The following is a 55422-nucleotide window of genomic DNA, read 5'->3' as shown; positions in this document are numbered from 1 at the left end:
GATACGGCAGAACGCCAGGCCGCGCCCGTGCTGCGCGTCAATATACGCATGGCACCTTTTGACAAAGGAGCGGAATTTCTCGCTTTTGCCGAACAGCTTTTCCATGATCGGCTCGCCGCCCCAGTAGCACAGGCCGTAAATCACCAGGCTGCCGAGGAGGCCGAATACCACGCTCAGCGCGATCGTCAGCACCAGGGACAGCTCGCTCTGCGCGATTAGCACCCCAATGGATGGCATGATTACCCCCGCTGGAAAGCCGGGCAGGTTCATATATTCGCAAAAGATCACCGCACAGATCAGGATCAACCCGTACTGGTGGAAAAGGTCAAAAAACACCTCGGCCGTCATACGCCCGCTCACTCTCCAACGCTTGATTAAGCATAGTATAACAAGCGGCCCCTGCCAAAACAAGTGACAGAGGCCGCAATTTTCAATCTATTTACAAACGGACCGCCGAAGCGGCCCGTTTCCGCGCCCGTCCGCTTATGCCGGCTCGAATTCCTCCTTGCCGACCGCGCACAGCGGGCATACCCAGTCCTCCGGCAGATCCGCGAACGCGGTACCCGGCGCAACGCCGTTATCCGGATCGCCCTCGGCGGGGTCATATATATAACCGCAGATCTTGCAAACATACTTTGTCATTTTATGAGCTCCTTTATCTTTTCAAATTTATCATTAATTAGCAGTCTTTATATTATTAATTGTCTGCCGCAAAAATACCCAATAATCCGGCGTATTTTTCAGCGGTTCTGACCGATTTGTCAGGCCAGCAGCCAAATCACCGACCAGGCCGCGCTCGCAAGCACACAGCCCGCTGCAAAAGCGCAGGCGATCTGCCAGAATGCAAAGCGCCGTTTATAGCGCGCGGAGCGTCCCGCCGCATACCCGTTTGCAATCCTGCACGCTTCGCGCACCACATCGCCGCGCGGAACCGTGTAATCCCGCACCAGAAAAATCGCCTGTTCGAATAAGCCGTGCGCATCCGGCTGCACGACCACCACGCGCCGGCTCACGCCCTTGACCATGGTAAATCCCTCCCTTTTGCAGCAAGTATGCCCAAAAGGGAGGGATTTAACCATATCCCGCCGTATTTTTACATCTGCGTCCGCTTTTGTCTCACAGCCGTTCTATGCGCATCACCAGCGCGGTCCGGTCGTCGTCATGCCCGCGCCCCTTCGCTTCGGTCACCAGGCGGGCTGCCAGCTCCTTCGGGCTTTCTCCCGCATGGCGGACCAGCAGCTCGCGCACCCAGCCGTCATCCAGCCCATCCGAAATCCCGTCGGACAGCATGATGTACAGGTCGCCATGCCCCAGGCGCAGCGGCACCGGCTCGCCCAGCGCGTCCTCTTCCGCCAGGCCGACCGGCAGCGCCTTGCCGGAAAGCATGGTCCACTGACCGCCCGCGCGCAGATAGGAGGGCGCGGCCCCGCATTTGAGGCTTTCCGCCTTCCCGCTGAACAGGTCGACGGTCAGCACGTCGAGCGTGACAAACCGCGTCCCGTCCGACCGCAGCCGCAGCGCGGGCGACACCGCTTTCAGCGCGTCCGCCGGCGCGATCCCCGCACGCAGGAACCGCTCCATCGAGGTGACCAGCATCCGGCTGTCCTGCGCCGCGGCCGCGCCCGAGCCCATCCCGTCCGCGAGCAGCAGGCAGGCCACGCCCGCATCGGTCAGGAAATAGCATCCGCTGTCTCCGGAAACCGCCGCGTCCTCCTTTTGCTGCCGCCCGATGCCGACAACCGCGCGGAACGGCGCGCGCTCACGCAGCACCAGATGCGGCCCCAGCTCGTCCTCCACCCGTTTGGGCTTTGTCAGCCCGACGCCCAGCAGCGCGGACAGGCCCGCGGAAAAGCCCTCGCCCTGCTCCAGCACATCCCGAATCCCGTCGCCGTACAGCTCCACCACCAGCCTGCCCTGCGCGTCCCGCACCACGCAGACCCGCTCGATCCATCCGAACGCGGCCGCGTACCGGCGCACCTGCTTCTCCATCACCGGCTGCGCGGCAACGTCCCGCGTCGCCTCCGCGCCAAGCTGACGGAGGATATCCGTAATGCCCGCGTACTGCCGGGCCAGCAGGCTTTGGTTTTCCTCCTGCTGCCGCCGAAGGCTCTGGCGCTCGCGGAGCGCAAACAGCGCGCTGTTGATCGCGCGCATCAGCTCGGGCAGATGCACGCAGCGCGACGCAAAATGGTACGGGAAGTCGGACAGCTCAGCCCTGCCCCGCTTGAGCATGGGCTGGGTCACGTCGTTGAGCGCGGAAAGCGTGGTCACATAGTCCCGCTGCCAGCACTGCGAGCAGAGGACGCAGTTTTTGCACACCCTGTCGCTCGCGCGGTCGAATACTGCCCGCACATTCTGGTCCCCCGCCGCTTTTCCCTCGGTCACGCCGTTGAGCATGGCCAGATACATTTCGTAAAACGCCTGCGCGGCCTCGGTTGCACACTTGCCCGCGGTCTGTCGCACCTGCTGCCGCGCGGACTCTCCCATCAGCGTGTCGGGCAGGAGCGTCTGCCGGAGCGCGTTCCACACCAGCGGCGGCATCGCGGCGAACAGCCCCACCGCGCAGACCTGCTCGATGACCAGCGGGATAAACAGCGCATGGTCCACGCCCAGCATCGCCGCGCAGACGCCGGAGGCAAGTGCGCAGACCGCGAACCACAGCCGCCCCTGGTCGCGGAACAGGCCGGCGATCAGCGCGCACAGACCGTAGCAGCAGGTGAACAGCGCGCCGTACCCGACCGCGAGATCCATGGCCGCGCCGAACGCCACGCCCGCCGCCGCGCCTGTTGTGGACCCGCCAAGGTAAGCCGCAGCCAGCGCCAGCAGCAGCGCCACGACCCGCGCGGGCGAGAACAGCCCGAACACCGTCAGGTCGGAGAGCGACAGCAGGACGGTTGCCGTTACCGCCAGCAGGGTGGCCGGCCGTTTCCAGTCGTTCTCCTCGCGCGGCGGGGCAAGCGCCCCGCCATAGACCCAGCAGGCGGCGAAGGTCAGCCCCTGCACGGCGATAAAGGTCAGGAGCGCCGCCGTGTCGAGCGCCGCGCCCGCGGGCAGGAACACAAAGGTACACGCCGCGCCGGACAGCGTCGCCACCGTGGGCGCGAACCAGCGCCGTTCCATGATGCGCAGCCCCGCGCACACGCTCATCACACACAGCACGAGCAGGGCCGCGGCGGCATACAGCCCGCTTTTGATCCCGCCGCCGAGCAGCATCGCGCCGAAAAACATGCCGCCGATCGCGCTCAGCCCCGCCCCGCGCGCCATCAGCGCGGAGGCCATCGCCAAACCAAAAGGGGCATAACCTCCGAGCACCGCGCCGCGCGTCAGCACCGCGCACAGCACAAACCGCTGCACGCCGGTCAGCAGCGTATGCAGGTGCTCCTCGTTCCAAAGCTGCGCCGCCCGCGCCGCGGCGCGCCCGATGAGCTGCGGCGCCGCTCTTTTTGTTTTCTGCTTGTCCATTTTCGTTATGCCTCCCTTGTTTTTCCAGTATATCCCAAACAATTTGCAGGCTTTGCCGGAAAATAAGAGGGGGAATAGTATTTTTGCGCATTTTATCCCTGCGGGGCGGAAAACAGGGCGCAAAAAAAGAGGGAGGAAAGACCGTTTCGGTCTTTCCTCCCTCTGCCGTCAGTCGTTACAGCGCCGCGGCGCGTCTGCAGTGGTCGACAAAGATATCCCCCACCGCGTCCAGCTCGCCCAGGCCATACAGATGGGTCTGCACCTGATAGCCCTCGCTTTCCAGGCGGCTCTTCCAGCTGTCCTCTCCCTCCCCTGCCAGGTCGTTGTGCGCATGGTCGCCCGCAACGATCATCAGCGGCGCAAGGTGAACCTGCGCGATCTCGCGCCGGTGCAGGCGGGACAGCACATAGTCGAGATGCGGGAAGCCCTCGACCGTGCCGACATACACGCGCTCCGCGCCGTGGTAGCGGAACGTGTTTTCCACCAGCGCGTACGCCGCGTTCGCCGGATGCGCGGAACCATGCCCCATAAAGAGATAGGCCTCGTCCCTGTCGAGCCGGGGCATGCGGGCGAGCAGGGCTTTGGTCAGGCGCAGGTAGTCGCCCGTCCCCCACAGCAGCGGGTCGCCCGCCAGCAGCTTCTCAAAGCGGCCGCAGAACGGCCGGAGCTGGCGCAGCATCTTTTCATATTCCTGTCCGAAAATGACATGCAGGCTTTGGCACCGCACCTCGTCGTAGCCCGCCGCCGCGAGCCGTTCCAACAGCTCCTCCGGCTGCGGGATATGCACGCCCGCCTCCCGCTCGATCCTGCGCGCCACCATCCCCGAGGTAAACGACCGGTAAAAATCATGCGTCGGGAACGCACGCCGCAGCCGCTCCTCCAGCTTTTCGATCGCGCGGCGCGCCTCCGGCCAGGCCGTGCCGAAGCTGACGACCACCAGCGCTTTTTTCCCCATCTTCAAAACCCCTCCCGTTCGATCAACTGGTACAGCAGCGCGTTGACGATGGCCGCCGCGACGTTCGAGCCGCCCTTCCGTCCCCGCGCGATGATATACGGCGTCTGTCCGCCGATAAAAAGCTCCTTTGCCTCGACCACGTTGACAAAGCCGACCGGCACGCCGATCACAAGCGCGGGCGACACCGCCCCCTCCGCGATCAGCTCGTGCAGCCGGATCAGCGCGGTCGGCGCATTCCCAACAGCGAAAATGAGCGGGCCGTCCAGCAGCGCAGCATGCTCCATCGAAACCGCCGCGCGCGTCACGCCACGCGCCCCGGCCTCGCGCGCCACGGCCCCATCCGCCATGTAGCAGACCGCCCGCCCGCCGAGCGCCTGCAACGCGGCCTTATTCACGCCCGCGAGCGCCATATTCGTATCGGTCACGACGGTCGCGCCCGAAGCCAGCGCTTCCCTGGCCTGTCCGACCGCGTCGGGCGAAAACGCGAGGCTGTCCGCGTAGTCGAAATCCGCCGTTGTGTGGATGACCCGCTTGACCACTTCGGACACCCCATCCGGAAACGTCCGCTCCCCCAGCTCGGCCGTGATAATGGCAAAGGAGCGTTTTTCGATATCCTGCGGCCGCATGTGTCCGTTCAAAATTCGATCCCCTCCCGCGCGGCCACGCCGCGGTCGAACGGATGGCGGCGGGCGGCCATCTCCGTGATATAATCGGCGCACGCACACAGCGCTTCCGAGGGGCTGCGGCCGGTCATCGCCACCTCTAATGTCTCCGGCCGGCCGTCCAGAAACGCCAGCACCGCCCGCTCCTCCAGGAAGCCGCAGGATACCGCCGCGCACACCTCGTCCAGCACGAGCAGGCGCGCGCCCTCGCGCACGGCAAAGCCCACCGCCGCCTCAAACATGCGGGATATCGCGCCGGCGGTCCGGCGCTTCTCCTCCTCCGTCATCTGGAAGGAGAATTTGCCCACCGGATTGGCCGCCAGCACGGTCACGTTTTTCAGCCCCGCCAACGCGCGGCACTCGCCCGATGTCCCGTCCTTCAAAAACTGCGCGAACACTACCCTGCCGCCATGCCCCGCGCACCGCACGGCCAGCCCGACCGCGGCGGTCGTTTTCCCTTTCCCCTCGCCGCAGTACAAGTGAATCAGTCCTTTCATCCGTTTCCCTCCAGTATCCGGTAAATATACTCCATATCCAGCGCCCGCCGCACGGTATCCGCCAGCAGGTCGTACTGTTCTTCCTTATATCGCGCCGTGTCGCAGGCCGTGTCCGCCAGCGTCACGCCTCTGCGCGCGGCCAGCGCCTGCACCAGCGCCTGCGCCGCGTCCGGCGCGTCGAACAGGCCGTGCAGGTAGGTGCCGTAAGCGCTGCCCGCCTGGCACCCGTCCCAGAACGCCGTCCCGTCCGCGCGCGTCAGCCGGATCAGCGGCAGGGCGTCCGCGTCCCGCGCGGTTTCGCCCATATGGATCTCATAACCGGACGCGCCCGCGCCCGATAAGCCGCGCAGCGCGCCCCCGACCGTGCCGAACGCGCCGCTTGCCTGCGCCGTGGTCTTGACCGGCCGGAACACGGTTTCCACCGGCAGCAGCCCCAGACCACGCATGGCGCCGCCGCCCTCGGTGTTTTCCGGATCGGATACGGCGCGCCCCATCATCTGATAGCCGCCGCACACGCCGAACACCGGCACGCCCGCCGCGTGCCGTTTGAGAAGCTGGGCTTCCATGCCGCTCTCACGCAGCCATTTCAGGTCCGCGAGCGTGGATTTGGTGCCGGGCAGCAGGATCAGGTCCGCGCCCTCAAGCTGCTCCGGCGCGGCGGCATAGCGCACGCCCACGCCCTCCATCCGTTCGAGCGGGGAGAAATCGGTAAAGTTGGACAGCCTCGGCAGCCGCACGACCGCGATATGCACCAGCGCAGCCTTTCCGCGCGCCTCCAGCCGCGCGGAAAGGCTGTCCTCATCGTCGATATCGAACCGGCCATAGGGTACCACGCCGACGACCGGCTTGCCGGTCAGCCGTTCCAGTTGTGTCAGGCCCGGGCGCAGAAGCTCCACGTCGCCCCGAAATTTGTTGACGATCAGGCCCCTGACGCGCGCCTGTTCCTCCGCTTCGAGCAGCGCCACCGTACCGTACAGCGACGCGAACACGCCGCCGCGGTCGATGTCGCCCACCAGAAGCACCGGCGCGTCCACCAGCTTCGCCAGCCCCATGTTGACGATGTCGTCCTGCTTGAGGTTGATCTCCGCCGGACTGCCCGCGCCCTCGATCACAATGATATCGTACTCCGCGGCCAGGCTGTCGTAAGCGTCCCTGACGACCGGAAGCAGCGCCTTTTTCCTGCCCCAGTACTCGCGCGCCGTGCGGTTGCCGCGCGCCTCCCCCATGACGACCACCTGCGAACCGGTGTCGCTCGTCGGCTTGAGCAGGATGGGGTTCATCCGCACATCGGGCGGGATACCCGCCGCCTCGGCCTGCACCACCTGCGCGCGGCCCATCTCCTTCCCCTCCGCGGTGATAAAGGAGTTGAGCGCCATGTTCTGCGATTTGAACGGCGCGACGCGGTATCCGTCCTGCCGGAAGATGCGGCACAGCGCCGCGCACAGCAGGCTTTTGCCCGCGTTCGAGCAGGTACCCTGCACCATGATGCACCTTGCCATCAGCGCCCCTCCTTTCGTATTGCGTCCAGCGCGGCGAGCAGGCGCGCGGTATCGTCCCCGCTCCTGACCGCCGTGCGGTAATAGCCCGCGCCCAGGCCGCGGTAATTGGCGCAGTTCCGGATCAAAACGCCGCGCGCCGCGAGCTTTTCGTGCAGCGCCGCGTCCTCTGACCGGAACAACAGGAAATTCGCTTCGCCCGGGCAGACGGCCAGCCCGCGCGCCGCAAGCCCGCCGGACAGCCGCGCGCGTTCCTCCGCGATGCGCGCCGCGACCCGCGCGGCCCATTCCCGTTCGCCCGCCGCAGCCGCGGCGCACGCCTGCGCGACCGCCGACACGTTCCACGGCTGCCCCGCGCGGTACAGCGCTTCGATCAGGCCGGCGTCCGCGGTCATGCACCAGCCGAAGCGCACCCCCGGCACCGCGAACAGCTTGGTATACGCCCGCAGCAGAAGCAGATGCGGATTGTCCGCCAGCAGGCCTTTCAGCGTGTGCCGCGCCGCGTCCTGCAGGAAGTCCACAAAGCACTCGTCCACGATCAGGCGCGCGCCGACGTCCGCGCACCGCGCCGCGACGGCGCGCAGCAGCGCCGGCTCGACCGTGCGGCCGGTCGGGTTGTTGGGGTTGCACAGGTAGACCGCGTCGGTTTCAGGCGTGATATCGGATAAAATGCGCTCCGTGACCGCAAAGCCCTCCTCCTCGCGCAGATAATGGAAGCGGATATCCGCGCCCGCAAGCGTGCGCTCATACTCGGCGAACGCCGGTGCGGTGAGCAGCGCCCGTCGGGGGCGCAGCGCTGCCGCCAGGCGGTCGAGCACATCCGCCGCGCCGTTGCCGCAGTACAGGAAGCCGTCGGGGACGCCCTCGGCCGCGCCGATGGCGCGCCGCGCCGCACGGCAGAACGGGTCGGGGTAGCGCGCGCAGTCCTCTATCGCCCCGTGCATGGCCTGCCTGACCCGCTCCGGAATGCCGAACGGGCTGATATTCGCGGACAGCTCAAGCGGTTCGCCGCCGTACCGCTCGGCATAGGAATACACATCCCCGCCGTGTACATATTCCGGCATCGTCAGCCTCCTTTCCCTTATCCGAACGGCGGCCAGCCGGCGGTCAGCCGCACCGCCGCGCCGAGCGCCAGCGCCAGCGCCGACGCCGCTGTCATCAGATCCGCCGCGCGCAGGATATCGCTGCGGCTGACCTCCTTATCCGGATCGCCGAACGCCGCCTTTTTGACCGTTTTGCCAAAATAGCTCGCGTCCCCGCCCAGCCGGATATGCAGCGCGCCCGCGCAGGCCGCCTCGGTCTGTCCGGCGTTCGGGCTTTTGTGGCGGTTCCGGTCGCGCCGGAAAATGCGCAGCGCGTTGCGGTTGTCCATGCCGAGCATGCCCGTACCCGCGATCAGGCATACCGCCGCCAGCCGCGCGGGGATAAAATTGAATATATCGTCCATACGGGCGGAAAACTTGCCCAGATACTCGTATTGGTCACTGTGATAGCCGACCATGGAGTCCAGCGTGTTCACCGCCTTATACAGCAGGCCGAGCGGCGCGCCGCCGAGCAGCATATAGGCCAGTGGCGCAACCACGCCGTCGGTGGTGTTTTCCGCGATGGTCTCGACCGCAGCCTTGATGACGCCCTCCCGATCGAGCGCGCCGGTGTCGCGGCCGACATACATCGCGACCGCCTTGCGCCCCTCGTCCAGCGAGGCATCGAGCGCGGTATAAACGTGCCGCCCCGCGTCCGCCAGGCTTTTGCGCGCAAAAATCAGCCAGCAAAGCAGCGTCTCCGCGCCGAAGCCCAGCCAGAAGTGTACGCCCCGCAGCCAGCGCAGCAGGAAAAACGGCGCGGCAAAGCTCGCCCCGCACACCACGAGCCACAGCAGCACGCCCGCCGCGGTTTCGCCGCGCGGCGTTTGGGGGAACACCCGCCGCAGCACGCGCTCGCACCGCGTAATCAGCCGCCCGATCAGGCAAACGGGATGCAGGGCGCTGTTCGGGTCGCCCAGCACCCAGTCGAGCGCGAAGCCGAGCAGTACGACGCAGGTCAAATACATGGTCTCTCTCCTTTGATATATTGCGGCAGGCCCGCGGTCACGCGCACGACCGCGTCCGCCTCCGCCGCGAGCGCGCAGCACAGCCGGCCGGCCGCCTCGCGCCAGGCCTCGTCCGCGCGGTCCATCGGCACGACGCCGCAGCCGACCTCGTCGCAGGTCACGGCGCAGCCACGCAGCCCGCCGAGCAGCGTCATGGGGTCGCGCCCCGCGTCCATCTCGTCCCGCACGCGCGCGTGCAGGCCGGTGACCAGCGGCAGGTTCGGATACAGCCGTGCGGCCAGCGCGGCCTTGCCCTGATGCGCGCCGCCGATGAATAAAACCGTCACAGCACCATCCCTCCAAACGCGGCGCACGCCAGCGCCAGCAGCTCCGCAAGTGAAATATAAAAACCGGCAAGATCGCCCGTGATGCCGCCGAACACACGGCGGCTCATTTTCTCATGCAGCCCATACCACAGCAGCAGCACGAGCGCCAGCAGTCCCGCCGCCGGCACGCCCTGCGGCAAGCCGCGCACCAGCAGGCCGGCGGCCGTTACGAACGCCGCGAACTCAAGCAGCAGCGCGGCGGCGACCGCCTTTTTGTCGCTGTTTTCCGCAAAAATATGCGCAAGCCCCGTGTCCTTGGCGCAGGGCGAAAGCACGATCTTGCACCCGCCCAGCGTGCGCGCCAGCGCAAACCCCGCGCAGGCGAGCGGCAGCAGCGCGGGCGTCTCGTACACCTGCGCGAAGCACGCCGCCTCGGCCAGCAAAAACGCCGCCAGCCACAGCGGCCCGAACGCGCCCACATGCGGGTCCTTCAGGATCGCCAGCCGCTTATCGCGGTCGCCGTAAGAGCAGAGCGCGTCGCAGGTATCGCACAGCCCGTCCAGATGGATGCCGCCCGACACCGCGAGCGGCAGGAGCGCCGCGCCCCCTGCGTAAAACAGCCCCGCCGCGCCGAACCGCGCGCAGAACATATGCCACAGCCCTTCCAGCACGCCGATCAGCACGCCGACGAGCGGCAGGAAGGACAGCGCCCAGCGCATGGTGCGCTTTTCCCACCGCACCTGCGGCACGGGTACGGCGGAATACAGCGAAAACGCGACCAGCAGGCCGCTCCAGGCGCTTTTCATATCCCTTGCTCCCCTTTCAGCGGCAGCAGGATGCCGCAGACCGATTCGTATACCGCGTCCGCGCGCGCGGCGAGCGCGGCGTGCAGCCGCCCGAGCGTGCGGATATAGGCCGCGGTTTCGGGCGGGTAGGCCAGCCCGTCCGAAAACACCTCGTTCGATACGACGGCCAGCGTTTCGCAGCAGTCTTGCAGATGCGCGATGCCTGCAAGGATGCTGCCGAACGCCGTCTCGCCCGCGCCCGCAGGATCGAACAGCTCGTTGGCGAGCAGGTTGCCCAGGTCCTCAAGCAGGATGCCGTCGTACCGCCGGGGCAGCTCCAGCCCCGCGAGGCCGAGCGGGCGCTCGACCGTTTCAAAGCCTTTGCCCCGCCGCAGGGCGCGGTGGCGGGCGATACGCGCCTGCGCCGCCGCGCCGAACGGCTGCATGGTCGCCAGATACAGGCGCGCGCCCTGCGCGGCCGCGCACAGCAGCCGCTCCGCGTGTGCGGATTTGCCGCTCGCCGCGCCGCCGGTGACCAATATCAGCATAAAAACGCTCCTTTCTCCCTGCCGGATGGACCGGCCCGCCGTCCTCACACCTGCGGCGTATAGGCTTCGATGCCGGTTTCCGCGAAGCTGACCATACCGTCGTACGCCGCCAGCGTCAGGTCGAGCAGGCTGACCGCCGCGACCGCGCCCGTCCCCTCGCCCAGCCGCAGGCCGGCCGCGATCATCGGCGTTTTTCCCAGCCGCTCCAGCAGGAGCTTTCCCGCCGGCTCCTCCGGCCAGTGCGCCGCGATCAGGTAATCGCCCGCCGCGGGACACAGCCGCACGGCGAGCAGCGCCGCCGCACACGAGATCACCCCGTCCAGCACAGCGGGCAGACCGCAGGCCGCCGCGCCGAGGTACAGCCCCGCCAGCCCCGCGATATCCAGCCCGCCGACCTTGTGCAGCACGTCGATCGGGTCGTCCGGATCCGGCTGGTGCAGGGCGAGCGCGGTCTGAATCACGCACACCTTGCGCGACAGGCCCGCGGAGGACAGGCCCGCGCCGCGTCCGGTGACCGTATACACATCCGCGCCGGTGAGCGCGGCGGTCACGGCCGTGCTGGTCGTGGTGTTGCCGATGCCCATTTCGCCGCCGCACAGCAGGCGGTATCCGTCCGCTGCGCACTGCTGCGCCAGGCTGATGCCGGTCTCCACCGCGCGCACCGCCTCCTCCCGCGTCATGGCGGGCTGTTCCAGCAGGTCCGCCGTGCCGTACCGCACCTTGCGCCGCAGGATGCGGTCGCCCTGCACGTCGCGCGCCACGCCGATATCGACGGGAAACGCATCCATGCCGATCCGCCGCGCCATCAGGCAGACGGTGGACTGCCCGCGCCCCATGTTTTCGGTCACCACGGCCGTGACCTCCTGCCCGCACTGGGTCACGCCCTCCGCGACCACGCCGTTGTCCGCGCAGAACACCACCACGGCGCGCCGGCCGATTTCCGGCCGCGCCGTGCGCTGGATGCCCGCCAGCTGCACCACCGCCTCCTGCAGCAGCCCGAGGCTGCCGAGCGGCATGGCGATATCGGAAAAGCGGCGGCGCGCCGCATCCATGCTCTCCCCGCACAGTGGCCTGACCGCGGCGATCGTTTGTTCCAGCGTCATCTCCTGTCCCTCCATTCTGCGCATTTGCGCACAAAATTTTCCGCGAGCGGGATAGCCGCCCCGAAATACAGATGCGGAAAGCCCGCGTACAGCGTCTCCGACGCATGAATACAGTCCCACGCGCGGCCGTTCGGCTTTTCCGCGCGGAACGCGCTCCCGACATCGTCCGACCGCGCATAGTGGAACTCGTGCGCGCGCAGGGCCTCCCCCGCGCGGCACAGCAGGTTGTCCCGCTGGGCGGTCAGCGTCACATAGCCGAACGGCTGGAGCTTTTCCGTCATGCGCGCGTCCGCGTCCAGCACGCCGGCCATTGGACGGCCGTTCAGCGTGCGGTGCAGGTACAAAAAGCCGCCGCACTCCGCCACCGTGGGCAGGCCGCCCTGCACCGCCGCGCGGATGCTGTCCCGCATGGTGCGGTTGGCGGCGAGTTTTTCCGCGTACAGCTCGGGGTAGCCCCCGCCGAGGTACAGGCCGTCGGCCGCCCCGGGCAGCTTTTCGTCCGTGAGCGGCGAAAATTCGACCAGCTCCGCGCCGAGCGCGCGCAGGATATCCAGATTATCCGCATAATAAAAGCAGAACGCGCGGTCGCGCGCGACCGCGATGCGCACCGGCCTGTCCACGGCTGGGACGGGCCGCGCGCGTTCCTCCGTGAGCGGCGGCGCGGAACGCGCGAGGGCCAGCAGCCCGTCGAGGTCAACGCCCTGTTCGGCCGCGTCCGCGAGACGGTCGAGCTTGCCGCGCAGCCCGCTGACCTCGTCCGCGGTCAGCAGGCCGAGATGGCGGCTCGGGACCTCCGCTTCCGGCACAGACGGCAGAAAGCCATAGACCCGCAGGCCCGCCTGCTCGGCAACCGCCTTGTAAAACGGATACATCGCCTGTGATACCCCATTCAGCAGCACGCCGCGCAGGGTATTGGGCGCAAAGTCCCGAAAGCCCCGCAGCACCGCGGCCAGGGAAAGCGACTGCCCCTCCGGCCGCACGATGAGCACGGCGGGCGTATCGGTCGCGCGCGCGAGGTGCGCCGCCGAGGCGCGGTCGGTCGCGCCCGATCCGTCCAGCACGCCGTCATAAAAGCCCATGACGCCCTCGATCACCCCCAGCCCGTCCGGCGGGGTGTGCCGCGCAAGCTGGCCGCGCACCGCTGCCTCCTCTGCAAAAAACAGGTCGAGGTTGCGGCTCGGCACGCCGAGCGCGGCAGTGTGGAACATGGGGTCGATGTAATCCGGCCCGCACTTGAAGGCCGCCAGCGGCACACCGCGCCGCTGGAACGCGCGCAGCAGCGCGCTGGTCACGGTGGTCTTGCCGCAGCCCGAGCCGGTACCCGCCAGCAGCAGGCGGGGCGCATTATTCTGCATGGCCGTCCCCTTTCCCCGACAGGATAAAAACCGGATTGTTCGCGGTCATCATGGTATACGGTCCGACCGCCCGGCCGCGCGCAGCGGCGAGCTGGACGACCTCGACCTCCGCAAAACCCAGCTCCGCCAGCGCGTCCTGCGCCGCGTGCAGCGTTTCCAGCGCGATGGCGTTGACTGCTACGCGCACAGCCGGATTTTTACGCTTTGCGGCTTGCAAAATGCGCCGCACCGCGCCGCCGCTCCCGCCGACGAACACGCAGTCGGGCGCGGGCAGGGCTTCGAGCGCCGCCGGCGCCGCGCCCTCGATGATGCGCACGTTATACCCGCCGAGCCTGCGGCGGTTTTCCCCGAGCAGCTTTACCGCGTCCGCGCTCCGCTCGACCGCGTACACCAGCCCGTCGGACGCGCGCCGCGCCAGCTCAAGCGTCACCGCGCCCGTGCCTGCGCCCACGTCCCACACGGTGTCGCGCGGCTGCACCGCGAGCTTGGATACGGACACCCAGCGCACCTCCTCCTTGGTCATGGGTACGTCCCCGCGCGCCAGCATCGCGTCGTGCACCGGCTCGCGGGCGTTTGCCGCGTCCGGATGCTCGATCAGCAGCACAGCCAGGCCGCCGCAGGGCTTGCCCGCCAGCGCCGCCGCCGTACCGCTCTCGATGCGCTCATCCGCCGCGCCGAGGTTTTCGCCCAGGTGTACGGTCAGGCCGCCCAGGCCCGCGTCCGCAAGCGTTTGGCACACGATGGGCGCGGCCTGCGCGCCGCCCGTGAGAACAAAGGTCTTTTTGTGGTAGCTCACCGCGCCGAGGATGCTGCCCGCGCGGCCGTGCAGGCTGCGCACGCACACATCGTCATACGGCGCGCCCAGCTTCGCGCAGAAATACTGCAGGCTGGACAGGCCGGGGACCAGCCGCACCGCGCCGTGCGGCGCAAGCTGTCCGCGCAGCCGCGCGGCGGCGCTGAAAAAGCCCACGTCGCCCGACACCAGCACGGCGGCGGTCTGCGCACCCGCCGCGACAGCCTGCGCCGCCAGCCGGTCGAATGGACAGACCGCCGCGCGGCCGCACACCGCCGCCAGCCGCGCGGTGGCGAACACCGCGTCGGATGCGTCCAGCGCGCGTCGGGCTTCGCCGGTCAGCCCGTCTGGCGCGCCCATCCCCGCGCCGACAATATAGAATGTGCGGGACATAAAACACCTCTTTGCAACCGGAATGTTGGAACGTCTTTTCGTATCGGGTGCTTTTGAAGCCCCTATGCGAACGCAGCGATACTCTCCTCCGCCGCCTGCACCGTGCAGGCCAGGTCGTTCTGCGTGTGCGCCGAGGAGACGAACATGGCCTCGAACTGGCTGGGCGCAAGATACACGCCGCGCAATAACATCTCATTAAAATACTTTGCGTATAATTTCGTATCGCTTTCCTGCGCGGCGGCAAAGCAGTCCACTGGCTGCTCTGTAAAATACGGACACAGCAGCGAACCGATCTGGTTGACCCGCAGGGCCACGCCATGCCTTTTCGCGCTCTCGCGCAGGTGGTTGGCGATATACTGCGCTCCGGTCTCCATCACCGTGTACACCTCGGGATGGTCGGTCAATATCGTAAGCTGCGCCAGTCCCGCCGCCATCGCGACCGGATTGCCGGACAGCGTACCCGCCTGATACACCGGCCCGCAGGGTGCGACCTGCTCCATCAGCGCGCGGCTGCCCGCGTATGCGCCGACCGGCATGCCGCCGCCGATGATCTTGCCGAACGTGACCAGGTCGGCGCGCACGCCGAAATATTCCTGCGCACCGCCCGCCGCCAGGCGGAATCCGGTGATGACCTCGTCAAAAATCAGCAGGCTGCCGTGCTTGTCGCACAGGCGGCGCAAGCCCTGCAAAAAGCCGTCCTTCGGCGGGACGACGCCCATATTTGCCGCAACCGGCTCAACGATCACCGCCGCGACCTGATTCGGGTTGGCGTCCAGCAGGCGCTCGACCGAGGCAAGGTCGTTGTACTGCGCCATCAGCGTATCCTGCGCCGCGCCGCGCGTGACACCCCTGGAATCCGGCTCGCCCTGCGTGAGCGCGCCGCTGCCCGCGCCGACCAGCATCGCGTCCGAATGGCCGTGGTAGCAGCCCTCGAACTTGATCAGCTTGTCCCGTCCAGTCGCGCCGCGCGCCAGACGCACCGCGCTCATCACCGCCTCGGTGCCGCTGTTGACCATGCGCACCATCTCGATGTGCGGCACCATCCCGATCATCTTTTCGGCCATCTCGACCTCGAGGGCGGTCGGCGCGCCGAAGGACAGGCCGCACACCATGCGGTCGTACACCGCTTTCAGGATATCCGGATGGCTGTGGCCGAGCACCATCGGCCCCCAGGAGCCGACATAGTCGATGTATTCCAGCCCGTCCTCGTCCAGCACATGACTGCCCAGGCCCTTGACGATAAAGCGCGGCCTGCCGCCCACCGCGCGGAACGCGCGCACGGGCGAGTTGACCCCGCCGGGCAGCACCTTTTGCGCGCGTTCAAACCATTCCTCCGATCTGGTCATCAGCCGATATCCCCTTTCCGGATCGCGTCCGCCAGCTCGGGCGCGTAATAGGTAATCAGGATGTCCGCGCCCGCGCGGTAGATACTCACCGCGCTCTCGCACATCACGCCGTATTCGTCGATCAGGCCGGCCTTTGCCGCCGCTTTTATCATCGCGTATTCGCCGGACACCTGATACGCCGCGACCGGCAGGTCGAACCGCTGCCTGCACCGGCACACCAGGTCGAGATAGGGCATGGCGGGCTTGATCATCAGAATATCCGCGCCCTCGGCTACATCGAGCGCGCATTCGCGCATGGCCTCGCGGCCGTTGTGCGGGTCCATCTGGTAGGAGCGCCGGTCGCCGAACGCGGGCGCGGAGCCTGCCGCCTCCCGAAACGGCCCGTAAAAGGACGACGCGTATTTGGCGGCATAGGACAGGATGGGTACATGGACAAAGCCGTTCTCATCCAGCGCCCTGCGGATGGCCGCGACGCGGCCGTCCATCATATCGCTCGGCGCGACCATGTCCGCGCCCGCGCGCACATGGCTGACCGCCGTTTTCGCCAGCACCTCGAGCGTTTTGTCATTGTCCACGTCATGGCCGCACAGAATGCCGCAATGCCCGTGCGAGGTATACTCGCACATGCACACGTCGGTGACGATATACATTTCAGGGGCGAGCGCCTTGATTTTGCGGATGCCCTGCTGGACCACGCCGTTTTCATCCCATGCGGACGAGCCGCGCTCATCCTTATGCGCGGGCAGGCCGAACAGGATGACGCGGGACACGCCGTGCGCGTGCGCCCGCTCGACCATGCGCCCAAGCTGGTCGGGCGAATAGTGGTACTGGCCGGGCAGGGAGGGGATCTCCTCATAAATGCCCTCCCCTTCGATCACGAACACCGGCCAGATCAGGCTTTCGGGGGAAATGCGCGTTTCGCGCACCAGCCGGCGCAGGTTATCCGACGCGCGCAGGCGGCGGGGACGGATGGTTTGGTCAAACATATTCTTATACTCCCTCCAATAAACAGGCGATCATATCCTCTATCGTCGCGTTTGCCGCGACCTTTACGTTCATCCCATACCGGCGGGCGGCCTGTGCGGTCTGCCCGCCGATGCACAGCGCGGTAAAGCCGGCGCAGCCCGCCGCGCCCACCGCCTGCACAAAGCCCTCGACCGTGGACGCGCTGGTAAATGTCACAACGTCCGCCGCGCCCTGTTCCAGCAGGGCGCGTATGGCGTCCGCCTTCTCACAGCGGTACACGGTGTCATACAGCGGCACGTCGGTCACGCGCACGCCTGCGGCGGCGAGCTTTTCGGGCAGCAGCCGCCCGCCCTGTGCCGCGCGCAGCAGCAGCGCCGCGCCGCCCTGCGGCATCGCGCCGATCAGCGCGTCCGCGAGATTCGCCCCGTCGTACTGCGCGGGGAGGAGGTCGGCGGTCAGGCCGCAGTCCGCGAGCGCGTCCGCCGTGCCGCGGCCAATGGCGGCCAGCTTCATCCCGTACAGCGCGCGCAGGTCGCGGCCGAGCGCGCGGAGCGCGTGTACCGCCGCCTGCATGCCCGCCGGACTGGTGAACACCGCCCAGTCGTGGCGCTGGGCGAGCGCGTCCGCCAGCGGCCGTGTGTCCGTGCGCTCGACCGTCTCGATGCACGGCGCTTCGACCACCTCCGCGCCCAGCGCGCGCAGGCGCGCGGCGAGCGTTCCCGCCCGCCCGCGCGGCCGCGTCACGACCACGGTCTTCCCGTGCAGCGGCAGGGGCGTGAACCAGTCGAGCGTATCGCTCAGGCCGCACACCCTGCCCACAACGATGAGCGCTGGGCTGCGAAGCCCCGCCGCGCGCACTCGGTCCGCCAAATCGGCGACCGCCGCCACCACCTTGCGCTGGATGCCACGCGCGCCGTTTTCAATTACGGCGGCGGGCATATCGGGCGCGATGCCGGCGGCCAGCAAGCCGTCCGTCACCTGTTCGAGCGCGGCCAGCCCCATGAGAAAGACCAGCGTGCCGTCCAGCCGGACCAGGCTCGCAAAGTCGATTTTGAGCGGCCTGCCCGCGCGCGCATGCGCGGTGACGATATGCACGGACGAGCAGCAGTCGCGGTGCGTGACCGGAATGCCCGCAAACGCGGGCGCGGCGAGCGCGCTCGTCACCCCTGGGATCACGCGGAACGGCACGCCGTTTTCCCGCAGGTATTCGCACTCCTCGCCGCCGCGGCCGAACAGGTAGCAGTCCCCGCCCTTGAGCCGCACGACGGTTTTGCCCTGCCGCGCCAGCCGTACCAGTATCTCGTTGATCTGACCCTGCGGCACGGGATGCCGCCCGCTCTCCTTACCCACGTCCACGCGCACGGTGTGCGGCGGGAGCAGGTCGAGCACGCTGCCGTCCACCAGCCGGTCGTATACGACCGCGTCCGCTTGGGCGATCGCCTCCGCGCCCGCAAGCGTGAGCAGCCCGCGTCCGCCCGGACCCGCGCCGACCAGCGTTACTGTTCCTGTCATACCATTCCCTCCGCCTGTGTCCGAAGCTGCAGGGCGAGCGAGCGGCCGAGCGACGCGGCCTGCTCCCGCCGCCCTGTCACCGCGCCGCGCACCACGGTCCGCTCGTCCGCGGTGACATACAGCCCGCGCAGATGGAGATACGCCCCTTCGGCCTCGGCATAGGCCGCCACCGGCGCGAAGCATCCCCCGCCGAGCGTGCGGATGAACGCCCGTTCGGCCAGCGCGCAAACGCGCGCGTCCGCGTCGTCCAGCAGGCGCGCCGCGTCCTCCAGCTCTCCCGCGCGGCCCTGCACGGCCAGAATGCCCTGCCCTGCCGCGGGCAGCAGCTCGTCGGGTGAAAAATACCGCGTGATACGGTCCTGCAGCCCCAGACGGTGCAGCCCCGCCGCGGCGAGCACGAGCGCGCCGTATTCGCCGCTGTCGAGCTTTTGCAGCCGCGTCTGCACGTTGCCGCGCACCGGCTTGACCGCAATCTCCGGAAACAGCGCCGCAAGCTGCACGCGCCGCCGCGCCGATGCGCAGCCGATGGGCTTTGCTTTGTCCCACGTGCCGCCCTGCGGCAGCACCAGCGCGTCCCGCGCGTCCGCGCGGCGGGTATACGCGATCAGCGGCAGCCCCGCCGGCTGTTCCATCGGCACATCCTTCAGGCTGTGTACCGCCAGGTCGATGCGCCCCTGGGCCAGCGCGCGGTCAAGCTCCTTGACGAACAGCCCCTTGCCGCCGACCTGGTCGAGCGTCTTGTCGAGCACCATGTCGCCCGTCGTTTTCATCGTGACGAGTTCGCAGTCGCCCAGCGCCCGGCAGACCTCCTCGGCCTGCACGACCGCGAGGCGGCTGTCACGGCTTCCTACTTTAATCATCGAATTCCTCCAATACCGCGCGGATGCGCTTTGCCGCCGCAGCCGTTTTGCCGTGCGCCGCCCCGTCCGACACCACGCCCGCGGTCAGCCCGCCGCCCTCGCAGACGGCGGGAAAGAAAAAGGTGGACGCCGCCGCGCAGTCGGCCACGCTGCACGGGATATCCCGTTCCGCGCAGTCCCGCGCGATGCGGCGGTTGACCGTCCGGTCGTCCGTCGCCGCGACTGCCAGAAAAGCCCCCGAAAGATCGCTTTTCTCATAGCCGCGGCAGTGGGTCAGGCCCACGCCCGCCCGATCCTCGGGCGCGACGGTGACGACCCGCGCGCCGAACCGCCTGAGAACGCCGATGCGCCGCGCGGCGATCCTGCCCGCGCCGAACACCACGCAGGTTTTGCCCGCAAGCGATACGAACAGAGGAAAGCGCGGCAGGCTCTCCCCCTGCGTCCGATCGGGTCCGGCCAGCCCGAGCCTGCCCGCCAGATACGCCTGCATCTCCTCCAGCGTGCGGCCGGTTTCCGCGCACGGGCGCGCCACGACCAGCACAGTCGCGCCGGTCTCGCGCGCGGCGGACAGCTTTTCCGCGAACCCGCCGGACGCGCCGGTATCCTTGGTGACCAGGATGGTCGCGCCGGTCTGCCGCAGCAGGGCGGCGTTTATCTCCCGCGAAAACGGCCCCTGCATGGCGATGATGTGCGCGCCCGCAAAACCGAGCGCCGCGCATTTTTCCAGCACCGGCACGCTGGGCAGCACGCGCGGATACAGGCGCTCCCGCCAGCCCTCGACTGCGGTGTACGCTTCCAGCTCCTTGCTGCCGGTGGTCAGCAGCACCTTGCCCGGGTGCGCGTTCAGCCACGCGACCGCCGCCGCCGTATCGGGTACGGCGGCCACGCCCGCCGCGTCCAGCGCAGGCCGGAGCAGGCGTTCATACTGTGCGCCGGTCCTGGCGCACGCCGCGCGCAGATTATCGGTCACGGCGGCGGCGTAAGGGTGCGTCGCATCCACCAGCAGCGTTTCCGCGTCCAGCAGCGCTGCGATCCCGTCCGCGTCCAGCCGCCCCTCATGCACGGCGACGCCGGGCATCGGCTCCATGACCGCCGCGCCGTATTCGGTGGCAACGTACACGTCCGCCGCCGCGCCGCGCGCGGACAGAAAACGGCAGAGCGCATGCCCCTCGCTCGTGCCGGAAAAGACAGCCAGCCTCATACGCCCCGATACCCCCGCGGCGTGACCATGCGGCCGTTCACCACGCGCGTGCGGCTGTTGCCGATGAACACCGTGGTCAGCATATCGGCCGCGGTGTCCCGCAGCACGCCCAGCGTGGTCAGCGTATGGCTTTCGCCCGCGCGGCCGACGCTGCGCGCCAGACCGCACACGGTTTCCGGCGGCAGGGTCTCGAGCAGGATATCGCAGGCGCGGCGCAGATGGCCGGCGCGCGTTTTGCTGCCGGGGTTATAGAGCGCGATGCAGAAATCGCCCGCCGCCGCGCCGCGTAGCCGCTTTTCAATGACCTCCCACGGGGTGAGCAGGTCGGAGAGCGACACGCACGCAAAGTCGCCGGTCAGCGGCGCGCCCAGCGCCGCGCCGCCCGCGCAGGCTGCCGTGACGCCGGGGATCACCTCAACCTCGATCGCCGGATCGTCCCCGCACACCTCGAGCAGCAGGCCGGCCATCCCATACACGCCCGCGTCTCCGGACGAGACGACCGCGACCGTCCTGCCCGCCCGCGCCGCGTCGCGCGCCGCGGTGCAGCGGTCAACCTCCTTTGTCATGCCGGTCTGGATGCGCTCCTTTCCCTCGATCAGCTCCGCGATCAGGTCTAGGTACAGCCCATAGCCCGCCACGCAGTCGCACTTCTCCAGCGCGCGCACCGCGCGCAGCGTCATCTGCTCCGCGCCGCCCGGCCCGATCCCGATACAATACAGCTTCATCTGCCGCTCCCCTTTCTGATATGCGCCAGGCACGCCCGCATGGTTTCGGCGTCCACCTTGTCCTTCATGCCGCCCAGCAGCAGGTCGACGGTCTTGTTCACCGCCAGCTCGGCCAGGCCGTCCATATCTCCGTCCACGCACAGGGCGCCGTAGGCGTGGTCGAAGCGCAGGCGGTCGAGCGCGGTATCCTTGACCGCGGCAATCAGGGGCAGCGCCTGCCGGTAGGCGTGCCACTCGTAAAACGCCCGCTCCTCTTCCTCCAGGATGTGCGCGGCGGCAGCGCGCGCCGTCGCGTTATGGTCGCCCAGATCGCCCAAATCGTCCAGATTGAGCAGTGTCACGCGCCCGTCCTGTCCCACCGCCTGCTCGATATCGCGCGGCATGGCCAGGTCGAGCAGCAGGCGCGGCGGCCGGACCATCGCCGCCACCTGCGCAGCGGTCAGGGTGAAATGCGGGCTTGCCGTTGCGCTCACCGCAAGGTCCGCGCCCTCGAGCGCCTCGCACCGCGCATCATACGGCCAGGTGCCGCACCCCGCGGGGACAACGGTTTCACCGTGGCGGTAGCTGCGCAGCGTCACCGTCACCATGCAGCCGCGCGCACGCAGCGCGGCCGCGGCCAGCCGGCCGATCTCCCCGTTGCCGATCACGACCGCGCGCCGGCCCGCGAGCGAGCCGAAAAACCCTTCCGCGCGCCGCGCGCCGGCCTCCGCCGCGGACGCGGGTACGCCGGTGAGCCGTGTCTCTGCGCGCACGCGCTTGCCCGCTGTGACCGCATGCCGGAACAGGGTGTCCAGCACGCTGTCCGCGGTCCGCGCTTCGCGCGCGAGCGCTGCCGCCTCCCGCACCTGGGAGATGATCTGGTCGTCGCCGAAGATCTGGCTTTCCAGCCCCGCCGCGACCGAAAACAGGTGGCGCGCCGCCTCCCGTCCCGCGCGGGAAACGCTCAGCGGATGGTACGCCGCCGCGTCAAAGCCCGCCGCGCGCGCCAGCACCGCCAGCGGGTCGGGCGGGGCGCCGGCCGACCCGTGCAGGTACAGCTCGGTGCGGTTGCAGGTCGCGAGCAGCACGCAGCCCGCCACGCCCTCCGCCGCCGCGATGCGCGGCAAAAGCGCCTGCACCCGACCGCGCACAAACGACACGCCCTCCCGTTTTTCGATCGGCGCATGGACAAAGTCAATGCCCGCCATCCTCAGCTCCACAACAGCAGTCCTCCCCATCTCGTCTTATCCGTCAAACCGCGCGCGCCACGGCCGCTCCGCGAGCGCCACGGTCACGCCGTCCCGTGCGGTCTTGCGGCACAGCAGCCGCCCGCCGCCCGCCGCGCACACCGCCGCCCGCTCGCACACGTTGTCCACCCCCACGGCCTGCTCGACAAAGGCGGACGGGGTGAAGTCCCCCGCCGTCCGCCGCAGCTCCTCCGCGGAAAAGAACGCAAGCGGCAGGCCAGCCTGCGCGCTGAACAGCAGCAGCCCCGGCTCGTCCCGTTTCACATCGATGCTCGCCGCGCCGCATACCGCGCTGCGCGGCACGCCCGCCGCGTCCAGCGCCGCCCGCACCGCCGCCTCGATCCGTTCCACGGGCGTACCCCGCCGGCAGCCGATGCCGATATGCACAAGGCGCGGTACCAAGTGTAGGGTATGCGCGAACGGCGCGGCCTTTGTGTCATAACCGATCGCGAAGCCGCTCTCCGCCTCGGCCTGCAGGCTGATGTGCGCGGGCAGCCGCCCGTCCACCGGAAAATCCGACCGCACACCCACCGTCTCGCCGCGCAGCAATGCGCCGGACACATATTTGATATGCTGTGGGTCCACCACCACACAGCCGTGCGCCCTGGCCCAGCTATCCACCGCGAACACCTCGCGCCCGTCGGTCGCGGTGGTGACGACCGCCTGCGCGCCAAGACCGTCCGCCAGGCACTCGGCCAGCGCGTTCGCACCGCCGAGGTGGCCGGACAGGAGCGGGATGACGAACCTTCCCGCCTCGTCGATCACGATGACCGCCGGATCGTACGCTTTTCCCATCAGGTACGGTGCGACCGCGCGCACCGCGATGCCCGCCGCGCCCACGAACACGATCATGTCGCAGTCCACCATCGCCTGCTGCGCAAAGCGCGCAAGGCTCGTGCCGGACAGCGAAAGGTCAATCGTGCGGGCATACTGCTCGCAGCGGAAATCCGGCAGGAGCGCCGCGCACCGCGCCGCGGTCTGCGCTCCGGCGGCGGTAAAGGACACCAGCTTCGCGTGCTTCATCGGCTCGCCTCGCGGAAGCCCGTGGCGAACGACGGATCGTACAGCCGAGAGCGGTCGTACTCCTCCCCCAGAAAGCCGCCGACCGTGATGAGCGCGGTTTTGGTGATGCCGGCGCGCGCGCCGGCCTCGGCCAGCCCCGCCACCGTGGTGCGGACGACCCGCTCATCCGGCCAGGTCGCCTTGTAGACGATCGCCGCCGGCGTGTCGGGCGCATAGCCGCCCGCGAGCAGCCGCTGGGACAGCTTTTCGAGCTGCCCCGCCGACAGGAAAATCACCATGGTCGCACCGTGCGCGGCAAGGGCTTCGATCCGCTCGCTTTCCGGCACGGGCGTGCGCCCTTCCATGCGGGTCAGGATAACCGTCTGGCTGACGTTCGGCAGGGTGTACTCGGCGCGAAGCGCCGCCGCCGCGCCGCAGAACGAGGATACGCCCGGGCAGACTTCATAGTCCAGCCCCAGGCGGTCGAGCGCGTCCATCTGCTCGCGGTGCGCGCCGTACACGCACGGGTCGCCCGTGTGCAGGCGCACGACGGTCCGGCCCGCCCGCGCCGCGGGCGCCATCACCGCGATCACCTCCTCGAGCGTCATCCTCGCGCTGTCGTACACCGCGCAGCCCGGCTTTTTATAGTCCAGCAGCGCGGGGTTGACCAACGAGCCGGCATAAACGATGACATCCGCCTCGCCCAGCAGGCGCGCACCGCGCACGGTAATCAGGTCGGGCGCTCCCGCGCCCGCGCCGACAAAATAGATCATGCCTTATCCTCCTTGACCAGAATGATGGAAAAATATCCGGTCGGGCCGTCCAGCGTATCCAGATCGGACACGATGCGCTCGCCCTTCATGCCGCACCGCTCAACGAGCGCCGCGTTCTGCAGCGCGTCGCGCGCGGCCAGCCGGTCGCGCACCTCGAGTATGGCTTTTCCCGCCTTCATCAGCACCTTGCCGCCCGGCAGGTCGAGCGCCGCGTCCAATGCGCCGTGCGACGCGGGAATGATGTGCAGCATCTCGCCGTCCTCGCACAGCGCGCAGCCGAGCGCGGCCGCCGCCGCACAGAACGAGGGGACGCCGGGTACCATTTCCACCGCATACCCCCGCGCGGCGACGCGCCGGTGGACATACCAGCAGGTTGAGTACACGGACGGGTCGCCCAGGGTGAGGAACGCAACCGTTTTCCCCTCATCCAGCAAAGCGCAGATGGCGTCCGCGGCGCGATTATGGCTGGCGTCCCGCGCCGCGCGGTCGCGCGTCATCGGCATATCGCAGTGAAGCACCGGCTTGTCCCCGATATACTCTGCCGCGATCGCCAGCGCGGCCTGCTCGCCCGCGCCCGCCTGCGGCACAGCCACCACGTCGCTTTCCTGAATCACACGCACCGCTTTGACAGTCAGCAGTTCGGGGTTGCCCGGCCCCACGCCCACGCCGTACAGCTTTCCTTTGCTCATACATCCTCCCTCAGCTTTCCGCACAGGTGCCGCGCGTCCGGCGATTCCGCCAGCACGCCGTATTGTCCTGTAAACATGATAAACGCCCCATGCGCCCGCTGTTTCAGCCGCCGCGCAAGCCGTTCCTCCATCGCTTTGCCAATGCGGGCGAGCACCGGCTCCCGCAGGCCGGCCCTGTCCAGCGCCGCGACGCACGCATCCACCGAGACCGCCTCCATCAGCGCCGCGAGCGTATCCTGTCCCGCCCCGCACAGCGCCGCATGCGCGGTGAAGATCTCCTGCCGCCCGTCCGCGACCGAGGAGTGGGTGTTCATCACCCCGGCCGCCAGCTTGACCAGCTTGCCCGCATGGCCGACCAGCAGGATATCCGGATAGCCGCGGTAAACCGCGTGGTCGAGCGCCTCCCCGATAAAATTCGAGCATTTGACCGCGCGCCCCAGCTCCAGGCCCAGCGTGTCCCGCGCAAAATCCGCGCCGTAGTTTCCCGGACACAGGAACGCGATGCGCTGTCCCTGCGCGTACAGGCTGTCCAGCTCAAGCCGGATGGTATCGACCAGCGCCTTTTCGCTCATGGGCTCCACAATGCCGCTCGTACCCAGGATGGAGATACCCCCCACCACGCCCAGATGCCCGTTGTAGGTCTGTTCCGCCAGCGCCGCGCCGTTTTCTGCAGAAAGGATAACCGAAAAGCCGCCCGCATAACCCGCTTCCCGCGCGGCGCGGGCAACCGCCGCCGCAATCTGCGCGCGCGGCCCCGGGTTGATCGCCGCCTCGCCCACCGGCACGGAAAGGCCGGGCTTTGTCACCCGTCCCACGCCCGCGCCGCCGTCGATCGTGACGCCGCCAGCCGCGCGGCGCACCGCCGCCGAAATGCGCACGCCGTTGGTAACGTCAGGGTCGTCGCCCGCGTCCTTGCGCACCGTGCAGACCGCCGTCCCGCCTTGCATATGCGGTTCCTCGACCGGCAGGGAAAACAGCACCCCGCCCGGCGTTTCCAGCCGGATCACCGCGGGCGCCTGTCCGGTCAGCAGCAGCAGCGCGGCCGCCTGCGCGGCCGCCGCCGCGCACGAGCCGGTCGTCCAGCCGCGCCGCAGCGCCTGCCCGCCGCTGTACACTATGGTATTTTCCCGCACGGACAGCCCTTCTTTCCGCAAAGCATTCCTGATAAAAGGCAAGGAAAGCAGAGCGGTATCCACCTCCCGCCCTGCTTTCCTTTTATATTTCCCGTCCCTGCCCGCGCGCAGCCGCCCGCTTGCGGGCAAAACAGCCCGCAGCCGGCAGGGCGCAGCCAGGCAATGCCGCGCGCGCCGTGATACGGACCGGTTTTCGTTTGTCTGTCATTTGATTTCTCCTTTCCTGCCGCCCCCACTGGGGCCGCAGTTAAAAAACGCCGCATCCGGATGCTTCCCACGCATCGGACCGGCGTAGAACGCCCACTTCCCCCTTGGTGAAAGCAGGCTTTCCGCACACCGGCTATCGCTCGTAACCGCCATGCGCTTCCATCCAAAAAGGGCAGGTATTCTGGCTTGGGCGTCATCATCCGTCCCGCCGGCCTTCCCGGGGTGACCCAGTGGCTCTCGTCTGGCGGCGGACTCTGCCCTTACAGCGGCGGGACCGCAGAGGAATCGCACCTCTTTCCCTATTATCCTGCCGGAGAACGGGCAGGCACCCCTTTGTATCCGCGCCGCAGTACGGCCGGAAGAAGCTGGTTGTATTATAGCATAGCCGCGCGCACCGTTCAAGGCCGCGCCGGCGGCTTTGCTATTTTTCTCCGCCGCGCAGGGCCTCCAGACCGTCCGGCGTTTTGCGGCCACGCCAGCGTCCCCGGTGGCCGCGCGGCTTTTTTCACATCCCCCCTTGACAAACGTCAATTACAGTTGTAATCTAATATTAAAATTACATCTGTAATTTATCTATTGGAGGTGAATCACATGAAAAAAGACGGACTGCGCATCTCGGACACGGAACTGGAGATCATGAACCTCCTGTGGCACAGCAGCGAAGCGCTGTCCTCATCCGAGGTGTTCGGCCGGCTGGACACCGGCTGGAAATACCCCACCGTCACCACGCTGCTCGGGCGGCTGGTGGAAAAGGGCGCGGTGCGGTACGAAAAACGCGGCAAAGCCTATTACTACTCTCCCGCCATCGACGAAAGCGCCTATAAAGCGCAGGAAACCGGCCGCTTCGTCGAAAAGCTGCACGGCGGGTCGGTGCGCAGCATGATCGCAGCGCTGTGCGACAGCCGCGAGCTGACGCCGGAGGACGTGGAAAAGCTGCGCCGCATGTTTGATCTGGACCGTTAACGGTAAAGGAGGGAAACCCAAATGCTGCAAACCCTGTTCCTACGCTGCTGCGCGGTTTCGCTGGCCGGCGCGGGCGCCGTGCTTGCGCTCGGGCTGCTCCAGCTCACCGCAGGCCGGACGCTGGGCGTGAAATGGCAGTACTACAGCTGGCTTCCGCTGCTGCTGGTCCTTTTGGCCGCGCCGCTGCTCCCGCTCCCCTCTCCCCCCGCAGAGGGGGCGGCGCGCGCGCTGCTTCCGTCCACCCTGCCCGCGCCGGCCGTGCCGGATGCGGCCGGCGTTCTGCCGCAGGCGCACGCGGCCGCGGCTCCGGACTGGCTGCTGCCTGCCGGCGTGCTGTGGGCGGCCGTGGCCGCACTCCTGCTGCTCCGTAACGTGCTGGCGTACCGCGACGTGCTGCGCGGTGTAACCCGCTGCGGTGTGCCGCTGGCCGACGGGCCGGAGCGCGAACTGCTCGACCGCTGCCGGGCGGCGCAGGGCGTGCGCCGCAGGATACGGCTGTACCGCTCCGCTTCGGTGGACACCCCTCTGCTTGCGGGGATGTTCCGTCCGGTGATCGTCCTGCCGGACACGACGTTCTCCGCCCGCGACCTGCGCTTCATTTTCGCGCATGAGCTGACCCACTGCCGCCGGCACGACCTGGCCTACAAATGGCTGGCGGTGCTGGCCTGCTCGCTGCACTGGTTCAACCCCGCGGCGCACTTTATCCTGCGCCGGCTCAACCTGCTGTGCGAGCTGTCCTGCGACCAGAGCGTTGCCGCGCATTTTGACGCGGCCGAACGGCGGCAGTATATGCAGACCATCCTGCGGACGCTCAGCGCCTCCATCGGCTGCCGCCGCGCGGTGACTACCGCCATGGGCGCGGGCCGCCGCGCGATCGAAAAGCGCCTGACGCTTATCCAGCAGAACCGCTATCCGCGGCGCGGCGCACGCGTCATCGGCACCCTGCTGACCGCTGTGTTCGCGGCCGGCTCCATCTGCCTTGGCGTGACCGCACGCGCGGCGGTACCCGTTCTTTCCGTCCCCGCCCGTCCTGCCCCAGCCGCGGCTCCGTCCGGACAGCCGGATGAGAGCGAGCCGCCTTTGCAGGCCAGCGGCCTGCCTGCCCCTCCTGTCTCCGCGCAGCCGGAGCAGACGGAGGCTCCCGCCCCCGCGTCAGCCGCTTCCGCTCCCGCGCGGCAGGCGGCCTCTGCCGCGCCGCTCCAACTGGAACCGCCGTCGGAACCCGCCGCACAGCCCGCGCCGGAGGCGGCGCCCCAGGCCGGCGGCGCCATTCCCACCGTGCAGACCAAATACCTGCCCCAGGACGGGGAGCGCGGAAACTATGCCGCCAATTTCCCCCTCAAGCCGGGCGTCGGCCTGGAAACCATCCGCGTCAACGCCGAGCGGGACGGACGGACCGCGCATACGGACAGCCCGGCGGCCGACCTGTCGCGCAGCTACCAGATCGCGGATTACGCGGTCGATGGCCAAACCGGCGCGCAGCAAACGGTCGCTACCGTCACACCGGATGAAAACGGCCTGGTGACCGTCTATCTGGACAGCGAATACGCGGACTGGCTGTATGTCAATGTGGTGGACGCCGAAACCGGCGCAGTATCCGGACAGACGCCGGGCGCCGTCAATGCCGACCCTTCCCTGGCGCTGTCTTTCCCGGGGCTGGATACGGGGAAAACCTACGATGTCGTCATCCAGTCCTCGAACGACACCGACCATACGATTACCGGCACGGCGATCGTATACTGATGAAAGGAGACTGAGAGTATGAAAAAACAACTGCGCATTTGGAGCGCGGCGCTGGCAGCCGGCGCTCTGCTGGCCGCATCCGGCGCACCCGCCCTCGCCGCGGACCGCGCGCCCTCGCCCAATTACACCATCTTAAAGGAGGTCACAGGGGAGCACTCGTTCCAGTGGTTCCCCCAGTCGGAGGCCATGCTGTTTGAGCAGGATGGGAAATACGGCCTGAAAAAGCTGGACGGCACCATTGTGCTGTCCGCGGTGTACGGCAAGATCGGCAATGAATTCGGCAACGGCAACAACGACGGCTATATAACCGTCTTCCAGCAGGGCCGCGTCGGTGTCGTGGACCGGTACGGACACATCATCCTCCAACCGGAATGGAAGTCGGTATCCTATGGCGAAGGCCTGATGACCGTACTCAGCACGGACAACCAATACGGCTTTGCCGATTATAACGGCAAGCTCGTGATTGCGCCGCAGTACGACGACGCGGGTACGTTCTTTCGCGGATATGCCTCCGTGGGCAAGGACCTGAAATACAGCTATATCGATATGGACAACAGCCTGCTGGTGCCGTGGCAGGACGAGGAGGTGTTCACCGAGGACGGGCAGTACTTTTCGATCGACGATGACGAGACAGACACCTGCCGGATCATCGACGGAACCGGACGGATCATTACGGACGGCGAGTACCAGGCCGGCTCGTGGTTTGCCGCAGGCAAGGCTGCCATCGTGACCCGAAAAAGCGATGGAAGAACCGGTGTTATCGACCCGCAGAACCGGACGGTTATCCCGTTCGCTTATGACAACATACGCTGCTGCCAGCTGGATAAAAGCAATCCCGCCGACGCGGTTCTTGCAGCCATTTCCGGAGAAAAGGTGACCTTTTTCGACTTGGACGGCAATCAGCTCGGCGGCCAAAGCTGGGATAAGGGACGCCGGTGCGGAACCACGCTGGGAAAAGGGATCCTGATAGAGCAAAACGGCAAGCTCGGCATAATCGATTCAAACGGCAGGGTGATCGCCGAGCCGGTTTATGACGAGATCAGCGGGCTTATTTCATACTGCGACCTTGTGTTCCTGCAAACGGACGGAAAAACCGGCATGATGGATACGGGGACCGGTGAGCTGCTGGTCGAGCCGCGCTGGCAACCGATGGGCCTTTATCAGATTCCGGCGGATGAGGCTTATGTGACGGTGCAGGTTGGGGACTGGGAGACGGCGCTGCTAAACGGCAAAGGGCAGGTCGTGATCGCCCCTGACGAGATCGGCGGCATCACATCGCTGGGCAACGGCTACCTGTATCTGGACGAATACAATCTCACGCCGGACACCCCGAATGGGGATACCGGCCGCAAATGGCTCGCCCGAATCAACGATACTATTGTTCCGCGCGACCCCAGCGTGCTGGACGCGGGCGATTATGTGCCGGACGACCAGGTGCAATACCTGCTCGACAGAGACATCCTGCGCGGCGACGCGGATGGCAGCCTGCACCTGTACGACCGCGTGACCCGCGCCGAGTTCGTGGCCCTGCTCTCCCGCGCGGAGAACTGGAACCTGACCGGCGTACAGGCAGGGTCGTTCTCCGACGTACCGGCTGCGCACTGGGCGGCGCAGGCAATTGAAAAGGCCGCGGAGTTCGGCATCGTCAACGGTGTTGGCGGCGGGCGCTTCGATCCGGACGGCTGGGTAACCGAGGGGCAAGCGCTCACCATCCTGAGCCGCCGCGCGGGCTGCGCCGCGGAAGTGGAAAGCGCGGGCGCGCTGGAAACCGCGGAAGCGCTCGGCCTGACCGACGGCCTGCGCGAATATGGCCTTTACGACCCTGCCAGCCGTTTGACTGCGTGCCATATGCTGTATAACTACCTCCATATGGAAAACGCTTCGCCGGCTATCAGCGCCTGATGGCCGGTGCATCCCGCCGTGTTCGCCTTCTGCGCGGTTGGATGCGGTTCAGGCAGCGGCCTGCTGGCTGTGCAGGATGAGAAAAGGGAAGCAAAACGTGCAGAGTTATAGGTCTTATGATAAATAGAAAAACCACGGCGTTCTCTTAAAAAGAACGCCGTGGTTTTTACTTTAATTATTACTGCGAAAAGAAGCCACAACTGGTCGATGTAGCTGAAACTCCCTGACTCGAAAAAACCGGATGCTAACAGCCGCACTACAGAAATGAACGGCTGTATCGTGCAAAAAAAGCGAGCCAGTCGCTGTATTGAACCGCCGGAAACCCACACAGCGTAACCTCAACACGGTAAATGCGGGTTTTTTATTCATGCGCTGGATATAGACATGGGAGCAGAAACGTATCGCGGCTCAATTATACCCAAAAAGAATTTTTAGGACAGAAGAATATACGCATGGCAAGCCGTGTTTATACAAAGCTGTCTGAGGAATCATTTACTGCCGTCGTCGAAAAGATCGTATCTTTCTATGCCGTCCAAAGAGAAGGTAAGATCGCAATAATTAGGGACACATCAGGTGACACACTTAATACTCGTAAATACACATAAAAATGCATATAAACAAAAACAGCACATTTTTATTCAGGAACAAAAATTATGCTTAAACACAAAAAAGCCCCAAATCATCAAGATTCAGGGCTAAATTATTGGTGGAAGTTAACGGGCTCGAACCGCTGACCCTCTGCTTGTAAGGCAGATGCTCTCCCAGCTGAGCTAAACTTCCATATGGTGACCCGTGCGGGACTCGAACCCGCGTTACCGCCGTGAAAGGGCGGTGTCTTAACCGCTTGACCAACGGGCCAAGGGAAAATGGTAGCGGTAATTGGACTTGAACCAATGACCTTTCGGGTATGAACCGAACGCTCTAGCCAACTAAGCTATACCGCCATACGCTTTTCCCTGCGTCGCCCGTTCGCTGGCGACGATAAATATTATATGGCAAATAAGTCGTATTGTCAAGTGTTTTTTGCCTTTTTCCTCAATTTTCTTTTTCCAGGCCATCCAATACCTGCTCATAAAACGCCCTGTCCCATTGGTGGGTGTTGGAAAGCTCCTCCGCCGTCAGCAGGAAATACTGGTCGGATACATATTCTCCCCGATCCGGCACGGGATCGTCAAAGGTGCAGTCGATAAAATAGGTCTCCCCGTCCAACCGGACCGCATTCCATCCATGGTTCATCTCCTCCGAGGCGACATAAACCGCGCGCAGGCCGGCGGCTTCGCACAGCATGCCGTATGCGCGGCCGTAGCCCGCGCACACAGCCTTGTGGTCGAGCAACGCACCGTCCGCTGCAAACGGCGCGGCCGCGCCGTCAGGCGCCGCTTTGCCCGCTGTATCCGTATCATATTGGCATAGCCGGACCAGGGCGTCGTGCAGGGCGCGCAGCTTCTGCTCCTCGGACATGCCGCTGTCCACCGTTTCCGCCGCCAAGGCCCTTGCGTACGACCAGGCCTGCTCCTGCCGCGCGGGACGCGAAAGCTCGACCCGCAGTTCGATCGTCTGGTTGGGCCGCGTGGTCGCGTGCAGCGCAAACGCATAGGGGTACCGCGCCTCCAACGCGCTGTACACCGCATCCAGATCGATCTCCTCCGTGCGGAACGTCACGCTCTCTCCGCCGTCCCTGACCGCCTGCTCCAGCAACGCCGCTGCCTCGAACGGGCTCTGCACCCGCGGCGCGGAAAGCCGCGGATACAGCAGCGTGCCTGCGATGCCGCAAAACAGCGCAGCGCCTGCCAACAGCTTGCCGAAACGTGTCAATTTGCGCCGCCCCCTTTCCAGAAAACAAAGCGGACGGCCCAGCCGTCCGCAATTTGTTCCGGATATAAAATCACATCAGCTTAACGGTATAGTATACCGCTGTAATGAACAGATATGCCGCGCCCACGCCCAGCGCAACCAGCATGCAGGCGGGAACGAACAGGGTAACCGCCACCAAAACGGTCATCAGCAGCGGGGTCACCGTGAGCATCGTATACGCATTGCGGCTGAACTGCAAATCAACAGTCTTGCCGCGGAACTTGAATTTGCCCTTTTTCCCGTGCAGCGTCCAGACGCAAATCAACTGGATCACCGTCAGCACGGCCATAGCGCCGAGCGCCGCATAGGCCAGCGAACCGAAATTGGACGAAGCGAGCGCACGGTGTACCACCCACATCAGGCCGAGCGCGACGCCCGAATCCACCGCAATCAGGAAAAATTCCGGCGCGTAGGAATGATATACCAGATAATACACTGCCAGCACCGGAAGCACCACATAAAGCACCTTGATCGGCTGGATGCCCAGATAGTTGATGACCGACATGGAAAGGATGATCACAATGCTCACAATCAGCACATTGCGCCCGCAGATCAGCCGGCGCGCACCGGAGCGTTTGCCGGAAAGCTCGCGTGCCAGCAGCCAGATGCCCCACAGCGCCCCGACGATGCCGATTCCCAGCAGAATCTTGATCATCATGAATCCTGCCATGACCGTGCTTCCGTAATTGAGCAGGCGCTGCAGCACCATCAGCACCAGAACGCCGAGCAGGCAGATGCTGAACACGGTTAACACCTTATTTGTTGTGTATTCTTCCTCACTGATTGGCTTTTTGCCCACATTGCTTTTGGCCAATGCTTACACTCCCTCTTTTTTGTACTCACATATTGCCGCCCGCATATAAAACGGCGGCCAGCGCCGCAACCGGCGCGGTTTCACATCGCAGGATCCGCGTGCCGAGCGATACACTTCTCAGCCCTGCCCTGACGGCGGCCTGGGCCTCTTCCGGGGCGAAGCCCCCCTCCGGCCCGATCATCAGCGATACGGTCCTGCCAACACCGTCCGCGAGCGCGTCCCGCAGGCCGGTCTTTTTCTCGTTTTCATAAAAGAACAGCGCGGTCTCGCTTTCCGCCGCCTGTGCGACCGCCTGCTCCACCGTTACCACCGCGCGCACACGGGGCAGCCGCCCTCTTCCGCACTGCTTGGCGGCCTCCGCGGCGATCTTCTGCCAGCGCTCCACCTTTTTTTCGGTCTTGTCCGGCCGCGAAACACAGTTCTGGGAAAGATAGGGTACGATCTCGCTCACACCCAGCTCGACCGCCTTCTGCACGATAAATTCCATTTTATCGCCCTTGGGCAGCGCCATAAACAGCGTCAGCCGCTGCCTGGGCTCGGTCACCGCCGAATGGCGATCCCGCACGCGGCATAGAACCGCGTCTTTTTCGATCTGCTCCACCGTGCAGTCGTAGTCTGTCCCTTCGCCGTCGCAGAGCGTGAGCGCCTCGCCCTGCCGCAGCCGCAGCACGCGCCCTGCGTGGTGCGCATCCTCGCCCCGCAGAACCAGCAGGCCGTTTTCCGGCTGCCGGTCAACAAAGAATCTTGGCATGGTAATCAAATAACCTTTCCTATTCTAACAAAAAAACCGCCGTTTGGCAAGTGAACATTCCGTGAATCATTTTTTCGCGGCAAAAGCGCTCCAATCCTTGCTTTCTTCCCGCGATAAAATCACAAAGCCGTTTTGTTCCAGCGCCGCGGCCACTTCGGGCGCGCGCTCGTTCAGGATGCCCGAGCAGATCAGCACGCCGCCCGCCGCAAGCTTGCCCGCAAACATCGGCGCCATGCCGATGATCACGTCCGCCACGATGTTCGCCACGATAATCTGGTAGCCCGCGCCGATCTCCTCCGCAAGGCCCGCGTCGCGCAGCGCGTCGCCGCAGAGGCCGCGGCCGATTGAGACGTGGTTCTTTTCCGCGTTCTCCCGCGCGGTTTTCAGGCAGTTTTCATCAATATCGACCACCGTCCGCACATCCGCGCCCAGCATCGCGGCCGCGATCGCCAAAATGCCCGAGCCGGTCCCCATATCGAGCAGCGCGTCCCCGGGCCTGACGTACCGCTCCAGCGCGGCCATGCAGAGCTGGGTCGTGTCATGGCTGCCCGTGCCGAAGCTCGAAGCCGGATCGATTTCCAGAATCCGGCGCCCCTGCGCGTCGTCCACCCTCTCCCACGAGGGCTTGATGAGAAAGCTCCTGCCGACCGGAAAAGGCTTGAAATACTGCTTCCAGCCCCATTCCCAGTCCTCCTGGCGGGTCAGCGCGGTTTCTGTACACAGGCGGCCCCAGGCGTGCGCCTCATCCCGCGCCTTCAGGCTTTCGAGCGATGCGCGGATGCCGGCGTACTGCTTCGCGCCCTCGCCGCTGTCCGGCAGATATATTTTCAGGCAGGTCTCCTGCGCGCGCTTTTCGCGCACCAGATCCTCGTCTACATAATCCCAGTATATCTCGGTATCCTTCAAAAATTCCTCAAAATCCGCAGCGTCCTCCAGCACATAGCCTTCCACGCCGTGCTCCTCCAAGAGCGCCTCCACCGGCCCGATACCGGCCGTTGTGGTATAGATTGTGACTTCCTTCCAGTCCATCCAAAGCCTCCCTGTCGATTTTCTCCGTATGCCGCGCATCAAACGCGCGGCGCAGATGCAGCGGGCTTTTTTGCCCCTTACAGCCGTATCAGGCCGTACTTCTGTTCCAGATAATGCAGGACGTCCTCCGGCTGCTCCCAGGTGCCGTCGTACAGGGCCAGCCCTGCGTATACGCGCAGCCCCTGCTCGAGCAGGTCCGCGGATTCCGCGCACAGGCAGAGCGGCCGCGCGATCATATACTGATATTCCTCCAGCGCGATCACATCATCCTCGCACTCCAGCACCAGCTTGAGCGCGCCCGCGTCCTCTTCCGCGTCCAGCAGCGCTTCCTCCAGGCGCGGTCCGCATTCGATCTCGTCCGAAATATCGATCGTCGGGTCGATAAAGTGTACGTTCGTCCCATCCGGCGCCAGAATGAAGTCGTCGTGGTCGCGCGGCACCACCCGCCCGCCGGTATGCGCGTCGATCGCCCGCAGCAGGCGCGCCTCGTCGTCATGCTCGACCGGCAGAAATACCTCGGTATTGTACAGCGTGGTCTGGGCGCGCAGCCAGGCGGAATGCACGGATACGCCGAGCGACAGCCGCGCATACGGCGCGGCCATATCCAGCGCCTCCGTGATGGATTCCGGCTCGTGCGCGGTCAGGATAACGGTGGTCACACCGATGCGCTGCAGCACGCCGACCGCCGCGCGCACGTCCGTGCCATCCGCCATATGCCCTTCGTCGTCCTCGATCAGCAGCTCGGCAATCACCGTGCGGCCGGTCAGGTCGCCCAGCGCCAGCACGGCCGCGCGCAGAGCAGCGAACGTCTGCGCCCCCCGCAGGTAGTAAAACGCGGCGCCGTCATGCAGCAAAGGCCGGAACGCCTGCTTGCACAGGCTGATGTAGTGCATCGTGAGCGGGCGCTCGCACGTTTCCCTGTCCGGCACGGGCGGGCAATCGAGCGGCAGGCCGACCGGCAGGCCGTCGAGCGCCTCCGCCCACTCCGCACAGGTCGCCCCATCGGGCGCGAGCGCGCCGGCGAAGCCTTCCGGACGCGACCGGTAAAGCGGCAGCGCCTCCGGTCCTGTCAGCATGAGCTGCGGTTTATGGCTGTTCTGGCACAAAGGAATGTCCAAAATCTATCTTCCTCCCAAGAAAGACGGTAACTCAGTTTTTCTTCCAGCTGCCGTCGGGCAGCGCGGTATACTGCTGCGGCTCTTCCGCCGCCAGCTTGCACAGCTCCAAAGCGGTCTGCAGCTGCTGGTCCAGCACAAAGGTCTGCCCATCCAGCGTCTGCATCGCCCCGTCCAGCGCCTGCAGCATCTCAGGCGAGGCATACAGGTCGGGCGCCAGCTCATAGCTTTCGCGGAACGCGGCCACCGCGTCCAGCACGTTCCCGTCAAAGGTGCCGGTCGCCTCGTCGATCAGCCCGAGCAGCGCGAGGCGCTCGGTCATGGCGTACACATCGTCCGACTGGTCGCCGAAGCGCAGGGTCCTGGTGGTGTCCAGCTGGGACAGGCCGGCGCCGTTGACCGTAACCTCACGGTTGCCGATCTGGATATCCGGCGTCAGGCCGACGCCCTCGTAGCAGCCCTGCTTTGGCAGCTCAAGCTCCAGCGTGGTAATCACCAGCTTGTCGCCGTTGACCAGCGGGAAATGGTACTGCCCCTGCCCCTTGCCGTAGGTCTTTTCCCCGATCAGGAGTGCGGCGCCGGTGTCCTGCAGGCTGCCCGCGAGCAGTTCGGCCGCCGAGGCCGTGCCGCCGTCCACCAGCACGATAATCTGGTTAAGCGGCAGCCCGCCGCCCGTGGAGAACGTCTGTTCCAGACCGCCCATATCGCTGCGCCAGCGCACGCCCGCCAGGTAGACCTCCGCCTCCTGCGTCATGGCGTCGGCCATCCTGAGCGCGATATCGATTACGCCGCCGCCGTTGCCGCGCAGGTCGAGGATGACCGCACGGGTATTTTTCTCATCCAGCCCCTCCCAGATCTCGGAGAAGGCGGCCCAGTCGTTTTGCGACCCGATCGCGCTGACCTTGATGTATTCCACGCCGTCGGCCATGGTCTTGCTGGAAACATAAACCTGGTTGACCTGACGGCGCACGCAGTCGACCTCGATCTCGCGCCCCTGACGGCGCACGGTGAGCGAAACGCGCGTACCCTCCTCGCCGCGCAGCCGCTCGGCCGCCTCGGCGCTGGTCAGGCCGGACGCGTCCGCCCCGTCAATCCGGACAATCAGGTCGCCGATCTCCAGGCCGGCCTCCTCAGCCGCGGAATACCGCAGCACCTCGCCGATCTGCACACCGCCCGCGGTCTCCTGCAGGCCCACGCCGATGCCGATAAAGCCCTCCAGCGTCGAAAAGCCCTGCGTGTACTCCTCGCTCGACAGGTACATGGAATGGGTATCCAGCAGGGAGAGAATGTCGTTGACGACATGGTACAGCTCCTCCGGATGCTCTTCCAGATACTTATTGATATAATTCTGCAGAACATAGGGATCGTTCTCCGCCTTCAGGCCGAACGCGTCGATCAGCGCCCACACCCCGTCAAACCAGGTTTCGCTTTCCCCATCCTGCGTCACCGCACCCGCCGGCACGACCAGCAGCGCGCCCGCCAGGGCGAGCGACGCCAGCCTTTTTACGAATTTTTTCATTTGCTTCTCCATTTCCGTGTCCTGCGCGCGCATGCGGCAGTCGGGTCACATCGTTTCGGGCGCTTCCACGCCGATCAGACCGAGCGTGTTCGCAATCGCCTGCCGCGCCGCCAAGCACAGCGCCAGGCGCGCCGCGCACAGCTTTTCATCCTCGCACTTGATGCGGCACGCGTTATAGAAGTGGTGGAACTGCTGCGCGAGCGCCACCGCGTATTTGTTCAGGCGCGAGGGGTCGCGGCTCTGCGCCGCCTGCGCGATCTCCTCGGGCAGCAGCGCGATCGCCTTGACGAGCTGGCGCTCGTCCGCGCCGGTCAGCACGGACAGATCGACGGCCGACGTATCCGGCATGGGTACGCCGCCCTCCACGCAGTTTTTGATGACCGAGCAGATGCGCGCGTGCGCGTACTGCACATAATACAGCGGGTTGTCCGAATCCTGCTTGACCGCAAGGTCCAGATCAAACTCCATCTGGGTCTCGGCCGCGCGGGAATTGAAGAAGAACCGCGCCGCGTCCACCGGAATCTCGTCGAGCAGGTCGGTCAGGGTCAGGCTCTTGCCCGTGCGCTTGGACATGCGCACGACCTCGCCGCCCTGCATCATGCGCACGAGCTGCATGAGCACGATCTCCAGGCGGTGCGAGCCGTCCAGACCGAGCGCGTCCAGCGCGCACTGCAGGCGCTTGACGTGGCCGTGGTGATCCGCGCCCCAGATATTGATAACGCGGTCGAAGCCGCGCTTTTCAAACTTGTTGCGGTGGTAGGCGATATCCGCCGCGAAATAGGTGTAAAACCCGTTCGCGCGGCGCAGCACGTCGTCCTTATCACAGCCGAAGTCGGTCGAGCGCAGCCAGAGCGCGCCGTCCTCTGTTTCGTAGGTCGCGCCCTTCTCGGTCAGCATATCTATGGTTTCCTTGACGTAGCCGCTCTCATGCAGCTCGCTCTCGCGGAACCAGACGTCGTAATTGATTTTATAGCGGCCCAGGTCGCGCTCCATGCGCGCGATGTTGGTGGGCAGGCCGTAGCCCTCGATGATGGCGAAGCGCTCCTCGGGGGTCTTGTCCAGCAGGCTGTCGCCGTACTGCCCGACCAGGTCGTGCGCGAGCGCCTTAATATCGTCGCCCTGGTACCAGGACGGGTCGAATTCGATCGCGTCCTCGCCGCGCACCTCCTGGATGTAGCGGCCCTCGACCGAGTGGGCGAACTTATCCACCTGGTTGCCCGCGTCGTTGATATAGAACTCGCGGGTCACGGTGTTGCCCGACCAGTCCAGCACAGCGGCCAGGCAGTCGCCCAGCACGCCGCCGCGCGCGTTGCCCATGTGCATCGGGCCGGTGGGGTTGGCGGATACGAACTCCACCATCACCTTTTCCGGCGCGGGGGTCTGGGTGCGGCCGTAGTCCGCGCCCATCTCGAACACGTTTTTGACCGCCTTTTCATACCAGCCCTGGTTCAGCGTAAAATTCATGAAGCCCGGGCCGGCGATCTCCACCGTGTCAAAGCAGCTGTCCGCCAGGTCGAGGTTTTCCACAATCGCCTCCGCGATCCTGCGCGGCGCCGTGCGCAGCGGCTTGGCGCACTGCATGGCGAACGTGGAAGCCCAGTCGCCGTTTGCGGCGTCCTTGGGCGTTTCCACCGCAACGGGCGGGATGTCGCCTTCCGGCAAAACGCCCGCGGCGACCGCCTTGTGGTAAGCCGCCTCGACGACCCGCGTCGCCTCGGCGCGTGCGAATTCATATGCGTTCATTTGTTCACTCTCCGTTACTTTTTCGTCCTTATGCTGGCGTTGTGGAAACGATCATTTCAAAATGATGCTCCCCCATAACCGAATGATCCACCTCTATCGTATAATCGATCACCAGCTCGCCGCCGTTTTCCCCCACCGTGTTGCGGATGTGGGAGGTATGCGTCGCAATCGCCATTTCCGTACCGACCGGCGTCTGATACAGCCCGATATGCCGCTCATCCTCGGAGAACAGCATATGGGAGGGGTAGGTCCCCGTCCGGATGAGCGAAACTGTCTTTCCGTCCAGCTTGACGGTGGTCCGCGTCCCTTCCAGTCCGGTCAGCTCGCTCTCCTCATAGGCGATATAATATTTGCCGCCGCGCTCATACAGCGTGGCCGCCGTGACCAGGTCGATCTGCTCCTCCTCGCAGTCCGCAAACTGCTGCGTGGAGCAGATTGACAGCCAAACATCCTTCTTCATATCATTCCCCATTTTCCGTCCGGCGGCGCACCGCCGGCGCTGAACTATCCGGTCAGTACCGTGAGATCTCGACCAGCTCCGCCTCCCCCGCGGCCGGCTGCTGCAAAAACAGGCCGGCAAGCTGGGTAAAGCCCTGCGGGTCGTCCGAAACGAAATACTGCGTGCCGCCCGGCCCTGCGCCCTGCTCGACCTGTGTGCGCGCGGCATTCGCCGCTTCCGCGCCGGAGTCGATCAGCGTCACGCCTTGCATAAAGTCCCCGATCACATCCGCCAGCAGCGGGTAATGCGTACAGCCCAGGATCAGCGTATCCACGCCCGCCTCCCGCAGCGGCGTTAAGTATTCGCGCACGACCGTTTCAATCACGACGTCGCCGCGCGACACGCGGCCGTTTTCCACCAGCGGCACGAACAGCGGACACGCGCACACCGTCAGCGCGAGCGGGGAGCGCTCCGCGGTCAGGCGGCGCTCATACGCGCCCGACCGCACGGTCGCCGCCGTGCCGATCACGCCGATGCGCCCGTTTTTTGTTTCCCGCAGCGCGCGGCGGCACGCAGGCTCGACCGTGCCGATGATCGGGATATCGTTTTCCTCGCCCAGCAGGTCGAGCGCAACCGAAGAAACCGTATTGCAGGCGACGATTATCGCCTTCAGGTCGAACTGCCGGAGGAAAGCCACATCCTGCCGCGCGTATTTGATGATAATATCGCGGCCGCGCGTACCGTACGGCACGCGGCCGGTGTCCCCAAAATAGATGATCCGCTCCTGCGGCATGATCTCCTGCAGGCGGCGCACTGCGGTCAGCCCGCCCAGGCCGGAGTCAAACACGCCGATGGCCCGGTTATCCATGGCGCTCCTCCCGCGCGAAAGAGATCAGCCGGTCGAGCAGCTCGGGATACCGCACGCCCTCATAATCAAACAGCTTGGGGTACATGCTGATCGAGGTAAAGCCCGGGATGGAATTCAGCTCGTTGAACACGACCTCCCCATCCGCATGGGTGACAAAAAAGTCCACGCGGGCCAGGCCGCGGCAGCCCAGCGCCCGATACACGCGCAGCGCGTTGCGCCGCACGGTTTCGATCTGCCGCTCGGTGATATGCGCCGGAATGTACAGCTTGGAGCTTTCATCCTTATATTTTGCGTCAAACGTATAAAATTCCTGGGTCGGCGCGATCTCGCCGACCGTGGAAGCGACCGGCTCGCGGTTGCCAAGCACCGCGCACTCGACCTCATGCCCGTCGATAAACTCCTCAACCAGCACCTTGTCGTCCAGTGCAAACGCCTCGGTCAGCCCCGCGGCCAGTTCGAGCATGTTGTTCGCCTTGGCCACGCCCACGGACGAGCCCTGGGAGCAGGGCTTGACGAACACGGGGAACGAGCCGAGCTGTTCGGCCGCCGTGCGGACCACACCCTCGGCGCCCCGCTCAAAGTCATGGCGCAGCGCCAGATAGTATTTCGCCTGCCGCACGCCCGCGGCCTCCACCAGCACCTTGGTGATGGATTTATCCATGGAATTCGCGCTTGCCGCGACGCCGCAGCCCACATAGGGGATGCCCGCCAGCTCCAGAAGGCCCTGCACCGTGCCGTCCTCGCCGCCCGCGCCGTGCAGGACCGGAAACACGCAGTCCAGCCGGACGGTTTCGGCCGCGCCCTCCCGCAGGAGGACCAGGCCATGCACGCCGCGGTCAGGCGGGAGCAGCGCCGGCACCAGATCCGCCATGCGCTCCCACGAGCCGTTCTCGATCCGCTCGACATCGCAGGTCGGGCAGTAGCGCCACGCCCCGTCGCGCGTGATGCCGACCGCGTAGATTTCGTATTTCGTCCTGTCCAGATTGCGCAGGATGGACGCCGCGGACAGGCAGGATATCTCATGCTCGCTTGAAATACCGCCGAACAATACCGCCAATTTCATTTTATGGAATTCGCCCTTTCTTGCTCTTTACTGCTTTTCATTCGTATACGGATAACATTATACGCCATATAGCGCATAAATACAATGAAAAACTATGCGTTTCCGCGCACCGTTCTTACAAAATTTACATTTGCTTCACACCTTTTTTTGAGATACCCGTTGACATCGCATATTATATTTCATATAATATTATTGCAAACACAGAAAGAGGTGGCTTCCATGTCTTATCCCATCGCCTCCTCCCTGCTTGACGGTATCGTCCTTGCGGTGGTCGAGCGGGAGAGCACCTACGGCTACCGTATCACGCAGGATGTGCAGAAAGTGCTGGAAATATCGGAATCCACGCTGTATCCGGTGCTGCGCCGCCTGCAGAAAGACGGCTGCCTGACGACCTATGACGAGGCCTACGCCGGACGGAACCGGCGCTACTATAAGATCACCGACCACGGCCGCGCCCAGCTCCGGCAGCACCGGATCGACTGGCAGAATTACCGGAACGGGATCGACGCGATCTTTTTTGGAGGGTAAACCCATGAACAGAAGCGAGTATATGGCCGCGCTGCGCCGCGCGCTCTCCGTCCTGCCCGAGGAGGAGCGCGCCAGCGCGCTGCGCTATTATGAGGAATATTTTGACGATGCCGGTCCGGAAAACGAACGACGGGTGATCGAGGACCTTGGCGCGCCGGAAACGGTCGCAGGGCAGATCCTTGCCGATTACCGCGAGCTGACCACCGTCCCCCGCCAGGGCGGCGCCGCTTCCGGCGCGCCAGCCGCGCCCAGGCGCGGCTGGCGCGGCATCAACCCCTGGCTGCTGCTGCTCCTCGTCGTGCTGGCGATTCCCATTGGGGTCCCGCTCGCCGGCGCTTTCATTGGCGTATGCGCCGCTGTGCTGGGCGTGCTGGCCGCCGCGCTCCTGTCCGTGCTGGCGTTCGTGGTGGTGATCCCGTTCTGCCTGCTGGCTGCGGGCATCGTGCTGTGCGGCATTTCCTTTGTCCTCTGGGGCGCGCCCGCGAGCGCGCTCGTCACGCTGGGCTGCGGCCTGATGCTGTTCGCGCTCGGCGTGCTGGTGTCGCTGTTGGCCATCAAGCTGTGTACGCTGTTCGTGCCGCCGGTGTTCCGCGCCTTTGTCGCGCTGGTGCGCTGGCCGTTCGATAAGCTGAGAAACCGCAATCAGGGAGGTGGGGCGCAATGAAAAAGCTGATCCTTGCCTGCTGCGTGCTGTTCGTGCTGGGCGGCGGGCTTGCCGCGGGCGGCTGGGCGGCAGGCGGCGAGCTGTACGCCTCTTATTACAGCGGCGCGTTCCACTCCTTGCGGGAGACGCTGCACATCCCGCACTGGCGGGAATGGTGGGACGAGGACGGCGTCCGTCATTCCGGCTTTTTCCGTGACGCGCTGGACGAGATCCAGGACGAGGTGCGCGGCCATATCGACGATGCGCTGGACGAGGTCCGGCCGGATTCCGACGCTTCCCTGTATCCCAGCGGCCGCGCTGGCTATACTGTTTTTTACGGAAAGTCCGACACGCTCCTTCAGGAGCTTGACCTGTCGGTTGACGGAAACAGCGGCTCCGTCCTGCTGAAAGCCGGAACGGATTATACCGTCTCTGGCGGCGCCACCGTCCTGACCGACCATTTTGACGGGGAAGCGTGGTCGCTGTCCCTGTTCTGCCGCGAGGGGGAGCAGATCACGGTCACGCTACCCGCGCTTGCCATGCTGCGCTCGGTCGATATCCATTTGCAGGGCTGCAGTCTGGATTTTGACGGCTCCATCGGTGCCGGCGAAATCGATATCGAGCTGGCGGACGGCACGCTGAACTGCGGCGAGCTTTTCGCATCCGGCGCGCTCGACCTGTCCATCGGAAGCGGGGGCGTCTATGCGGAACGGCTCTCCGCGGCTGAACTGGATATCGAGGTCGAAAGCGGCGGGCTGGACTGCGAAAGCCTGGCCGCAAACGATACTCTGGACCTCACCATTGAAAGCGGCGCGGCTTCTGTCGATCTGCTCTCCGCCCCTGTCATTGAAGCGGAGGTCGGCACAGGCAGCCTGGATGCCGGCGTCGCGGTTTCCGACCGTTTCGGCTATCAGGCTGTCGCTTCGGCAGGCTCGGTCTATCTGAACGGCACGGAGATCGCCGGAGATATTGCCGGCGCGCACCGCGCTTTCCAAAAGGGCAGCGACCCCATGCTCCGGCTGAACGTTGCGGGCGGCTATATCGAATTGGTCACCGACCCATCAGACGCTCCTGCGGCGCACCGTACCGCAAGCCTTCCCTCTTGACGAACCCCTCAAAACAACGTATGATAGATGAAAAGGAGTCTTTACTATGAATGGCAAAAAGCTGTACCGCAGCGAATCCGACCGCATGCTGTGCGGCGTGTGTGCAGGCATCGCGGAGTATTTCCAGATCGACGCGACGCTGATCCGCCTCGCCTGGGTATTCCTTTGCTGCTTCGGCGTGTTTCCCGGCGTAGTGGCCTATATCATCGCCGCAATCATCATCCCGACCCAAAGCGCGGTTCAATAAGCCTACCAACGAGAGGATGTGTCCCCCTTATGAATGAAAACCAGCAGCCCCTGCAGGACGAGGAAAACACCGCCGAAGAAAACCAGGCGGTCGAAGCCGCGGAAACCAGCGGGCCGGAGCAGCCGGAAGGCCCCGCCGAGGACCGCGTATTCGGCATGCCGCGTACCTGCTTCCGCGGCACGGCGCTGGGCGTCGCGTTCGGTTTTCTCCTGTGCGGCTTTGCCGGCATCCTGTTTGATGTCCAGCTGGACTCCACCATGTGCGTGATCGTATGCGCCGCGGCCGGCTACCTGATCTCCCGCATGGTGTACAGAAAGCGCGGGACGGACGCATCCCAGAACGGCAAATAACGCAAAAAAGCAGCCGGCGAGCTATGCCTGCTGCTTTTTTGCGCGATATTCCCCTGTCCCCAAAGCAAAGGAGGAGATTTTTCCATGAAAACCGCTGTCGTTTATTTCTCCCTCGGCGGCGCGACGCGTTCGTTCGCCCGCGCGGAAGCGAATGCGCGCGGCGCGGACCTGCTCGAAGCCGTGCCGGAGAAAAAATATAACCCGTTTTCCGCGCTTGTCCGCGGCTGCCCCGCCGCCATGCGCCAGAAAAGCGTGCCGCTGTCGCAAGCGCCCGACCTGACCGGCTATGAGCGCATCGTCCTGATGGCGCCGGTCTGGGGCGGCTTCCCCGCGCCGCCGTTCAACAGCATCGCCGGCCTGCTCCCGCGCGGCGCGGAGGTGGAGGCGCTGCTCGTTTCCGCCAGCGGAAGCAGTGAAAAAAGCCGCGCCAAGGTGCGCGCGCTGCTGGAAGCCCAGGGCTGTCGGGTCGTCGCCCAGCGCGACATCCGCTCGCACCGATGAGGGCGTACACCTATATCCTGCGCTGTGCGGACGGCACGCTGTACTGCGGCTGGACCAACGATCTGACCGCCCGCCTCGCCGCGCACAACAGCGGAAAGGGCGCGAAATACACGCGCGGCCGCGGGCCGGTCACCCTGGCCTACAGCGAGTTGTTCGGCACGCAGGGAGAGGCCATGCGCCGCGAAGCGGCGCTCAAGCGGCTGCCGCGCCCGCAGAAGCTCGCGCTCATCCAAAGCCAGGCGGACGGGGAACTGCTCACCATTTACGACGCCGACGGACGGCCCTGCGGCGATCGGCCGCGCGCGGTCGTGCATGCACAGGGGTTGTTCCACCACGTCTGCCACCTGTGGACGGCCGGCCGGTGGGACGGCACGCCCGGCCTTTGGCTGCAGCAGCGGGCGTTTGACCGCCCGCTCTATCCCGGCGGGTACGATCTCGCCTCGACCGGACACATCGACCCCGGCGAAACGCCCGAAGCCGCCGTTCTGCGTGAGGCGCGCGAGGAGATTGGGCTGGACCTGTCCCCCGACAGTCTGGTTGCGGGCGGCAGCTACCGCCAGCGCTACCCGCGCGGCGAGGGCGGCGGCTTTGACGATGAACTGGCGTTCGCTTTCCTGACCCGTCTGGACGGCATACCGGCTTTCGCACCGGGCAGCGAGGTCGCAGGCATGGCGTTTGTCCCGCTGGAGGGTTTCGCCGCCGCGCATGAAAGCGCCGCGCCGCTCACGGGACGGCGCGCGGACGGGAGCCGCCTGACCATCCTGCACGAAAGCCTGTGCTGCCTGCACGGCGCGGAGTGGGAGGGCGTCCGCGGTGCGCTGCAGGCGCTGCTCGCCCCCGAAAGCGCAAAATAAAAAGGGCTGTCCCTCGGACAGCCCTTTTTCCATTCATTTGCCCATCGCGCCAAGCACAATATTGCACCCCAGGCAGGCCGCGGCGCAGACCGCATACACGACCGCCCGCTGGCGGCACGCCCTCGCCTTGGGGTCCTCCTGCTTGTCCGCCTGTTCGGTGCGGCCGCAGATCATGCCGTACCGAAGCTGCTGAAAGATCGTCAGCCCCGCGAATGCGGCGAACATGACGAGCAGCACGCGCTGCACGGTTTCCATCTCAGTGGATCAGGTTGAGCACGAGCGCCGCGATCACGAAGATCACGCCGACAACCGAGGTCAGGCGCGCGAAGATCTTATCCGCCGCGGTCGCCTTGCCGGAGCCGAAGAACGTTTCCGCGCCGCCGGAGATCGCGCCCAGGCCCTGCTGCGCGCCGTTCTGGAGCAGTACAACGACAATCAGGAACAGGCTGGCGACAATCATTACGATCGAAAGAGCGATTTGTGCAGTAGTCATGGCTTTTATTCCTCCATTATTTTATCGCGCGGTGCCGCGCGTTTTACTTGCGTACATGGTACTATATCACACGAACGCCGGTTTTTCAAGTGTTTTTTTACAAAAAAGGCTTCAAAATGCCTTTCAAGGGGTCGCCGGCCGCGTTTGCATACACCTTGCGGCCGGCAAGGTCCACCACTGCGAGCCGGATCGCCGACCAGCCGCCCTGCTCCCCCTCGTAATGCCGCTCCGCGGACAGCTTTTTGATTTTTTTCTGCAGCGCCTTATCGACGGGGCCGGCAGCCAGGATCAGCGAAACCAGGGAAAAGCTGTGCTGCGCGTCCGCCTGCACCAGCGCGTCCTCGGCCGCCGCGGCGTATGTCCACCACCCGTCCAGCGCCGCTTCCTCCAGATCGGGCGCGGCGAACAGCAGCCGGTACTCATGCGCATGGGTGGTGCTGCCGGTCGGCATGATGCCGAGGATCTTACGCTCGCTGCTGACGCTGAAGCTGCTCAACAGCGCCGCCGTGCGGCCCGCGACCTCGGCGTTCCGCCGTGAAACGAACGCCTCGTCCAGCCCGCCTTGCAGCCTGTCGCGAAACGCAACAAATTCGGTCGAAAAATCCATATCTGTCCCTCTTCCGCTCACAGGTCGGACGGGTATTCGCCCCGCCTTGTCATATCCGCAATCGCGGCGCTGACCACCGGCTTATCCTCCCGATAGGTCACGCCGAACCAGCGCGCGTCCGTCGTCAGCACCTTGGCCGAGGCGCGCCCCGCTTCGATCAGCTCGTCCACGGCAAACGGCAGGTAGTATTCGCCTTTCATCGGGTTGAGCGGCAGCTTCTCCGCAAAAAAGCGGCGCAGCCCCTGGTCGAGCGCGGGCAGGAACGAGGGGGTAAAGCCCCAAAGGTTCATGGAAACCGGCGTCCCCTCCGGAATGGCGCCGGCCGGCGCGTCCCCGTCCGCGGCATAGACGATCGTACCGTCCGCGGCGCGCGCGATCGCGGTGCGCTCGACGATGCTGGTCAGGAAGCCGTCCCCGTCCGCCGTGCAGACGCCGCGGGAGACCGTGCCGTTTTCCGTCAGCGTATTCTCCACCCGATAGCCGACCATGCAGTAGCGGTATTTTTCGTCGTCCGCCGCCGACGAGAGATAGGCGTAAATCTGCCGGAACGCGTCCGCCCCGTAAAAATCATCCGCGTTGATGACCGCGATCGGGCAGCCGCCGGCCAGCTCCTTCGCGCACCAGACCGCGTGCGCCGTGCCAAGCGGCTTTTCCCTGCCCGCCGGCGCCGCCAGCCCCGCGGGCAGGCGGTCAAGCGTCTGATAGGCATACTCCACCTGCATGAAGCGGCGCGCCTTTTGTCCGATCGCGCGCTCAAACGCCTCGTGCAGCTCCGGCCGGATGATGAAAACCACCCGTTCAAAGCCCGCGCGGTGCGCGTCGTAAATCGAATAATCCAAAATGATCTGCCCGTCCGGACCGACCGGATCGATCTGCTTGAGCCCGCCGTAGCGCGACCCCATGCCCGCGGCCATGATCACCAAAACCGGTTTTTGCATCGCTTGCTCCCTCTTCCCTGACCGGCACGGCCCTTTCCCGCGCCGCATCGTTCCGCTTTTTCGCGTTTAATTTGCCATCCTTTTGGCATACTTTATTATTATACAAGACCGTATCAGAAAACACAAGATGTTTGCACACCGCTTCGGGTTTTTTGTAGAAAAACATGAAAATCCGCAAAAGGCCTTGCGGACGATTGCAAAATCAGGGGAGAACTGTTAAAATATTGCCGTTAAAAATATATCAGAGTGTAAAACGCGATCTGTAGAGAGAGGATTTTGTTTCGATGCGTAAAACAAAGATTATTTGCACGCTCGGCCCCGCGACCGACGCGGTCCTGCCCGAAATGATTAAGGCGGGCATGAACGTTGCCCGTATGAACTTCAGCCACGGCTCCCATGAGGAGCACAAGGCGCGCATGGACGCCGTAAAGGCCGCGCGCGCGGCGCTTGGCATGCCGGTCGGCATCATGCTCGATACCAAGGGACCGGAAATCCGGACCAAGACGTACCGTGACGGCAAAATCGAAATCGTGGAGGGGCAGGAATTCACCCTGACCACCCGCGATATCGAAGGCGACAATACGATCGTTTCCATCACCTATGACGGCCTGCCCAACGATGTCAAGCCCGGCACCCGCATCCTGATCGACGACGGCCTGGTGGCGTTCGACGTGGTGGAGATCAAAAACGGCACCGACATTGTGTGCAAGGCGCTCAACGGCGGCCCGCTGTCCAACCGCAAGTCCATCAACGTACCCGGCATCAAGCTGAACATGAAGTTCGTGTCCGACAAGGACCGCGAGGATATCGAGTTCGGCCTGACCCAGGGCATTGATTTCATCGCCGCTTCCTTTACCCGCAGCGCGCAGGACGTGCGCGACATCAAGGCCATCCTCAAGGCGCACGGCAAGGAGGATGTCGAGATCATCTGCAAGATCGAGAATATGGAAGGCGTCAACAACATCCAGGAGATTCTGGACGAGGCCAACGGCGTCATGGTCGCCCGCGGCGACCTGGGCGTTGAGGTCCCGTTCGAGGAACTGCCCGAGATCCAGAAGAACATCATTAAAACCTGCATCTCGCGCGGCAAGCGCGTCGTGACCGCGACCCAGATGCTCGAATCCATGGCCAAAAACCCGCGCCCGACCCGCGCCGAGGTTTCCGACGTTGCCAACGCCGTTTACGACGGCACCAGCGCCATCATGCTGTCCGGCGAAACCTCGGTCGGCAAGTATCCGGTCGAGACGGTCGCCACCATGAGCCGCATCGCGGAGAACGCCGAGCGCACCATCCACTACGACCGCCGCCGCACCACCCGTCTGGAATTCCAGAACATGAACGTCGGCGGCGACCCCAAGACCAACGCCATCGCGCACGCGACCTGCTCGACCACGCACGACCTGGGCGCGAAGTGCATCGTCGCCTTCACCGACTCCGGCATGAGCGCGCGCGCGGTATCGACCTACCGCCCGGGCGCGGCCATCATCGGCGCCACCCCGTCCGAAAAGACCTACCACCGCCTGACCATGTCCTGGGGCGTCACGCCGGTGCTCGTCCCCAACCGCCCGTCCTCGGACGCGGAGCTGTTCGAGCTTTCCGCCAAGGCGGCGGTCGCGGCCTGCGGGCTTGAGGCCGGCGATATCATGACGGTCACCGCCGGCGTGCCGATCGGCAAGGTCAACTACACCAACAGCCTGCGCGTGCTGCAGCTCACGGAGGAGCTTCTCGCACACGGCTTCCAGGACTGATCTTCCCATGTCGGTAAAACGCTTCCAGCGCAGCCTTGTGCGCGTGCTCACCGTGCTTGTGGTCATTTCCATCCTGGCCTGTCTGGGCCTGTACCTGTACCGGATGTTTTTCGGCTACAACCGCGATTCCTCCCTGTTTGAGGCGGACCTCGCCGCCGGCGTCAAGGCGGACGAGAACATCACCAATATCGCCCTGTTCGGCCTGGACGTCCGTCCGGAGGAGGAGAACTGCCGCTCGGACGCCATGATGATCGTCACGGTGGACAACACGCGCGGCAAGATCAAGCTGATCTCGCTCATGCGCGATTCGCTTGTCTCGATCGACGGGTACGGCGAGACCAAGCTCAACGAGGCCTACTTCTACGGCGGGCCGAGCCTTGCCATCCGCACCATAAACGAGAGCTTCGGCACGGATATCACGGACTATATCGCGGTCAACTTCAACCAGCTCGTCGAGATCATCAATGCGATGGAAGGCGTTGAGATCGACGTGCAGGACTATGAGCTGAACGAGCTGAACCGCGTCATCCGCGATTACGGCCTGGAGCAGGGGCAGACCTTCCAGAGCGTGCAAAGCGCCGGCCTGCAGACGCTGGACGGCGTGCAGGCGTTGTGCTACGGCCGTATCCGCAAGGGCGGAACGGGCGACGACTGGGGGCGCGTGGAGCGGCAGTCGGTCGTGCTGAGCGCGCTGTTTGATAAGGTCCAGTCCCTGAGCGCCAGCAGGCTGATCGGTCTGATGCAGAAGCTGATGCCCTATGTGACGACCTCGCTCTCCCCGACCGAGATCGCGCCGCTCATCGTCGGCGCGGTCAGGAACGGCATGCCTGCGCTGGAGCACACCCGCGTCCCGCTGGACGGGGAGTGGAACTATTACGGCTCGTCCGGCGAATATATCCTGTACGACCTGGATGTCGCCGCGGACCATATCCACGAGTATATTTATAACGACGTTTTCCCCGGCGATACCTCGGGCTCCCACGCCGCCAACGGCACGGATGCGGACAGCGGCTCCGGCACGGACGGCGCCGGCCCCATGGGCGGCATCGATTTTGACGAGCCGCCGACCGGCCCCATGACCACGGACGATTCGCTTTCGTCCGGCAGCGCCGAGGACCCCGCCTCTCTCGCGGAGGAGGGCGGCTGGTACGACGAGGAGACCGGCGATTACTACGATTCCGACGGAGACCGCTATTATCTGGACGAAAGCGGAAAACGGGTGTATTATTAAGTCAATATGATCGATGCAAGGGGGTATGACACACGATCATACCCCCTTTATTTCAGAATTCTGAGAAAAAAGGAAGACCTCTGCTATGTATGTGAAACGTGTTCTCCCCAACGGCGTGCGCCTGATCACCGAGCGGATCGACACCGTGCGCACCGCGTCCGTCGGCATCTGGGTCGGCAACGGCAGCCGCTATGAGCCGGCCGCGCTCGGCGGCATCTCGCACTTTATCGAGCATATGATCTTCAAGGGTACGGACAAGCGCTCCGCCCGGCATATCGCCATCGCGATCGACGCGCTTGGCGGGCAGGCCAACGCATTCACGGACAAGGAATGCACCTGCTACTACATGAAGGTGCTGGACAAGCGCCTGCAGACCGGCGTTTCCATCCTGGCCGATATGTTCATGCACTCCCGCTTCGCGCAGGAGGATATCGACCTGGAGCGGGGCGTGGTGCTGGAGGAGATCGATATGTACGAGGACTCGCCGGAGGACGTGGCGATCGACAAGCTGTTTGAGGCCTGCTACGCCGGCTCGGCGCTCGGCCGGCCCATCCTCGGCACGGCCGAAACGCTGCAGGCGATCAACTCGGAAGCCATGCACGACTACATGCGCCGCTATTACCGTCCCGCGGACACCGTGGTATCCGTTTCCGGCCACTTCACGGAGGAGGACCTGGATTACATCGCGGAGCTGTTCTCCCATATGGAGGGTGAGGGCCGCAACCAGATCACGCCCGCCGCCTACCAGCCCAGCCTGGTGCTGCGCGAAAAGGAGATCGAGCAGAACCACCTGTGCCTGTCCTTCCCCGGCGTTTCGCTCCTGTCCGAGGAGCGCTTCGCCATGAACCTGTTAAGCTCCATCCTGGGCGGCGGCATGTCCTCCCGCCTGTTCCAGAGCGTGCGCGAGCAGAACGGCCTCTGCTATTCGGTCTATACCTTCACCACCCCGCATCTGGATACCGGCCTGTTCTCGATCTACACCGGCCTCGGTCCGGAAACCGAGCAGAAGGCGCTGGCGCTGATCGTGCGCGAGCTGCATGCCTTCTGCGACAACGGTCCGGAGCCGGATGAGCTGTCCCGCTGCCGCGAGCAGGTCAAGACCAACCTGCTCATGGGGCTGGAAAGCACCGGCACCCGCATGATGACCATTGGCCGCAGCGAACTGCTGCGCGGCGAGGTCTCCGCGATCGAGCAGGTGCTCGCCGCTTATGATCGGGTCACGGCCGACGACCTGCTTGCGCTCGCGCGCCGTGTGTTCGACTTTTCGCAGGCCTCGCTCGCCGTGGTCGGGCAGCCGGAAAAACAGGAAACCTACCGCGCGCTGCTGCAGTAACGGCCGGCCTCCTCCTTGTTTCTTGACATACCCCCCCGTTTTGGTATACTATACGCACAGAGAGTCAATGGAAGCGTTGTTTTTTGTGGGGAGGGAATGAAAATGAAGAGACTTTTATCCATATTGGCAGCCGCCTGCCTGCTGTGCTGCCCGCTTTCCGGCTGCAGTCCGGCGCCGTCCGATGATGACCAGGCCGGGGCTGACATGCGCCTGTCACCGGTCAGCCTGACGGAAGAGGAAACCAAACTGCTGTGGCTCGCGGGTGTGGATGTGCGGAACAGCGCCTCGTTCACCCTGTATGACTACCAGACGGACGGGAACCTGCACGCGATCTTTTTCTCCCGTTACCTGTTAAACGATGCGCTCGAATGGGAAAAGGACGCTTCCTTCTCCCCGGGCGCCTTTGACGAAACGCCGCTTGACGCCGCGGGGCGTCTCTCCCTGACCCTGGGGGAGGACGGCGCCTACACGTTTTATGTCCACGCGGAGGGCGGGCTTGGCTACAGCCATCCGGCGCCCCAGCTTCCGGAGGGCCTGCCCGAACCCGCCGCAGTCGGCGCAAGCAGTCAGACAGAACCGCTTGCCATCACTTACGGCCAGGAAATCCCCCTGCTCATCCGCACGATACGGGACGATGACTCGCTGGCGCTGTTTGCGCCGGGCGAGACGCTGGAAACCGATCCCCAGCAGCTTGAGCGGTTCCGCGGCGCGGCCTTTACCGAAGCCTACACCGTTACGTTTTTCGACCAGGTCCCACAGATATGAAAAAAGCCGTCCGCACCTGCGGACGGCTTTTTCTTTACCGGTCCACGACCGGTATTTCGGTTTCGTCTTTTTCATCCAGATGGTTCAGATAATGCTTGGTTTCGCGCGCGATTACGCCGGACAGCAGCAATACCGCGATCAGGTTGGGTACCGCCATAAGCGCGTTCAGGATATTCGCCACCGTCCAGGCAAGGTCGAGGGAAAGCACCGGCCCGATCACGATGACCAGGATGAACGCCAGCTTGTAGGGCAGCATGCCCTTGGCCCCGAACAGGTATTCACAGCAGCGCTCGCCGTAATACGACCAGCCCAGAATCGTGGAATAGGCAAATGTGATGATGCCGACCACCAGGATCAGCGGCCCGAGCACCGGAATCTGGGAAAACGCCGCCGTTGTCATCTGGCCGCCGTCCGCAAACTGGTCCATGTTGATGCCCGGGTTTTTCATCACGGTCGTTACCAGCACCAGGCCGGTCATCAGACACACCACCACCGTGTCCCAAAACGTGCCGGTCGAGGAAACCAGCGCCTGCCGCACCGGATTGCGCGTCTGCGCGGCCGAGGCGACCAGCGGCGCGGAGCCCATGCCGGATTCGTTGGAGAACAGTCCGCGCGCCACGCCGTACTGCATCGCCAGGCGGATGCCGCCGCCGGTCAGTCCGCCGGCCACAGCGCCGGGCTGGAACGCCAGCGTAAAGATCGCCTGCAGCGCGGGCAGGATAAAATCCCAGTTGATGCACAGGATAACGACGCAGCCCACCACATAGAACGCGGCCATGAACGGCACCAGCTTTTCACACACGACCGCGATCGATTTGATGCCGCCGATGATGACCACCGCCGTAATCGCCGCGAATACGATGCCAATGGCCAGCGGCGGGATGTAGATTGGGCTGTTGCCCTGGATGATCTCGGAGATCGCGTTGATCTGCGTGCCGCAGCCGATGCCGAACGAGGCCAGCATGGCAAACGCGGCGAACACCACGCCCAGCCACTTCATATGCAGGCCGCGCTCCAACGCATACATGGCGCCGCCCTGCATCCGTCCATCCTTTGTCTGCACGCGGTATTTGACAGCAATCAGGCTCTCCGCGTATTTGGTCGCAATGCCGAACACACCGGTCAGCCAGCACCACAGCACCGCGCCCGGCCCGCCGAGGAATACCGCCGTACCCACGCCCACGATATTGCCCGTGCCGATGGTCGAGGCCAGCGCGGTCGTCAGCGCCTGGAATTGGCTCACGTCGCCCGGCGAATCCGGATCCTTCGTCAGCGACAGACGGATGCCGGTCAATGTCTTGCGTTGGATAAAGCCTGTGCGCACCGTCATGAACAGATGTGTGCCAAGCAGCAGGACGATCATGGGCAGCCCCCAGATCCAATTGTCTACCGCCGACACAAGGTTAGAAAATTTCTCCACAGCCGTTCCCCCTTTTCACTTCCGCGAAGCCCTGTACGCACGGAATCGTGCAGCCCCGCGGTATGCTTTGCATTATATCGCATTTTTTGCGAATTGGCAAGAATCCCCGCGCGGCCTTTCCTCTGTAAACTGCCGGACGAGGAAAGAGGCTCATAAATTTTGTTCTGTTTTTTTGAAAAAACAATTGACACCCTCACCGAATTATGGTATCCTATTTAGGCAGTCAAAACTGCGCCGTGTCCCATCGGGGGATGCCACAAGTTAATAATTTGCGCCAGTAGCTCAGCTGGATAGAGTGTTTGGCTACGAACCGCATACCCACCCTCTCGAGGGACACCACAAGTTAATAATACGCGCCAGTAGCTCAGCTGGATAGAGTGTTTGGCTACGAACCAAAAGGTCGGGGGTTCGAATCCCTTCTGGCGTACCACTTTTCTTGTGGGAAACGAGCGATTTCTTCGGAAATCGCTTGTTTTTTTAACTTTTTCGAAGCTTACAAATTTTGGTGCTAACATAAAACCGCCTCTATCCTGTTAGCAGCTTGTTAGCAAAGGTGTTTGGCTACCCTTTTGATTGATACTTCCTTTCGCTTATTTTCTCCTTGCCTGCGGGGGAACTGCTAACAGATTGCTAACATCGCTTTTTTGTGCGCGCTCTGCAAGCAGTGCTTCCAGCAGCTTTTTCGGGTATTCGACAAATCATGTAGATTTGGCTTAAATCATCAGATATGAACAAAAACACGCAAATGTGAGACTGGAAAAAATAAACAGGCGTCAGGAAATGACACCATTATGTGGAACAACGTAAAATG

General features: G+C 64.9%; 57 protein-coding genes, 4 tRNA genes and 1 riboswitch (1 of these 62 only partly in view). Of the genes, 15 read left to right on the top strand and 46 right to left on the bottom strand.

What is annotated here, in order from left to right; all coding sequences use genetic code 11:
* The 28 genes from ACYQ3S_RS08095 to ACYQ3S_RS07960 form a co-directional block, all read right to left on the bottom strand.
* Positions 1 to 360, bottom strand: the 5' portion of a protein-coding gene (locus ACYQ3S_RS08095; protein ID WP_459688394.1) for a DedA family protein. 159 nt of this gene lie to the left of the window's left edge; the window shows 360 of its 519 coding nt (coding positions 1–360); it begins with the start codon at positions 358 to 360; its stop codon lies beyond the left edge, outside the window.
* Between the two features lie 123 nt (positions 361 to 483).
* Positions 484 to 642: a rubredoxin gene (rd, locus tag ACYQ3S_RS08090; RefSeq protein ID WP_459688392.1), complete on the bottom strand. Its 159-nt coding sequence runs from the start codon at positions 640 to 642 to the stop codon at positions 484 to 486.
* A 119-nt stretch (positions 643 to 761) separates the two neighbouring features.
* The gene (locus ACYQ3S_RS08085) at positions 762 to 1025 is read right to left on the bottom strand and encodes a hypothetical protein (protein WP_459688391.1); all 264 of its coding nucleotides are present in this window, start codon (positions 1023 to 1025) and stop codon (positions 762 to 764) included.
* A 91-nt stretch (positions 1026 to 1116) separates the two neighbouring features.
* Positions 1117 to 3462, bottom strand: a complete 2346-nt coding sequence (locus ACYQ3S_RS08080; protein WP_459688389.1) for a SpoIIE family protein phosphatase — start codon at positions 3460 to 3462, stop codon at positions 1117 to 1119.
* A 175-nt stretch (positions 3463 to 3637) separates the two neighbouring features.
* A complete protein-coding gene (locus tag ACYQ3S_RS08075; RefSeq protein WP_459688388.1) occupies positions 3638 to 4417 on the bottom strand; it encodes a sirohydrochlorin cobaltochelatase in 780 nt (259 codons plus the stop codon).
* A 2-nt stretch (positions 4418 to 4419) separates the two neighbouring features.
* Positions 4420 to 5043, bottom strand: a complete 624-nt coding sequence (locus ACYQ3S_RS08070) for a precorrin-8X methylmutase (RefSeq protein WP_459688463.1) — start codon at positions 5041 to 5043, stop codon at positions 4420 to 4422.
* Between the two features lie 8 nt (positions 5044 to 5051).
* On the bottom strand, positions 5052 to 5576 hold the full coding sequence (locus tag ACYQ3S_RS08065) for a cob(I)yrinic acid a,c-diamide adenosyltransferase (RefSeq protein ID WP_459688387.1): 525 nt from the start codon (positions 5574 to 5576) through the stop codon (positions 5052 to 5054).
* Complete coding sequence (locus ACYQ3S_RS08060; protein WP_459688385.1) at positions 5573 to 7075, bottom strand: cobyric acid synthase; 1503 nt, start codon at positions 7073 to 7075, stop codon at positions 5573 to 5575. The genes ACYQ3S_RS08065 and ACYQ3S_RS08060 overlap by 4 nt, the downstream gene beginning before the upstream one ends.
* Positions 7075 to 8136: a pyridoxal phosphate-dependent aminotransferase gene (locus tag ACYQ3S_RS08055; protein ID WP_459688384.1), complete on the bottom strand. Its 1062-nt coding sequence runs from the start codon at positions 8134 to 8136 to the stop codon at positions 7075 to 7077. Before ACYQ3S_RS08055 ends, ACYQ3S_RS08060 begins: the two co-directional genes overlap by 1 nt.
* A 17-nt stretch (positions 8137 to 8153) precedes the next feature.
* Entirely contained in the window at positions 8154 to 9122 is a 969-nt protein-coding gene (cbiB, locus tag ACYQ3S_RS08050) for an adenosylcobinamide-phosphate synthase CbiB (RefSeq protein ID WP_459688382.1), read from the bottom strand.
* A complete protein-coding gene (locus tag ACYQ3S_RS08045) occupies positions 9113 to 9448 on the bottom strand; it encodes a bifunctional adenosylcobinamide kinase/adenosylcobinamide-phosphate guanylyltransferase (protein WP_459688380.1) in 336 nt (111 codons plus the stop codon). The genes cbiB and ACYQ3S_RS08045 overlap by 10 nt, the downstream gene beginning before the upstream one ends.
* Complete coding sequence (locus ACYQ3S_RS08040) at positions 9445 to 10233, bottom strand: adenosylcobinamide-GDP ribazoletransferase (RefSeq protein ID WP_459688379.1); 789 nt, start codon at positions 10231 to 10233, stop codon at positions 9445 to 9447. Before ACYQ3S_RS08040 ends, ACYQ3S_RS08045 begins: the two co-directional genes overlap by 4 nt.
* Entirely contained in the window at positions 10230 to 10760 is a 531-nt protein-coding gene (locus tag ACYQ3S_RS08035) for a bifunctional adenosylcobinamide kinase/adenosylcobinamide-phosphate guanylyltransferase (RefSeq protein ID WP_459688377.1), read from the bottom strand. The genes ACYQ3S_RS08040 and ACYQ3S_RS08035 overlap by 4 nt, the downstream gene beginning before the upstream one ends.
* 44 nt (positions 10761 to 10804) lie before the next feature.
* On the bottom strand, positions 10805 to 11863 hold the full coding sequence (cobT, locus tag ACYQ3S_RS08030) for a nicotinate-nucleotide--dimethylbenzimidazole phosphoribosyltransferase (RefSeq protein WP_459688376.1): 1059 nt from the start codon (positions 11861 to 11863) through the stop codon (positions 10805 to 10807).
* A complete protein-coding gene (locus tag ACYQ3S_RS08025) occupies positions 11860 to 13218 on the bottom strand; it encodes a cobyrinate a,c-diamide synthase (protein WP_459688375.1) in 1359 nt (452 codons plus the stop codon). The genes cobT and ACYQ3S_RS08025 overlap by 4 nt, the downstream gene beginning before the upstream one ends.
* Positions 13208 to 14404, bottom strand: coding sequence for a precorrin-6Y C5,15-methyltransferase (decarboxylating) subunit CbiT (gene cbiT, locus ACYQ3S_RS08020; protein ID WP_459688374.1), 1197 nt, complete (start codon positions 14402 to 14404; stop codon positions 13208 to 13210). Before cbiT ends, ACYQ3S_RS08025 begins: the two co-directional genes overlap by 11 nt.
* Positions 14405 to 14466: 62 nt before the next feature.
* Positions 14467 to 15750: a glutamate-1-semialdehyde 2,1-aminomutase gene (gene hemL / locus ACYQ3S_RS08015; RefSeq protein WP_459688373.1), complete on the bottom strand. Its 1284-nt coding sequence runs from the start codon at positions 15748 to 15750 to the stop codon at positions 14467 to 14469.
* On the bottom strand, positions 15750 to 16736 hold the full coding sequence (gene hemB / locus ACYQ3S_RS08010; protein ID WP_459688371.1) for a porphobilinogen synthase: 987 nt from the start codon (positions 16734 to 16736) through the stop codon (positions 15750 to 15752). Before hemB ends, hemL begins: the two co-directional genes overlap by 1 nt.
* A gap of 4 nt (positions 16737 to 16740) precedes the next feature.
* Entirely contained in the window at positions 16741 to 18228 is a 1488-nt protein-coding gene (gene cobA, locus ACYQ3S_RS08005; protein WP_459688370.1) for a uroporphyrinogen-III C-methyltransferase, read from the bottom strand.
* Positions 18225 to 19088 carry a hydroxymethylbilane synthase gene (hemC, locus tag ACYQ3S_RS08000; protein ID WP_459688369.1) on the bottom strand — a complete coding sequence of 288 codons (864 nt, stop codon included), beginning with the start codon at positions 19086 to 19088 and terminating at the stop codon, positions 18225 to 18227. Before hemC ends, cobA begins: the two co-directional genes overlap by 4 nt.
* Positions 19081 to 20289 (bottom strand): precorrin-6A reductase, encoded by a 1209-nt coding sequence (gene cobK / locus ACYQ3S_RS07995; RefSeq protein WP_459688368.1) that lies wholly within the window; start codon positions 20287 to 20289, stop codon positions 19081 to 19083. The genes hemC and cobK overlap by 8 nt, the downstream gene beginning before the upstream one ends.
* Positions 20286 to 21014, bottom strand: a complete 729-nt coding sequence (cobJ, locus tag ACYQ3S_RS07990) for a precorrin-3B C(17)-methyltransferase (RefSeq protein ID WP_459688367.1) — start codon at positions 21012 to 21014, stop codon at positions 20286 to 20288. Before cobJ ends, cobK begins: the two co-directional genes overlap by 4 nt.
* On the bottom strand, positions 21011 to 22213 hold the full coding sequence (gene hemA, locus ACYQ3S_RS07985) for a glutamyl-tRNA reductase (RefSeq protein WP_459688365.1): 1203 nt from the start codon (positions 22211 to 22213) through the stop codon (positions 21011 to 21013). Before hemA ends, cobJ begins: the two co-directional genes overlap by 4 nt.
* A gap of 24 nt (positions 22214 to 22237) precedes the next feature.
* Positions 22238 to 23263, bottom strand: a complete 1026-nt coding sequence (locus ACYQ3S_RS07980) for a cobalt-precorrin 5A hydrolase (protein WP_459688364.1) — start codon at positions 23261 to 23263, stop codon at positions 22238 to 22240.
* Entirely contained in the window at positions 23260 to 24015 is a 756-nt protein-coding gene (gene cobM / locus ACYQ3S_RS07975) for a precorrin-4 C(11)-methyltransferase (protein WP_459688362.1), read from the bottom strand. The genes ACYQ3S_RS07980 and cobM overlap by 4 nt, the downstream gene beginning before the upstream one ends.
* Positions 24012 to 24704 carry a precorrin-2 C(20)-methyltransferase gene (cobI, locus tag ACYQ3S_RS07970; protein ID WP_459688360.1) on the bottom strand — a complete coding sequence of 231 codons (693 nt, stop codon included), beginning with the start codon at positions 24702 to 24704 and terminating at the stop codon, positions 24012 to 24014. The genes cobM and cobI overlap by 4 nt, the downstream gene beginning before the upstream one ends.
* Complete coding sequence (gene cbiD, locus ACYQ3S_RS07965) at positions 24701 to 25837, bottom strand: cobalt-precorrin-5B (C(1))-methyltransferase CbiD (protein ID WP_459688359.1); 1137 nt, start codon at positions 25835 to 25837, stop codon at positions 24701 to 24703. The genes cobI and cbiD overlap by 4 nt, the downstream gene beginning before the upstream one ends.
* Before the next feature lie 82 nt (positions 25838 to 25919).
* A complete protein-coding gene (locus tag ACYQ3S_RS07960; RefSeq protein WP_459688358.1) occupies positions 25920 to 26045 on the bottom strand; it encodes a hypothetical protein in 126 nt (41 codons plus the stop codon).
* Positions 26046 to 26198: 153 nt separating this feature from the next.
* Positions 26199 to 26392, bottom strand: a riboswitch (cobalamin riboswitch).
* 243 nt (positions 26393 to 26635) lie between these two features.
* Between ACYQ3S_RS07960 and ACYQ3S_RS07955 the strand changes: the two genes are divergently transcribed.
* The 3 genes from ACYQ3S_RS07955 to ACYQ3S_RS07945 are packed head-to-tail and all read left to right on the top strand — an operon-like array spanning position 26636 to position 30652.
* Positions 26636 to 27007: a BlaI/MecI/CopY family transcriptional regulator gene (locus ACYQ3S_RS07955; protein WP_459688356.1), complete on the top strand. Its 372-nt coding sequence runs from the start codon at positions 26636 to 26638 to the stop codon at positions 27005 to 27007.
* Between the two features lie 21 nt (positions 27008 to 27028).
* The gene (locus tag ACYQ3S_RS07950; protein WP_459688355.1) at positions 27029 to 28750 is read left to right on the top strand and encodes a M56 family metallopeptidase; all 1722 of its coding nucleotides are present in this window, start codon (positions 27029 to 27031) and stop codon (positions 28748 to 28750) included.
* An 18-nt stretch (positions 28751 to 28768) separates the two neighbouring features.
* Complete coding sequence (locus tag ACYQ3S_RS07945) at positions 28769 to 30652, top strand: WG repeat-containing protein (protein ID WP_459688353.1); 1884 nt, start codon at positions 28769 to 28771, stop codon at positions 30650 to 30652.
* Between the two features lie 704 nt (positions 30653 to 31356).
* Here the strand turns inward: ACYQ3S_RS07945 and ACYQ3S_RS07940 are convergent.
* From ACYQ3S_RS07940 to ACYQ3S_RS07880, 13 genes are all read right to left on the bottom strand, one after another.
* Positions 31357 to 31432 (bottom strand) — tRNA-Val (locus ACYQ3S_RS07940).
* A 3-nt stretch (positions 31433 to 31435) separates the two neighbouring features.
* A tRNA-Glu gene (locus tag ACYQ3S_RS07935) sits at positions 31436 to 31510 on the bottom strand.
* Between the two features lie 9 nt (positions 31511 to 31519).
* Positions 31520 to 31596 (bottom strand) — tRNA-Met (locus ACYQ3S_RS07930).
* A gap of 91 nt (positions 31597 to 31687) precedes the next feature.
* On the bottom strand, positions 31688 to 32467 hold the full coding sequence (locus tag ACYQ3S_RS07925; RefSeq protein WP_459688351.1) for a transglutaminase domain-containing protein: 780 nt from the start codon (positions 32465 to 32467) through the stop codon (positions 31688 to 31690).
* A gap of 70 nt (positions 32468 to 32537) precedes the next feature.
* The gene (locus ACYQ3S_RS07920) at positions 32538 to 33320 is read right to left on the bottom strand and encodes a hypothetical protein (protein WP_459688350.1); all 783 of its coding nucleotides are present in this window, start codon (positions 33318 to 33320) and stop codon (positions 32538 to 32540) included.
* A gap of 25 nt (positions 33321 to 33345) precedes the next feature.
* Positions 33346 to 34071, bottom strand: a complete 726-nt coding sequence (locus tag ACYQ3S_RS07915) for a 16S rRNA (uracil(1498)-N(3))-methyltransferase (RefSeq protein WP_459688349.1) — start codon at positions 34069 to 34071, stop codon at positions 33346 to 33348.
* 66 nt (positions 34072 to 34137) lie between these two features.
* On the bottom strand, positions 34138 to 35100 hold the full coding sequence (gene prmA, locus ACYQ3S_RS07910; RefSeq protein ID WP_459688348.1) for a 50S ribosomal protein L11 methyltransferase: 963 nt from the start codon (positions 35098 to 35100) through the stop codon (positions 34138 to 34140).
* Between the two features lie 77 nt (positions 35101 to 35177).
* Positions 35178 to 36218, bottom strand: a complete 1041-nt coding sequence (locus ACYQ3S_RS07905) for a hypothetical protein (protein WP_459688347.1) — start codon at positions 36216 to 36218, stop codon at positions 35178 to 35180.
* A 31-nt stretch (positions 36219 to 36249) separates the two neighbouring features.
* Positions 36250 to 37734: a S41 family peptidase gene (locus ACYQ3S_RS07900; protein ID WP_459688346.1), complete on the bottom strand. Its 1485-nt coding sequence runs from the start codon at positions 37732 to 37734 to the stop codon at positions 36250 to 36252.
* Positions 37735 to 37779: 45 nt separating this feature from the next.
* Complete coding sequence (gene argS / locus ACYQ3S_RS07895; protein ID WP_459688345.1) at positions 37780 to 39477, bottom strand: arginine--tRNA ligase; 1698 nt, start codon at positions 39475 to 39477, stop codon at positions 37780 to 37782.
* 28 nt (positions 39478 to 39505) lie between these two features.
* Positions 39506 to 39937, bottom strand: coding sequence for a YwiB family protein (locus tag ACYQ3S_RS07890; RefSeq protein WP_159068162.1), 432 nt, complete (start codon positions 39935 to 39937; stop codon positions 39506 to 39508).
* Between the two features lie 52 nt (positions 39938 to 39989).
* Positions 39990 to 40784 carry a glutamate racemase gene (murI, locus tag ACYQ3S_RS07885; protein ID WP_459688344.1) on the bottom strand — a complete coding sequence of 265 codons (795 nt, stop codon included), beginning with the start codon at positions 40782 to 40784 and terminating at the stop codon, positions 39990 to 39992.
* Entirely contained in the window at positions 40777 to 41847 is a 1071-nt protein-coding gene (locus tag ACYQ3S_RS07880) for a D-alanine--D-alanine ligase family protein (RefSeq protein WP_459688343.1), read from the bottom strand. Before ACYQ3S_RS07880 ends, murI begins: the two co-directional genes overlap by 8 nt.
* Before the next feature lie 219 nt (positions 41848 to 42066).
* On the opposite strand from ACYQ3S_RS07880, the gene ACYQ3S_RS07875 reads away from it, so the two are divergent.
* The 7 genes from ACYQ3S_RS07875 (at position 42067) to ACYQ3S_RS07845 (ending at position 46076) form a co-directional block, all read left to right on the top strand.
* Positions 42067 to 42375: a PadR family transcriptional regulator gene (locus ACYQ3S_RS07875; protein WP_459688341.1), complete on the top strand. Its 309-nt coding sequence runs from the start codon at positions 42067 to 42069 to the stop codon at positions 42373 to 42375.
* 4 nt (positions 42376 to 42379) lie between these two features.
* Complete coding sequence (locus tag ACYQ3S_RS07870) at positions 42380 to 43039, top strand: DUF1700 domain-containing protein (RefSeq protein ID WP_459688339.1); 660 nt, start codon at positions 42380 to 42382, stop codon at positions 43037 to 43039.
* Positions 43036 to 44124: a DUF4097 family beta strand repeat-containing protein gene (locus ACYQ3S_RS07865; RefSeq protein WP_459688338.1), complete on the top strand. Its 1089-nt coding sequence runs from the start codon at positions 43036 to 43038 to the stop codon at positions 44122 to 44124. Before ACYQ3S_RS07870 ends, ACYQ3S_RS07865 begins: the two co-directional genes overlap by 4 nt.
* 46 nt (positions 44125 to 44170) lie before the next feature.
* The gene (locus tag ACYQ3S_RS07860) at positions 44171 to 44371 is read left to right on the top strand and encodes a PspC domain-containing protein (protein ID WP_054327022.1); all 201 of its coding nucleotides are present in this window, start codon (positions 44171 to 44173) and stop codon (positions 44369 to 44371) included.
* A gap of 29 nt (positions 44372 to 44400) precedes the next feature.
* Complete coding sequence (locus tag ACYQ3S_RS07855; protein ID WP_459688337.1) at positions 44401 to 44721, top strand: hypothetical protein; 321 nt, start codon at positions 44401 to 44403, stop codon at positions 44719 to 44721.
* A gap of 84 nt (positions 44722 to 44805) precedes the next feature.
* The gene (locus ACYQ3S_RS07850; protein WP_459688336.1) at positions 44806 to 45222 is read left to right on the top strand and encodes a hypothetical protein; all 417 of its coding nucleotides are present in this window, start codon (positions 44806 to 44808) and stop codon (positions 45220 to 45222) included.
* A complete protein-coding gene (locus tag ACYQ3S_RS07845) occupies positions 45219 to 46076 on the top strand; it encodes a GIY-YIG nuclease family protein (protein WP_459688335.1) in 858 nt (285 codons plus the stop codon). The genes ACYQ3S_RS07850 and ACYQ3S_RS07845 overlap by 4 nt, the downstream gene beginning before the upstream one ends.
* A 33-nt stretch (positions 46077 to 46109) precedes the next feature.
* Here the strand turns inward: ACYQ3S_RS07845 and ACYQ3S_RS07840 are convergent, their stop codons facing one another.
* The 4 genes from ACYQ3S_RS07840 to ACYQ3S_RS07825 form a co-directional block, all read right to left on the bottom strand.
* Positions 46110 to 46331 carry a hypothetical protein gene (locus ACYQ3S_RS07840; protein ID WP_054327025.1) on the bottom strand — a complete coding sequence of 74 codons (222 nt, stop codon included), beginning with the start codon at positions 46329 to 46331 and terminating at the stop codon, positions 46110 to 46112.
* A gap of 1 nt (position 46332) precedes the next feature.
* Positions 46333 to 46569, bottom strand: coding sequence for a preprotein translocase subunit SecG (gene secG / locus ACYQ3S_RS07835; protein ID WP_054327026.1), 237 nt, complete (start codon positions 46567 to 46569; stop codon positions 46333 to 46335).
* Between the two features lie 97 nt (positions 46570 to 46666).
* Positions 46667 to 47176, bottom strand: a complete 510-nt coding sequence (locus tag ACYQ3S_RS07830) for a hypothetical protein (RefSeq protein WP_459688332.1) — start codon at positions 47174 to 47176, stop codon at positions 46667 to 46669.
* A gap of 17 nt (positions 47177 to 47193) precedes the next feature.
* Positions 47194 to 48114 carry a sugar phosphate nucleotidyltransferase gene (locus tag ACYQ3S_RS07825; protein WP_459688331.1) on the bottom strand — a complete coding sequence of 307 codons (921 nt, stop codon included), beginning with the start codon at positions 48112 to 48114 and terminating at the stop codon, positions 47194 to 47196.
* Between the two features lie 284 nt (positions 48115 to 48398).
* On the opposite strand from ACYQ3S_RS07825, the gene pyk reads away from it, so the two are divergent.
* The 4 genes from pyk to ACYQ3S_RS07805 all read left to right on the top strand — a co-directional run bounded on the left by pyk (position 48399) and on the right by ACYQ3S_RS07805 (position 53191).
* The gene (gene pyk, locus ACYQ3S_RS07820; RefSeq protein WP_459688330.1) at positions 48399 to 49862 is read left to right on the top strand and encodes a pyruvate kinase; all 1464 of its coding nucleotides are present in this window, start codon (positions 48399 to 48401) and stop codon (positions 49860 to 49862) included.
* 7 nt (positions 49863 to 49869) lie between these two features.
* A complete protein-coding gene (locus tag ACYQ3S_RS07815) occupies positions 49870 to 51093 on the top strand; it encodes an LCP family protein (protein WP_459688328.1) in 1224 nt (407 codons plus the stop codon).
* Positions 51094 to 51178: 85 nt separating this feature from the next.
* Positions 51179 to 52426, top strand: coding sequence for a M16 family metallopeptidase (locus ACYQ3S_RS07810; protein WP_459688327.1), 1248 nt, complete (start codon positions 51179 to 51181; stop codon positions 52424 to 52426).
* A gap of 102 nt (positions 52427 to 52528) precedes the next feature.
* Positions 52529 to 53191 carry a hypothetical protein gene (locus ACYQ3S_RS07805; RefSeq protein ID WP_459688325.1) on the top strand — a complete coding sequence of 221 codons (663 nt, stop codon included), beginning with the start codon at positions 52529 to 52531 and terminating at the stop codon, positions 53189 to 53191.
* Between the two features lie 34 nt (positions 53192 to 53225).
* Here ACYQ3S_RS07805 and ACYQ3S_RS07800 read toward each other — a convergent pair whose 3' ends face one another.
* The gene (locus tag ACYQ3S_RS07800; protein ID WP_459688323.1) at positions 53226 to 54611 is read right to left on the bottom strand and encodes an alanine/glycine:cation symporter family protein; all 1386 of its coding nucleotides are present in this window, start codon (positions 54609 to 54611) and stop codon (positions 53226 to 53228) included.
* A gap of 353 nt (positions 54612 to 54964) precedes the next feature.
* On the opposite strand from ACYQ3S_RS07800, the gene ACYQ3S_RS07795 reads away from it, so the two are divergent.
* Positions 54965 to 55041, top strand: a tRNA-Arg gene (locus ACYQ3S_RS07795).
* Positions 55042 to 55422: the final 381 nt, after the last annotated feature.

The sequence above is a fragment of the Agathobaculum sp. TL06 genome, from assembly GCF_054658635.1.
Note: the sequence above shows the minus strand (reverse complement) of the source record. Positions and strands in the feature narration are given on the sequence as shown.

Coding starts and splice junctions, on each gene's coding strand:
- rd (WP_459688392.1), bottom strand. CDS start 642: ATGACAAAGTATGTTTGCAAGATCTGCGGTTATATATATGACCCCGCC.
- ACYQ3S_RS08085 (WP_459688391.1), bottom strand. CDS start 1,025: ATGGTCAAGGGCGTGAGCCGGCGCGTGGTGGTCGTGCAGCCGGATGCG.
- ACYQ3S_RS08080 (WP_459688389.1), bottom strand. CDS start 3,462: ATGGACAAGCAGAAAACAAAAAGAGCGGCGCCGCAGCTCATCGGGCGC.
- ACYQ3S_RS08075 (WP_459688388.1), bottom strand. CDS start 4,417: ATGGGGAAAAAAGCGCTGGTGGTCGTCAGCTTCGGCACGGCCTGGCCG.
- ACYQ3S_RS08070 (WP_459688463.1), bottom strand. CDS start 5,043: ATGCGGCCGCAGGATATCGAAAAACGCTCCTTTGCCATTATCACGGCC.
- ACYQ3S_RS08065 (WP_459688387.1), bottom strand. CDS start 5,576: ATGAAAGGACTGATTCACTTGTACTGCGGCGAGGGGAAAGGGAAAACG.
- ACYQ3S_RS08060 (WP_459688385.1), bottom strand. CDS start 7,075: ATGGCAAGGTGCATCATGGTGCAGGGTACCTGCTCGAACGCGGGCAAA.
- ACYQ3S_RS08055 (WP_459688384.1), bottom strand. CDS start 8,136: ATGCCGGAATATGTACACGGCGGGGATGTGTATTCCTATGCCGAGCGG.
- cbiB (WP_459688382.1), bottom strand. CDS start 9,122: ATGTATTTGACCTGCGTCGTACTGCTCGGCTTCGCGCTCGACTGGGTG.
- ACYQ3S_RS08040 (WP_459688379.1), bottom strand. CDS start 10,233: ATGAAAAGCGCCTGGAGCGGCCTGCTGGTCGCGTTTTCGCTGTATTCC.
- ACYQ3S_RS08035 (WP_459688377.1), bottom strand. CDS start 10,760: ATGCTGATATTGGTCACCGGCGGCGCGGCGAGCGGCAAATCCGCACAC.
- cobT (WP_459688376.1), bottom strand. CDS start 11,863: ATGACGCTGGAACAAACGATCGCCGCGGTCAGGCCACTGTGCGGGGAG.
- ACYQ3S_RS08025 (WP_459688375.1), bottom strand. CDS start 13,218: ATGCAGAATAATGCGCCCCGCCTGCTGCTGGCGGGTACCGGCTCGGGC.
- cbiT (WP_459688374.1), bottom strand. CDS start 14,404: ATGTCCCGCACATTCTATATTGTCGGCGCGGGGATGGGCGCGCCAGAC.
- hemL (WP_459688373.1), bottom strand. CDS start 15,750: ATGACCAGATCGGAGGAATGGTTTGAACGCGCGCAAAAGGTGCTGCCC.
- hemB (WP_459688371.1), bottom strand. CDS start 16,736: ATGTTTGACCAAACCATCCGTCCCCGCCGCCTGCGCGCGTCGGATAAC.
- cobA (WP_459688370.1), bottom strand. CDS start 18,228: ATGACAGGAACAGTAACGCTGGTCGGCGCGGGTCCGGGCGGACGCGGG.
- hemC (WP_459688369.1), bottom strand. CDS start 19,088: ATGATTAAAGTAGGAAGCCGTGACAGCCGCCTCGCGGTCGTGCAGGCC.
- cobK (WP_459688368.1), bottom strand. CDS start 20,289: ATGAGGCTGGCTGTCTTTTCCGGCACGAGCGAGGGGCATGCGCTCTGC.
- cobJ (WP_459688367.1), bottom strand. CDS start 21,014: ATGAAGCTGTATTGTATCGGGATCGGGCCGGGCGGCGCGGAGCAGATG.
- ACYQ3S_RS07980 (WP_459688364.1), bottom strand. CDS start 23,263: ATGAAGCACGCGAAGCTGGTGTCCTTTACCGCCGCCGGAGCGCAGACC.
- cobM (WP_459688362.1), bottom strand. CDS start 24,015: ATGATCTATTTTGTCGGCGCGGGCGCGGGAGCGCCCGACCTGATTACC.
- cobI (WP_459688360.1), bottom strand. CDS start 24,704: ATGAGCAAAGGAAAGCTGTACGGCGTGGGCGTGGGGCCGGGCAACCCC.
- ACYQ3S_RS07960 (WP_459688358.1), bottom strand. CDS start 26,045: ATGACAGACAAACGAAAACCGGTCCGTATCACGGCGCGCGCGGCATTG.
- ACYQ3S_RS07955 (WP_459688356.1), top strand. CDS start 26,636: ATGAAAAAAGACGGACTGCGCATCTCGGACACGGAACTGGAGATCATG.
- ACYQ3S_RS07950 (WP_459688355.1), top strand. CDS start 27,029: ATGCTGCAAACCCTGTTCCTACGCTGCTGCGCGGTTTCGCTGGCCGGC.
- ACYQ3S_RS07945 (WP_459688353.1), top strand. CDS start 28,769: ATGAAAAAACAACTGCGCATTTGGAGCGCGGCGCTGGCAGCCGGCGCT.
- ACYQ3S_RS07915 (WP_459688349.1), bottom strand. CDS start 34,071: ATGCCAAGATTCTTTGTTGACCGGCAGCCGGAAAACGGCCTGCTGGTT.
- prmA (WP_459688348.1), bottom strand. CDS start 35,100: ATGGACTGGAAGGAAGTCACAATCTATACCACAACGGCCGGTATCGGG.
- ACYQ3S_RS07900 (WP_459688346.1), bottom strand. CDS start 37,734: ATGAAAAAATTCGTAAAAAGGCTGGCGTCGCTCGCCCTGGCGGGCGCG.
- argS (WP_459688345.1), bottom strand. CDS start 39,477: ATGAACGCATATGAATTCGCACGCGCCGAGGCGACGCGGGTCGTCGAG.
- ACYQ3S_RS07890 (WP_159068162.1), bottom strand. CDS start 39,937: ATGAAGAAGGATGTTTGGCTGTCAATCTGCTCCACGCAGCAGTTTGCG.
- murI (WP_459688344.1), bottom strand. CDS start 40,784: ATGGATAACCGGGCCATCGGCGTGTTTGACTCCGGCCTGGGCGGGCTG.
- ACYQ3S_RS07880 (WP_459688343.1), bottom strand. CDS start 41,847: ATGAAATTGGCGGTATTGTTCGGCGGTATTTCAAGCGAGCATGAGATA.
- ACYQ3S_RS07875 (WP_459688341.1), top strand. CDS start 42,067: ATGTCTTATCCCATCGCCTCCTCCCTGCTTGACGGTATCGTCCTTGCG.
- ACYQ3S_RS07870 (WP_459688339.1), top strand. CDS start 42,380: ATGAACAGAAGCGAGTATATGGCCGCGCTGCGCCGCGCGCTCTCCGTC.
- ACYQ3S_RS07865 (WP_459688338.1), top strand. CDS start 43,036: ATGAAAAAGCTGATCCTTGCCTGCTGCGTGCTGTTCGTGCTGGGCGGC.
- ACYQ3S_RS07860 (WP_054327022.1), top strand. CDS start 44,171: ATGAATGGCAAAAAGCTGTACCGCAGCGAATCCGACCGCATGCTGTGC.
- ACYQ3S_RS07855 (WP_459688337.1), top strand. CDS start 44,401: ATGAATGAAAACCAGCAGCCCCTGCAGGACGAGGAAAACACCGCCGAA.
- ACYQ3S_RS07850 (WP_459688336.1), top strand. CDS start 44,806: ATGAAAACCGCTGTCGTTTATTTCTCCCTCGGCGGCGCGACGCGTTCG.
- ACYQ3S_RS07845 (WP_459688335.1), top strand. CDS start 45,219: ATGAGGGCGTACACCTATATCCTGCGCTGTGCGGACGGCACGCTGTAC.
- ACYQ3S_RS07840 (WP_054327025.1), bottom strand. CDS start 46,331: ATGGAAACCGTGCAGCGCGTGCTGCTCGTCATGTTCGCCGCATTCGCG.
- secG (WP_054327026.1), bottom strand. CDS start 46,569: ATGACTACTGCACAAATCGCTCTTTCGATCGTAATGATTGTCGCCAGC.
- ACYQ3S_RS07830 (WP_459688332.1), bottom strand. CDS start 47,176: ATGGATTTTTCGACCGAATTTGTTGCGTTTCGCGACAGGCTGCAAGGC.
- ACYQ3S_RS07825 (WP_459688331.1), bottom strand. CDS start 48,114: ATGCAAAAACCGGTTTTGGTGATCATGGCCGCGGGCATGGGGTCGCGC.
- pyk (WP_459688330.1), top strand. CDS start 48,399: ATGCGTAAAACAAAGATTATTTGCACGCTCGGCCCCGCGACCGACGCG.
- ACYQ3S_RS07815 (WP_459688328.1), top strand. CDS start 49,870: ATGTCGGTAAAACGCTTCCAGCGCAGCCTTGTGCGCGTGCTCACCGTG.
- ACYQ3S_RS07810 (WP_459688327.1), top strand. CDS start 51,179: ATGTATGTGAAACGTGTTCTCCCCAACGGCGTGCGCCTGATCACCGAG.
- ACYQ3S_RS07805 (WP_459688325.1), top strand. CDS start 52,529: ATGAAGAGACTTTTATCCATATTGGCAGCCGCCTGCCTGCTGTGCTGC.